The sequence below is a fragment of the Peribacillus sp. CSMR9 genome (assembly GCF_033141925.1).
In the GTDB taxonomy this organism is placed as follows: Bacteria; Bacillota; Bacilli; order Bacillales; family DSM-1321; genus Peribacillus; species Peribacillus simplex_A.
Genome location: NZ_JAOPHO010000035.1, coordinates 1 through 46,009 on the forward strand (window position 1 = coordinate 1; position 46,009 = coordinate 46,009).

Genomic DNA, 46,009 nt, shown 5'->3' on the forward strand with positions numbered 1-46,009 from the left:
GCTCAGTAGCTCAGTCGGTAGAGCAAAGGACTGAAAATCCGTGTGTCGGCGGTTCGATTCCGTCCTGAGCCATCCTTTTTAAAAACGCCTTTCCTTTAGGGCGTTTTTTTTGTTTTACATCCAGATGTATTATAAATGAAATCTTGTTAATGAATTGTTAACGATTTGTAACATACCAATTTTACCCAAGTCAACATATAAACCGCTTTTATCCTTACGGGGCTTACGTCCACTCCTTATTTCGAAATGTATCGAATCTTCCTCATTAGCATATTTATTGGTACTTGTTGTCACCATTTATACAGTTCTATTACATTATCACGACTGTTTCTTGTTTTTTTTTTTATTATGGTAGAGTTATGAGTGAAAAATCATAATAGAAATCAGTCATATGCAAGTGGATATTTAAATTGGACTAATAAATCTCAAAATAAATTTGATTAGTTTCTTAATTGGTGACTGAGCCGTTAAGGAGGACAATATATGTTTAGCTCAAAAGGTAAGGGGATCATCCTGTTGATGGTTTCGGTCATTTTATTGCTTGCTGGAAATATGGCGACGGCCGCAGGGATATCGAAAACTGCCACCATTCAGCATGTTTATCTTAATGATGAGTTCGTCGGAAGTGTGACGGATGAAACGGAAATAGAGGAGATCGTAGCCGATAAGGTAAAAGCAGCACAGAGAGATTATCCAGACTATACATTCGAGAGGGAGTCGCAGCTGTCATATGTACCTGAAGAGGTATTTGGTGAAGAAGTAAAAGAAGATCAGGCTGTAAAGGGTATTCAAGAAAAGCTCAATGTGAAAGCAAAGGCGTATGAAATCGACATAGATAATCAGGCGGTCGCTTATGTTGCGTCAAGGGATGATGCTGAGGACGTTTTGGAAAAAATCAAGTTATTATATGTAAATGAAGAGGAATACGCTGAATATGAAACAAGTAAAAAAAGAAGCGAAACGGGTGCAAAACCGTTAAAAGAACCAGGAAGTAGAATTCTGGACATCAAGTTTTCACTTCCCGTTACGTTTAAAGAATCAATGATCGATCCAGATGAAATCAAGACCGTAGATGATACCATTTCCATGATAGAAGAAGGAAAGAAAGAAAAGACGCTTTATGAGGCTAGGGAAGATGAGGATCTTGAAGCAATTGCCAATCAGCATGATATGGACCTGGATCAACTGTTAGAGCTAAATCCAGGACAGGATGAGGGCAAAGGTCTTAAAAAGGGCGAGCATCTCTATGTGACCCAGCCTACGCCCTATGTGAACGTAATGGTGGAAAGAGAAGTATTAAAGGAAGAGAGGATTCCTTTCGAAAAGAAAGTGAAGGAGGATGACGAACTTCCCAAGGGTGAACTCATTACTGAACAAATTGGCAATGAGGGGGTTCAGGCGTTCACATATGCAGTATCTGAAACAAATGGTAAGAAAATCAGTGAAACGATCGTAAAAAAAGAAAACACGGAAAAAGCCAAAATGGAAATCACTAGAAAAGGCACGAAGGTCGTTCCTTCACAGGGGAGCGGTACATATTCATGGCCTGCAGATGGGGGCTATATTTCCAGCAAGCAGGGGCAGCGCTGGGGGAAACTTCATAAAGGTATCGATATTGCCCGGCCAACCACCAGGACCATAACGGCAGCGGATCATGGGATAATCGAAACTGCTGGAAACTCCGGAGGGTATGGAAATAAGATAACGATCAATCATAATAACGGGTATAAGACAGTATATGCCCATTTGGATTCAATAAATGTAAAAGCTGGACAAAAGATTGAGAAGGGCATGAAAATTGGCATGATGGGTTCAACAGGGCACTCCACAGGTGTCCACCTCCATTTTGAAATATATAAAAACGGTTCTCTTGTAAATCCGCTAAACTATATAAGTCAGTAATCGATGGGAGTCTTCGAAAAATATTCGAAGACTTCTTCTGCTTCACAGATAGATGAGAATAATAGGAAAAAGGTGATTTAATGCCTATAAAATGATAAAGTAGAATAGATACAATTCGCTTTCATTCCGGTGTTCAGTCCCTTTTATTGGGTATATATATATAAATTTGTTGAACTGGGATGCTAGATTGGTGCAAGCAGAAGGAAAAGTGAATAAAGTCCCGGATAAGGACACGGTTTTTAATAGATTCAGTTTAGTTATTAAAAAGGAGATAAGCACATGGATAAGAAGATTCTGGTAGTGGATGATGAAAAGCCAATTGCCGATATATTACAATTCAATCTGAAAAAGGAAGGCTATGAAGTTTTTTGTGCTTATGATGGCAATGAAGCCCTCAAAATGGTAGAAGAACGGCAACCTGATTTGATTTTACTTGATATCATGCTACCGCAGCGCGATGGGATGGAAGTTTGCAGAGAAGTAAGGAAGAAGTATGAAACGCCAATCATCATGTTAACGGCTAAGGATTCAGAGATAGATAAAGTCTTAGGTTTAGAGCTTGGTGCGGATGACTATGTCACAAAGCCATTTAGTACCCGGGAAATAATTGCCCGCGTTAAGGCGAACTTAAGACGTCAGCAAGCGGTCCCGGTCCCAGATCAAGAAAATGAACCGAAGGAAATTACGATAGGAACGCTCACCATCCATCCGGATGCCTATGTGGTATCCAAACGGGGCGATACGATTGAATTAACTCATCGCGAATTTGAATTGCTTCATTACTTAGCGAAGCATATCGGTCAGGTCATGACAAGGGAGCACCTATTACAGACCGTGTGGGGCTATGATTATTTTGGTGATGTACGGACAGTCGATGTAACGGTCAGACGTCTTCGTGAGAAGATTGAAGACAATCCAAGCCATCCTGGTTGGATTGTAACTAGAAGAGGGGTCGGTTATTACCTGCGTAACCCTGAACAGGAGTAGTTCTTATGAAAAAGGTTGGTTTTTTTCGCTCAATCCATTTTAAATTTGTTCTGATTTATGTGTTGCTCATTTTTGTAGCGATGCAGATAATCGGGGTATATTTTGTTGGGGAATTGGAAGAAAATCTTGTCGGGAACTTCACGAAATCAATAAAAGGTCACGTTAACCTGCTTACCTACAGTATTGGTGAAGAAATGGAAAAAGAGAGGGGAGAGGAAGATCCAACCCTCGAAGAAGCGATTGATATGATATTGGAAGACCGGGATAATTCTTCGAATGATATTTCGGAAGTACGTGTCATTGACACTCGCAGCAGGCGTGTGATTGGAACTTCAGCCCCAAGTAACCAGGATATTGTAGGGAAGAAGACAACGGAAGTCCTTATTAAAAATACGCTGATTAATGGAAAAGAAGAAAGTGACGTATTTCGAGATCAGAAAACCGGCAGCCGGCTATGGGTTCTTTCGACACCCATTGAAGCAAATGGGGAGGTCATTGGCGCCGTCTATGTAATAGCAGAGATGGAGAATGTCTTTGAACAGATGGATGAAATCAATGGTATTTTCATGACGGGTACGGCCATCGCCTTGGTCATTACGGCCATCTTGGGGATCCTGCTCGCACGAACGATCACTCGACCCATGTCGGATATGAGAAAACAGGCCTTGGTGATGGCGAAAGGGAATTTCTCAAGAAAAGTAAGGGTATATGGCGATGATGAAATTGGCCAGCTTGCCGTCACTTTCAATAATTTGACTAAAAAGCTTCAAGAGTCGCAATCAAGCACAGAAGGAGAGCGCCGTAAGCTTTCATCCGTCCTCTCCAATATGACGGACGGTGTAATATCAACTGATAGGCGCGGTCGGGTGAACTTGATTAATGAACCGGCGGCACAATTACTGAATGTTTCGCGTGAAACCGTCATGAACCAACCTATCATCGAGGTTTTGGGTCTTGAAGAAGAGTTTAAATTTGAGGATTTACTGGAAGAGCGAGAGTCCGTCATCCTTGATTACAGCAAAAAAAATCGGCCTTTCATTTTGAGGGGGAACTTTTCGGTCATTCAAAAGGAAACGGGATTCGTTAATGGTTTGATTACTGTTTTGCATGATATAACAGAGCAGGAAAAAATCGAGGGCGAACGCAGAGAATTTGTTGCCAACGTATCACATGAACTGCGAACTCCGCTAACGACGATGAGAAGTTACCTGGAAGCATTGGCTGAAGGTGCTTGGAAGGACGAGGAAATCGCTCCATCCTTTTTAAGTGTGACCCAAAATGAAACGGAGCGAATGATCAGGCTTGTTAATGATCTGTTACAGCTTTCGAAAATGGATAGTAAAGATTACAGGCTTAAAACGGGCTGGGTGAATTTCAATAAATTCTATGACCATATCATCGATCGTTTTGAAATGACGAAAAATGATGACATCACGTTTAAGCGTGATTTGCCTAAGGAAGCTTATTTTGTGGATATTGATGAAGATAAAATCACCCAGGTTCTCTATAATGTAATCTCCAACTCGTTGAAGTACTCACCTGAAGGGGGTCAAGTGACTTTCCGCGTCAGGGCTTCGGATGGCTTTATCGTTGTGAGCATTACAGATCAAGGAGTGGGCATCCCGAAAAACGTCATTGATAAAATATTCGACCGCTTCTACCGTGTGGATAAAGCAAGGTCGCGGAATTTGGGCGGGACCGGGCTGGGTTTAGCGATCGCAAAAGAAATGGTCGTGGCGCATGGCGGGAAAATATGGGCGGAAAGTGTGGATGGAAAAGGAACTACGGTGTTCTTTACACTTCCTTACGAACAGGAAGAAGAGGATGATTGGTCATGAATTTTGAACGTGCAAAAAGTATCATACTGATTATTTTGGTTGGGACAAGCATTTTTTTGACTTGGAGCATTTGGACGTATGAGCCTGAATATAATAAATTTGGTGACCGATCGAATTATATAAAGATTAAAAGCGATGTCCAGATTGTTAGTGATGTAGTTAAACCAGTAAGTATCCTTTTTCATGGCAATGGGCAACATTTCCAGACTTCCGATCCGGTGGAAATAGATAAAATGGAAAAAGAATTTTCGCAATGGAGTTTTACCGGCGTAAAAGAGATATCCGTAAAAAGGCTGCAAAGGAAATTTGATGACTTTGTCCATGAAGATGGGTCGATTGAAATCGAATTTTCCGATGATGTGCCCATTTCCCTCTATAAAACGGTATTGAATATTACCGATAAGGACGTGCCTGGCTTTTCATTTGATCGGATCATCATTAAACAAAAGGATATCAGCGGTAATGAATCTGCCGTTTATTTTGTTTCTTACGATCAAGAGAAGATCTATCAAGGTATGGTCGACTCTAAAAGACTAAGAGATTTCATGGATGATTTTTATACGGGTTCTTACAGTAAGCACCCTGAATACACGGCCGAAACCATAAACAGCAAAAGGACGTTGTTCGTTCCGGAAAAATCCATAGAGGTCAACAGACTTCAATATTATATCGACAATTTGGATATTGGAAACCTAAAAAATGCGTTATTTAATGATCCGAAGTATGTACGCCAAGAACCCGTTTCGACCGGTGAGGAATACACGGATGGAACAAGACTGCTGACGATCAATAAAGAGAATTACCTAATTTCTTATATCAATCCGGCACAAAAGAGCAAGTTATTAGACAGTCCCGGTGACCTTCTGCAAAAGAGCATTGATTTCATCAATGATCATGCTGGTTGGGAAGATAATAATTATCGCTTTGCTTATATGTCGGAGAATGAGCAACGAGTGGTATTCCGCTTATTCGTAAATGGTTATCCGGCCTTCAATGAATCCGGAATGACTGAAATCGAGCAAATTTGGGGGAAAGAAGAAATATATAGCTACGAGCGCCCGTACTTTTCACTTGCCTCAGTCCTGCCGTCAGAAGAATCGGTAGAGACTTTACCAAGTGGTAGAGAAGTCTTGAATCAGTTGAAATCGAAAGATAATATCGACTTTAAGAGTGTGGAGGACATCTCGATTGGCTATAAACTGCATAAATCCCTGGATTCCAAACTTGTCACACTAGTTACACTTGAACCCACTTGGTATTATCGTATCGGCGATAAATGGTTTATTGTGCCTGGAGATACGGGAGGCGATCAAAGTGGATTGGAATAATACAAAGTCAATTTTCATCATGGTCTTTTTCATTTTGAATATTTTTCTTCTTTATCAATTCCTGGAAAAGATTAATGACAACCAAATAGAAAATTTCACGGAGTCTTCAATAGATGAACTCTTGAAAGAAGATGAGATTTCAATAGAAACCCCACTTCCGAAACAAAAGTTGGATCAATTCCTGATTGCCCAAAGCAAGACTTTCGAGAAGAAAGATATACAGGACCTGAAAAATCAAAAAGCAAAAATCATCGATGATAAGAAGCTCGTAGGTACATTTAAAACACCGGTTAGCATGAAAGCGGAAATTCATGCTGCAGACCTTGATATATTCCTGAAGGAGTATATATTAAATGGAGATGACTATCACTTTTGGAGCTATGATAAAATCAATCAAACCATCATCTGCTATCAAGTGGCAGATAAAAAGATGTTTTATAACAATAGTAAGGGGAAGGTCACTTTATATCTGAACAAAAAGGGTGAAATCGTCTCCTATGAACAGATGTATTTAGAGGGGATTAAAAAATTCAATAAACCCAAGGAATTGATACCTGCTTTAACTGCTATTGGAGCATTATATGATAATGGTGATATTGATCCCAAAAGCAAAGTCACGAATGTAAAACTAGGTTTTTATAATTCGCTGCAGACGACATCTGTATCACATTTACTTGTGCCAACATGGTGGGTGGTCCTCAATGACAAAACGGATCTCTTCGTGAATGCTATTGATGGAGAGGTCATTGAATTAAATACAGAAGAAAAAATACTGGAGTGAGTATAGATGACTATGCATTTTAGTGTTCTCGCAAGCGGGAGTACAGGAAATGCCTTATTCGTGGAAACGGAGGATCAATCTTTCCTTGTCGATGCCGGCTTAAGCGGTAAGGCTTTGGAAGCATTGTTTCAGGATATAGGCCGTGATATGTCGAAGTTATCCGGTATCCTTGTTACCCATGAACACAGCGACCATATTAAAGGTCTGGGCGTGGTTGCCAGAAAACATAAACTCCCGATCTATGCGAATGCAAAGACATGGAATGCCATGGAACGATCAATCGGTGAAATTGCAACCGAACAAAAATTCACATTTGAAATGGAACAGGTCAAAACGTTCGGCAGTCTTAATATAGAATCTTTTGGTGTTTCTCATGATGCGGCAGAGCCGATGTTTTACGCCTTTCATCATGAAGACAAAAAACTAGTGGTCATCACTGATACAGGGTATGTAAGTGATCGGATGAAAGGAATCATCTCGAATGCCGATGCATATGTATTCGAAAGTAACCATGATGTGTCCATGTTGAGGATGGGAAAATATCCATGGAGCATTAAGCGCCGGATTTTAAGTGATGTTGGTCATGTTTGTAATGAAGATGCAGCCCTTGCAATGAGTGAAGTGGCCGGTGATAAGACCAAGCGGATTTATTTGGCTCACTTAAGTCTTGATAACAATATGAAGGATCTAGCAAGAATGTCGGTAGAACAGACCTTAAAAACAAAGGGGATCATCGTTGGTGATCAATTCTCCTTATATGATACTGATCCAAAAAGACCAACGGAACTTGTTACGTTATAAATAAAAAGGAATGGATGAGGGATACCTTGTTCATTCCTTTTTATTTTTAAAATTTCGATTCATAAGTTACTATTCGGATTAAAAGGGGTATCGTTTGGTTAGAACTGTATAGGAAAAAGAAAATGGCTGAACCTGGTCAATTTTAAATTTCCCTTTAAATAAAAGCATACATTTTTTTAGAAAATTTACGGTAAATGAGTATAATTGAGGGAGGATACCAAACAATAGAATTGCTATAATTCATTCCTAAAATGAGAGGATGGAACGGTCTTGGGTTATTATGATCAGAATGATGAGAACCAAAATAAACGGAAAAAGAGCAATGCGAGCTATTTTTTAGCTGGCTTGGGAGGCGCCATCATTGGGGCTCTACTTATTTTATTATTTTTTCCGGGAAGTGGACTGTTAAATAACGAAACTACAACGGAAAAATCAACGGGGAGTGAGTCCACTAAGCAGTCCCAGCAAAACCTTACTGTAGATGTAACAAGTGCCGTCACCAATGCTGTAGGTAAGGCCAGCGACGCAGTGGTCGGCATCTCTAACATTCAGAAAACGAACTTCTGGGGTCAAGGGGGCAACGCCGAGGACAGTTCAGCCGAAGCTGAAGCTGGCACTGGTTCTGGTGTCGTTTATAAAAAAGACGGGGGCAAGGCCTATATTGTCACGAATAACCACGTCATTGAAGGCGCTAATGAATTGGAAGTGACATTAAGTGATGGCACTAAATTGCCAGCTAAACTACAAGGTAGTGACCCATGGACCGATTTAGCGGTCATTGTCGTGAATGGTGATAAAATCAAAACCATTGCTGAATTCGGAAAATCCAGCAAATTGAAACCAGGTGAGCCCGTGATTGCCATCGGTAACCCATTAGGCCTCCAATTCTCCGGATCAGTCACACAAGGGATCATCTCCGGTTTGGAGCGTACGATAGAGGTGGATATCAATGAGGACGGACAAGTCGATTGGAATGCAGAGGTCATCCAGACCGATGCGGCGATTAACCCAGGCAACAGCGGAGGAGCACTCGTTAATATGTCAGGGCAGGTCATCGGAATAAATTCCATGAAGATAGCAGAAAATGCGGTGGAAGGAATCGGTCTTTCCATTCCAATTGATTCAGTTATTCCAATTATTAATGATATTGAGGAATTTGGTGAAGTGAAACGTGCATACTTGGGTGTGAACTTAACATCCGTAAAGGAAATTTCCCAATACCATCAGAAAAATACATTAAAGTTGCCAAGGAAAGTTACTGAGGGTGTTGCAATAACAGGCGTTCAAAGCAACTCTCCTGCTTCTAGAGCAGGATTGAAGGAATTTGACGTCATTGTGGGAATGGATAATGAAAAAATCCATGACGTCGTGGAATTAAGGAAATACCTATACATTGATAAGAAAATCGGTGATAAAGTTAAAATCATTTATTACCGTGACGGAAAGAAAGAAACTACGGAAGTCAAGCTTTCAAGCAGCGAAATCTAAAACGGAAAGGACAGGGGGCAGTCATTGCTTCCTGTCTTTTATATTTCCTTGTGATTTTCTTATTTTTTGTTACGATTACCTGTGGATATATACTGAAATTAGAGTTTCACGTAACTTGTGGATAATTGGGAATAAGTACTTGGAGTAATGAGTGAGAAAGGAGGAATGAAAGATGAAATTATATTGCTGTCAGGAACACGTGGACATGGCGCTGGATGAAGTGGTATACGAATGTGAAACATATCCTGTTTTAACGCTGGTTTCTGAAGAAAAACAGTTATCAACAACCTGTGAATATTGTCGAAACGTGGCAATATATCTAGTAGGGAACTAATATTCCCATACAAGATGTGGATAGGTTTTGTGGATATGTGGATAACTATTGTGGATAACATGTTTGTAACCTGTTCTTAACCTGTTCTTAACATTTTCCGAAGAATGAACTGGAGGGTAGAATTATTGTAGATAAAAGCATTTTTGTATACACAATAATGGCCATTTAGGTAAGTGGATCCTTGGAAAATCAATCATAATTCTTATCGAAGCTGAACATAGGACCATCCACATTTTCACGATGAACATTAAAAATAAAGGCTCTTTTCGTAAAGATTGTTGTTTTTAAAACGAAACTATTTAAGGTTGATTGGAGCGGAAGTGCGAGACTCCTGCGGGAGCAGCGGGACAGGTGAGACCCCACAGGCGTTTACGCCGAGGAGGCTCACCGCCCGCCCCGCGGAAAGCGAGCATCTGGAGGGGAAATCAACCACAACTCACTACCTGGTAAATAGCAACAAAGTATGTGAAAACAGCCAAAATAAATGAAGGTTACCGTTGCCGCTTTCAGGGGCAGCGGTTTTTACTTTAAGGGCCATGGAACCCCTCCATTAAAAATTGGCAAGGATATGCTTGTTTTGCTTATAGGTCACTCTAAGGTATGATATAAGATAGGCAAAAATCCAACAACTGAAAGTAAAAACATAATGAAAGTTAGAGGATATATATGAAAATAACGATTATTACTGTTGGCAAGCTAAAGGAAAAATACTTAAAGCAAGGAATTGCTGAATATACAAAAAGGTTAAGCGCCTATGCTAATATAGAACTTGTTGAAGTACCGGATGAAAAAGCTCCAGAGAACCTGAGTGCTGCGGACATGGACATCGTAAAGCAAAAGGAAGGTGAACGTATTCTGGCCAAAGTCAGCCCGGACACCTACGTAATAACGCTTGAAATCAATGGAAAACAGCTTACTTCCGAGCAGCTGGCCACTCAAATCGATCAGCTCGCCACTTATGGAAAGAGCAAAATTGCCTTTATTATTGGCGGGTCTCTTGGGCTTGGCACTGAGGTGGTTTCAAGAAGTGATTATGCCCTTTCCTTCTCTAAAATGACCTTTCCGCATCAATTAATGAAACTAGTTCTACTGGAGCAAATATATCGGGCTTTTCGGATAAATAGAAATGAACCATATCATAAATGAAAGAGTTAATCCCGGGGAATTTAAAAATTAAAACTTAATGAAATGAAAAGAGGGTAACGAATGAATAAAGAGTCCATTTATGGTTTAACATTCGAACAATTAACAGCATGGCTTTTGGACCATGGCCATAAAAAATTCAGAGCTTCCCAAGTCTGGGAGTGGCTTTATAGAACACGTGTGACGAGTTTCTCTGAAATGACGGATGTTAATAAAGAGTGCATAAAATTACTTGAAGAGCACTTTGTCATCCAGACTTTGACTGAGCACGTTAAGCAAGAATCAGCAGATGGTACGATCAAGTTCTTGTTTAAATTACAGGATGGAAACCTTATCGAAACGGTTATGATGAGACATAAATACGGAATTTCGGTTTGTGTCACCACCCAAGTGGGCTGTAATATTGGCTGCAGTTTCTGTGCCAGTGGATTATTGGCCAAAAGCCGTGATCTATCCAGCGGGGAAATAGTGGAACAAATCATGAACGTTCAATTGCATCTAGATAAATTGGAACAAGAGGATGTTGTAAGCCATGTTGTTGTAATGGGTATTGGTGAGCCGTTCGATAACTTTGAAAATATGATAGACTTTTTGAAGGTGCTCATGGACCATAAGGGTCTTGCTATCGCTGCTAGGCGGATTACTGTTTCGACGAGCGGTCTTGCCAACAAGATTTATGAATTCACCGATACTAAATTACAGGTGAATTTGGCCATCTCATTACATGCGCCGAATAATGAACTCAGGACACGAATCATGAAAATAAACCGAGGTATTCCGATAGAAAAATTAATGAAATCTCTTGATTATTATTTAGAGAAAACGAATAGGAGAATTACGATTGAATATATCCTATTGAAAGATGTCAATGACCATCAAGAAGAAGCCGAGCAGCTCGCCGACCTTCTTGATGACAAAAAACATCGGCTCTATGTCAACCTGATTCCATATAATCCTGTAGATGAGCATAGTCAATACCAAAGAAGTGAAAAAGAGTCCGTTCTCTCGTTCTATGATACGCTGAAAAAGAGAGGCGTAAATTGTAAAATCCGCCAAGAACATGGAACGGATATTGATGCAGCTTGCGGACAGCTAAGAAGCAAACAAATCAAGAAAGCTGAAGCCCAATAATTTACCAAGTGGGACCAAGCCATAAACCCCATTAAAAAGAGGCCGCATATTTCGAGGGCACTGAAAAAGTCCCTTCGGGCCAATAGAGGTAGATTTTCTCATTTATGCTGAGGAAATCTACCTTTTTTTATTTTATAATCAAAGGTAAAAAATTTATGTGGGTGAGTACGATAATTCAAAAACAAACGTCTATGGTTTTTAGTCCATATATGGCCATTTATGATGTAGTGGTTCCAAAGGATAACATGTTACGCAAGATCAATGAACTTATTGACTTTTCTTTTGTGTTGGAAGAATTGAGGGACAACTACTGTCTTCATAACGGTAGGAATGCTGTCGATCCAATACGTATGTTTAAATATTTGCTGCTCAAGACCATTCATGACCTATCAGATGTGGATATAGTTGAGCGTTCCAGATATGACATGTCCTTTAAATATTTCCTCGGCATGGCTCCAGAAGACCTATTCTGTCAGTATTAAATCCAATGAACATACAGAACAGGCTACATTCCAGGAAAGTGAGTATTTTAAAGAAAAATCAAAAGAACGTTATAAAATAGAAGCGAAAAACAGTGAATTGAAACACAGACACGGGTATGATGTTGCAAAATCCTCGGGTCTACTTGGCATGGAATTACAAGGAGCAATGGCTATTTTCACCGTTAACTTGAAAAGAATATTGAAATTAATGGCCTAAAAAAGTGACACACAGAAGCAAAAAAAGACGATTTTCATTCAAGTATCGAATGAGAATCGTCTTTTTTTAGTTTGATTTACCGTACTAGTTAGAAAAACGTGAGCTTTTCAGCAGCCTCCATATTTCGCGGCCTTTTTTAGTGTGATTTTATTATTTAGCTATTTCTTTTACCGAGGCGACTTCATACGTAGTTAGCTCGCTGCCTAGAATTGGAGATTCTTTTTTAGCTTCACCGGAACTTGGTTCAGGCCGTTTATGTGCAGCTTTGAATGCATCGCTATTTCTCCAAGCAGTAAAGTTATCAAGGCTTTCCCAGTACATGTTAACGCTTAGTTCATCGTGATCCGATAAGTTCTGCGTTAATAATACTTCAACTTTTACGAAGCCTTCCGTAGTATCAAGTGGACCTGGAGCAGTGAATCCTGGGGCCATGACTGCCCCCATACCTTTTTTGACTCTGATTCTATTCGTTACGATTATCATAAATCAGCACTCCTTTTGGATATCGGCTTTTAATCTACCCTGTTTCCGCTTTAATATCATACATATTTTAGCATATTGAAAGAAGCAGGGTCCATTTTGATTAATCAAGATCATTGAATCCGGAATGACCAACCTTTTTAATGATGATGAAGTTTCATTATATTGAAATAAGTCAATTGAATTTGGTTATTACAAGGTTTATCGTTTCATATCGCGTATAATAGAACCTTGTATAAGGAAATTATGATTATGGAAACAATAATGTAAGATACTAAATAACAAAAGAGGCTGTTATATGAATGAATTGAATTTTACTGATTATACATTAAGTGATGAAATTGTAAGGGCATTAGAAAGCTTGGGTTACCAACGTCCAACCGAAGTACAGCGCGAAGTGATTCCAGTGGCATTGAAAAGGCAGGATCTTGTCGTAAAATCCCAAACAGGCAGTGGCAAGACCGCTGCATTCGGCATACCGATATGCGAAATGGTCGATTGGGAGGAGAATAAGCCTCAGGCGCTTATTTTAACACCGACACGTGAGCTTGCTGTACAGGTAAAAGAGGATATTACGAATATAGGCAGATTTAAACGGATAAAGGCAACGGCGGTTTATGGAAAACATCCATTCGCTTTGCAAAAAGCGGAATTGAAACAAAAGAGCCATGTAGTCGTTGGAACCCCGGGGCGTGTTCTGGATCATATCGAGAAAGGGACATTCGTCCTGGAACGTTTAACTCATTTAGTTATTGATGAAGCGGATGAAATGCTGAATATGGGCTTCATTGAACAAGTGGAGGCCATCATTAAAGAGCTTCCTAAAGAAAGAGTAACCATGCTGTTCTCCGCTACGTTACCTGAGAGCATAAAAAAGCTTTGTAAGCAGTATATGAAAGATCCTTTGGATATTGAAATCAAGGCTAAGGGGTTAACGACCGAAAAAATTGAACATGCTCTTATTGAAGTGAGAGAGGATGATAAGTTTTCCCTGCTTAAAGATGTAACCATCACGGAAAACCCCGATAGCTGCATCATTTTCTGTCGGACGAAAGATAGGGTCGACCAAGTATGTGAAATGCTAATGGATCAGGAATATCCTTGTGATATGATTCACGGCGGCATGCTTCAGGAAGATCGTCTTGCAGTTATGAATGAATTCAGAAGAGGTGAATTCCGCTATTTGGTTGCGACAGATGTTGCTGCACGCGGAATTGACATCGACAATATAACCCATGTGATTAACTATGACCTGCCATTGGAAAAGGAAAGTTACGTACATCGAACTGGAAGAACGGGCCGTGCAGGTAAAAAAGGAAAAGCCATTACTTTTGTGACGCCGTACGAAGACAAATTCCTTACTGAGATTCAAGGATATATCGGTTTTGAAATCCCTAAGATGCCCGTTCCATCAAAAGAGGATGTCTCCAATAAAAAAATGGATTTCGAAGCAAAACTGGAAGCTCGTCCAAAGATAAAAAAAGATAAAAGTGAAAAATTGAATAAACAAATCATGAAGCTGTATTTTAATGGCGGAAAGAAAAAGAAAATCAGGGCTGTTGATTTTGTCGGAACTATCGCAAAGATTGATGGAGTGAATGCTGAGGATATCGGGATCATTACGATTCAGGATAATGTTTCTTATGTGGAAATATTGAATGAAAAGGGACCGCTTGTCTTGAAAGTGATGAAAAATACGAAAGTAAAAGGGAAACTTTTGAAGGTTTCAGAGGCCTTTAAGAACTAAAGGTGCCGAATAAAAAAGAAGCGGGAAGATGAAAATCTGTCTTTCCGCTTCTTTTTTTATTTGTATTTTAATATAATGAAAAATTGACCTTAAGAATATTACGTTACGTCCCCAGTGATTCAAAACTGGGGATTTTTTGTTTTTTGAAGACGGGAAGGATCTTTTTCTGAATTCTGTTTAGCCGTCAAATGAGAGTGGTATATGAGGAAGGATTACACAATTGTTTCAAATTTTAAAGTAAGTACATACAACACGAATTAAACTGAATTTCTAAGACATGGAGGGGAATGAAAAGGATGAAAAAAGAAAATGAAAACGGAAGAATCAATGAACAAAGTAAGCAAAGACAGTTGGAACAATATCGAGTGGACGATAACGGGAAAAAGATGACGACTAACCAAGGTTTGCGCATTTCAGAGGATGAACATTCTTTGAAAGCGGGAACCCGTGGTCCAACTTTGATGGAGGACTTTCATTTCCGTGAAAAAATGACTCACTTTGACCATGAGCGTATTCCTGAACGGATTGTCCATGCGCGTGGTTCCGGAGCACATGGATATTTTCAGGTATATGAGCCGATGGCCGAATATACAAAGGCAAAGTTCCTTCAAGACCCTTCAGTCAAGACACCAGTATTTGTTCGTTACTCCACGGTAGCAGGTTCACGCGGATCGGCAGACTCGGTTCGTGATGTCAGGGGATTCTCTACAAAGTTTTATACCGAGGAAGGAAACTATGATCTGGTCGGAAATAATATTCCGGTATTCTTTATCCAGGATGCCATTAAGTTCCCGGATTTAATTCATGCGGTTAAACCGGAGCCTCATAATGAAATACCTCAGGCCGCGTCTGCCCATGATACCTTTTGGGACTTCGTCGCCAACAATGAAGAAACGGCACATATGATCATGTGGCATCTTTCTGATAGGGCCATACCAAGAAGTTTCCGGATGATGGAAGGGTTTGGGGTCCACACTTTCCGTTTTGTGAATGAAGAAGGTGTGGCCCATTTCGTTAAATTCCATTGGAAGCCTGTACTGGGAGTTAAATCCCTTGTCTGGGATGAGGCGCAGAAAATTGCAGGGAAAAATCCTGATTTTCACCGTCAAGATCTATGGGAAGCAATAGATACTGGAAATTATCCTGAATTTGAATTCGGCGTGCAAATGATTAAGGAAGAAGATGAATTCAAATTCGACTTTGATATCCTTGATCCTACTAAACTATGGCCGGAAGAACAAATCCCGGTGAAAATAATCGGGAAAATGGTTTTGAATCAAAATACAGATAACTTTTTTGCAGAGACGGAACAAATAGCTTTCCATCCGGGGCATGTTGTACCGGGTATTGATTTTTCAAATGATCCGCTGCTTCAGGGACGTTTGTTCTCATACACCGATACCCAGCTATCCCGATTAGGAGGCCCAAACTTTCATGAGCTTCCGATTAATAGGACGGTTGCCCCCGTTCATAATAATCAACGCGATGGTATGCACCGAATGTCAATAAATCCCGGACCGGTCAGCTACCACAAAAATTCCCTTGCAGGTAACTCTCCAGAACCTGCTTCAGAAGAGGAAGGCGGCTATGCACATTATCAGGAAAAAGTCGATGGCAGGAAGGTCCGTAAACGCAGTGAAAGCTTCAAGGATCATTACAGCCAAGCTAAACTATTCTGGAATAGCATGACGGAAGTGGAGAAAGAGCATATTATTCAGGCTTTCCACTTTGAAGTGGGAAAAGTGAAAAGTAAGGACGTTCAGCAGCAAATTGTCGAGATGTTCAGCAATGTTGATGTCGAACTGGCAAAAACAATCGCTTTTGGAGTGGGAGTTAATCCTCCAACAAACAAGAGTGAAGTCAAAATGGATTTAGCTTCTCCGGCTTTAAGCCAGGAGCAAATGAAAGTGAACACGGCCGTATCAAGAAAAGTGGCCATCTTGGCTGCAGATGGTTTCAACGGGTCAGAGGTTAATCAAGTCTTGGAATCATTTAAATCAGCAGGTATAACTACTGAAATCATCAGTCTTAATCGTGGAGTGATTACAAGTTCTGAAGGGCAGCAGGCCGAGGTGAATCAGACATTCCTGACAGCCGATTCGGTACTTTTCGATGCTGTATATGTGGCAGGAGGCCAGGAGAGTGTCGATGCTTTAAAGGCATCCAAGGAACCAATTTACTTTGTTGATGAAGCCTACAATCATTTCAAAGCGATTGGTGCAGGAAAAGAAGGAGCCGAGATCTTATCGAAGGCAGGCATCGTTTCCAATGATCCAGCCTCAGGCATTGTAGCTGTTACGGATAATAATAGTGGTACTGCCTTTATCGAGGCAATTGCCAAGCACCGTCACTGGAGTCGCGCTTAATATTGGATGAATAACCCCCAGACATGAAGTCGGGGGGTTATTCAATAAAGTCATTTCGTATCAAGCTACTTCGCTTTTTCTTCAAGGAGCGAGGCAATGCCAACAATCACCTTTGTGGCCAGTACCATATTGTCGACGGAAATAAATTCATACTTGCCATGAAAGTTCTCGCCGCCCGTAAAGATGTTAGGTGTCGGCAATCCCATATACGATAATTGAGATCCATCAGTACCACCGCGTATAGGTGAGATTATCGGTTTTATGCCGAGTTTCTCCATTGCTTCATGGGCAATATCCACGATTTCCTTCACGGGTTCAATTTTTTCCTTCATGTTGAAGTATTGGTCGTGTAATTCAAGCTGGATACGCTTTTGCCCATATTTTTCTTTTAAATCTTCGATGACTTTTGTCATATATTCCTTACGACCATTAAATTTTTGGCGGTTGAAATCCCTGATGATGTAAGAAAGCTTGGTCTCTTCCACATCACCGTGAAATGAAATCAGATGATAAAATCCTTCGTAACCCTCCGTATATTCCGGTGCTTCTGCCACTGGGAGCTTATTATGGAATTCCATGGCGATTTTAGCCGAGTTCACCATTTTTCCTTTAGCGGTACCAGGGTGAATATTCGTCCCTTTGATCAGGATTTTGGCCGATGCTGCATTGAAGCTCTCGTATTCAAGTTCCCCAAGCGGTCCACCGTCCACGGTATAGGCAAATTGGGCATTAAACGCATTTACATCAAACTTATGGGGTCCCCTGCCGATTTCCTCATCGGGAGTAAAGGCAACACGGATTTTTCCATGCTTGATTTCCGGATGCTGGATCAAATAATCCATGGCAGTTATGATTTCGGCAATGCCAGCCTTATTATCCGCTCCTAACAGGGTTGTACCATCCGTCGTTATCAATGTATGCCCTTCATAATTCTTAAGCGAAGGGAAATCATCAGGTGAGAGGATGACATCCAATTTTTCATGTAAAGTAACATCTTTACCATCATAGTTGTAAACGATCTGCGGTTTGACATCTTTCCCAGTGAAATCCGTAGCTGTATCGATATGAGCCAAAAATCCAACTGTTGGGACATCCTTATCTGAATTGGCTGGCAAGGTAGCCATGACATAACCATTCTGATCCATTGTGACTTCCTTCATCCCAATTGATTGAAGTTCCTGGACCAATGTATTTGCCAAGGTTAACTGTCCGGGTGTAGAGGGGCATGAGGGATTTGCATCATTCGATTGGGTATCCACTTTAACATAAGAAGTGAATCTTTCAATGATTTCATTTTTCACGTTCCTTCAACTCCTTTTCCCTTATCTTACCATGATTGCTTCGAATGGAAAAATTATCTTTCCGTGGGTAACGATCCAATTGCATTGTGAAGGAATGATACTCCTGGGTTTTCAAGGGCGATGTCATCAGTAAAGAACAGCACATCTCCAAACGACATGCTGTTCCTTGCTATCTCATTTTAGAGTGGTGTCGTTTTAAGTGGTACATCATTTAATGCCCATACGGATACGCTTTTCCCATGAACGGGAAAGGTCGCGAAACCATCTGCTTCAATGATAATGTGGTCATCTCTATGATAGGTTAAATCACTCCAGGTTTCACCAGCTCGATGTTCACCGACGAACATCCTTTTTTCACTGTTGTGATCTCCATTTGAAATAATGACGGCACACCCCGAGCCTTCTAGCTCTTTAACCCCGAGCCGGACCCAGCCTATCGTATTTTGATCGTCAAAATAGTCCGTCTGTTCTCCATAAGCTTTTTCATACCTAGCATATAAGAGACGATCTAGAATATCCTTTTTTCCAGGTACCGGAGAAGGCCCGCCGATTCCATAATAGTCCCCGTAAAAGACACAGGGATAACCGCAAAGTCTAAGCAAGATAAGTGCATATGCCGATGGTTTAAACCAGTCCTTTACCCAAGACTCCAGTGATTCATGAGGTTGGGAGTCGTGGTTGTCGACAAAAGTGACGGCCTGTGCCGGATTGGTTTGGACGAGGGTATCATCAAAGATGGTTGAGAGGTCGAAGTCAGTTCCTGCTTTTGAAGCCTCGTGAAATTTATAATGCAGGGAAACATCGAACAAGTTGAGGTCATGATTGGTTTGATCTAAGTAAGTTTGACAAGCTTTAACATCCGCCTTCCAAAATTCGCCGACCATGAAGAAATGTTCCTTTGTATAAGGAATGAGTTCCTTTAGAAATTCGTTGATGAATTCATAATCAATATGTTTAACGGCGTCCAAACGAAAACCATCACACTTTAACGTATCAACCATCCATTTTCCCCAGCTAATCATTTCCTGACGAACTTCTGGCAGACTGTAATCGATGTTGGCAAACATTAAATAATCATAGTTGCCGAATTCATCGATGACATGCTTATTCCAATGCTTATTTTCCCCTGTAATCCGATAAACACCCATCTTGTCGTTTTTGGCATCATAGTCCGTACCATTAAAATGAGTATGGTTCCACTTAAAATCAGAGTATTGATTTTTACGGCCTGGAAAATCGAATGTTGTCCAGCCTTCAATTTCAAATGGTTCTGAGATATCTTCCATGCGGTTGTCCGGATTGACTTCAATGACTTCAAATTTTTCGGTTCCATCAGCTCCTGCTTTGTGGTTCATGACTAAATCGATATAAACGCAAAGTCCGTAGTTATGACAGGTGGCTATCGCTTGAAGCAATTCATCTTTTGTCCCGTATTTGGTACGAACGGTTCCTTTTTGGTCAAATTCCCCCAAATCGTATCCGTCATATATTCCATATCCATTATCCCCAATGGATTGCCCTTTGGTAACTGGCGGAAGCCAAACGCAATCAATTCCTGTATCCTTCAACTTGGAGGCTGCATACCTCAATCTGTCCCAATGAGAACCATCCGCCTCAAGATGCCACTCGAAAAATTGCATCATCGTATGATTTCTTTTCATCCGTTCCCCCCCTGACACCGACACGTTTTGACAAAATTGAAGCTGAACGATCGGATAAGTAATAGTGAAAATCTTTACCCTCTAATTTCAAATGATAAACAAGTAAACAATCCCTCTGAATAGAGGTTCATTTACCTCTCTATTTTACTATTTTATACCAAGTAAGGGTATTTTATATTGATTAGCAGCTAAAAATTAATAAAAGGTGGCGGAATAATCCGGTTAAAGTATAAGGAAGGCGGAAAACGATATAGTTTAAGGTTTTGGTCTAAAGTCATCGGCGAAAGTAATGGAAGGCTTTACGCCAATTCAATAAAAAAGAATCCCTATTATTCTAAACTGGTAATAGTTTGTTTAAACAATATCATTTTAAAAGAACTTAGCACTTTCGCATATTCCATTATAGGGCCCTTTATGGAATAACATGACTAACGTTAATAAATAACAATAATGTAAGGTGCTTTTTAAGTTGTGGTTACTGTCAAATAGCCATTCCCGCCACCCTTCAAACCATTCTTTGGTGACTCCTCATTTTCATAATTTTCATCTTCGCTTAGCTTAGAAACACAACTATATAAAACCTTAAGATTAATTTTCTGTTTAATGTATAAATAGGGATCAAGTCCCAATTTTAGCCTTTTCATAATTTTATTGGAAATTACTAGAAGAAAAATGAGCGGATTTACTTATTGAGAATAATTATCATTATCAGTAGAATGAATTGCATGATAATGATAATTATTCTCAATTAATTTAATACATGGAGGCTCACTATGGTAACGAACATGCTTACAAAAAATGATCAATTACTGGAACAACAAAACACAAGGGAATCAAATGCCCGATCTTATCCTAGAAGATTACCCATGGCCATCGATCAAGCGGAGGGAATTTATTTAACAGACATGGACGGAAAAAGATATATTGATTTTCTTGCCGGCGCTGGAACATTAGCACTCGGACACAATCATCCGGCTGTGCTTGAAGCAATGGAAAAAGTTCTTAAGGATAAACGGCCTTTACATACATTGGACTTTACGACACCAATCAAGGAGCAGTTCGTTGATGAAATTTTTGAAAGCCTGCCTGAAGAATTCAGAAAAAACGCAAAAATTCAATTCTGTGGTCCTACTGGCGGAGATGCCATTGAGGCAGCACTTAAATTAGTTAAAACAGCCACAGGCAACAGAAGCATTTTATCCTTCCAAGGGGCTTACCACGGGGCAACCCATGCAACCATGTCAATCAGCGGTAATACAAAACCAAAGGAAAAAATACAAGGGTTAATGCCGGATGTACATTTCCTGCCGTATCCCTATCAATATCGCTGTCCCTTTGGAATTGGCGGAGAAGAGAGCCATAAAATCAGTAGTCAGTATATCGAAAATCTACTAAACGATCCTGAGTCCGGTTTATTGGCACCTGCAGGAATGATTTTAGAGGCAGTACAAGGAGAGGGTGGTTCCATTCCCGCTCCAATTCCATGGCTTAAGGAAATCAGAAGAATAACAAAAGAGAAGGGCATTCCGTTAATTATCGACGAGGTTCAATCCGGTATCGGCCGGACAGGGAAAATGTTTGCCTTTGAACATGCAGGAATCATTCCGGATGTTCTGGTCTTATCAAAAGCAATAGGGGGGAGTCTTCCATTATCGGTTGTGATTTATAACAAAGAGTTGGACATATGGTCTCCAGGTGCACATATCGGAACGTTCCGTGGAAATCAATTGGCGATGGCAGCGGGAACAGCAACTTTAAAGTACATGAAAGAGACGAATCTTGTGGATCATGCCGCTAAAATGGGAGAAACCTTAAGTAATATTCTTAAAGATTTGCAAAAGGATTTTCAGCAAATCGGGGATGTTAGAGGCCGTGGATTAATGGTCGGTGTGGAAATGGTCAACCATGAAGAACCGCAAAATGCGAACGGAAGCTATCCAGCTGATCCGGAACTTGCCAGTGCCATTCAGCAGGAATGTTTTCAAAGAGGGTTGATTCTGGAAGTTGGCGGCAGACATGGAAGTGTAGTGAGGTTCTTGCCACCATTGATCGTAACGGAATCCCAGCTATATGAAGCCACTGCAATTTTTGAACAGGCTGTTCGTGCAGCTGTTGCTAGAGGGTGAATGATCAATGATCGAAATGATAACTAAAACTAAAACTGATTTTGCCTATTCTCCATTATTTTTGAACAACAAAGAAGGTTTCAATAACTATAGCCAGTCATTAAAAATCATAGAAAAAAAGCTGACGAATTTTTTAAAGGGGAACAATCTGGCTTACTCTGGGAAAAAACCGAATGAAATAGAAGCAAGGTTAAACGAGGTGACCCTCGCTTCCTTAAAAGGGGAGACAATGGAAGCAGTAGCTGCTGAGCTTGCAGAGTTTGTTATTAATGACAGCATCAATGTACACAGCCCTACTTGTATCGGACATTTGCATTGCCCGACACTAATACCTGCAGTGGCTGCCGAAATGATTATCGGTACGTTGAATCAATCCATGGATTCATGGGACCAAAGCTCGACGGCAACCTTCGTTGAAGAGCATTTAATAGATTGGCTGTGCAGTCAGGTAGGGTTGCCTGAACAAGCGGATGGGATTTTCACAAGCGGTGGAACCCAATCTAATTATATGGGACTGCTATTGGCGCGGGACGCTTATTGTAAGCGTTACTGGGATGTGGATGTTCAACAGCATGGCTTGCCGGTCGAGGCGAAAAAATTGCGGATTTTATGCTCCGAGGCTGCCCACTTTACAGTTCGTAAATCAGCGGCACAGCTGGGGCTTGGAGAACAGGCAGTGATCACGGTTAAAACGGATTCAAATCATCGTATGTCTATGGGTGAATTAAACAACGAGTTACTGCTTTTAGAGGAACAGGGTTTACTTCCATTTGCTATCGTTGCTACTTGCGGAACGACGGATTTCGGTTCAATCGATCCATTACATGAAGTGTCCCTAGCAGCAAGGAAGAATGGGATATGGCTGCATGTGGACGCCGCATATGGCGGCGCGATGATTTTAAGTAAGGATTACAAAGAGTTAATCAGCGGAATTGAACTGGCAGACTCGATTACGGTTGATTTTCACAAATTATTCTATCAACCCATCAGTTGTGGTGCCTTTCTTGTCTCGGATACCAACTCATTTCAATTTATCCAGCATCACGCCGATTACTTGAATCCACAGGAAGATGAAGCGGAGGGCATGGTTCACTTGGTCAATAAATCGGTGCAAACGACGAGAAGGTTCGATGCACTGAAACTTTGGATGTCATTGAAGGTTGTCGGACTGGATACCTTTGCCGAAATGATTGACTATACTTGTCATCTTGCACGTGAAGTGGCTGTGAAGATCGATCAAGCGGAAGGATTCAGTGTATTAAATAAAGGCCCTGAATTGAATGCGGTTGTATTCCGTTATAATCCCGAGGGAGAAAGTGATCAGTTAGTAAATCAATTAAATAAACAGATTCAGCAAGAATTACTGAAAAGCGGACGGGCATTTTTAGCAAAAACGCGTTTTGACGGACAGGTGTATTTAAAAATGACACTATTGAATCCAATGACAAGGCTTGAACACATAGAGGGAATTTTAGACGAAATCCGAGTATTAGGTGAAATGTTCAAGATGATGGAGGAATGAAGATGAATGGTAAGCAGATAGCTGAAAGGGCGACGATGCAAAGCTTTCTGAATTGTTATTTCCGGGAAACTGGAAATTGCAGTTTGGAGGAAACGAAGAACTGGCCTGATTTGGAGGGTTCTATTCCGGATTCATTATTAGTCAGTAATCTCTTATCCCAAGATATTGCATTGCTAGTTCCATTGAAATATTGGTCGGAAACGGGGCGTCATATTTTTACCTTCCCGATTTACTACCAAAATGCATCCAAACAAGTACGTGAATTAGATTATGTGACGATGGTCTCGATTGTTTCTAAAGAATTATTGAATGAGCAGGGCAGGACGGATAGTGAAGATGAATTGATGCTGCGTGTCATCCTGAGCAGCCAAAATATTCAACGGTATGTGGAAGCAAGGACAGAAGACATTGATGCGCTTCAAAGTCCTGATTTTACCTTTATCGAAGCGGAGCAGTCGCTATTATTTGGGCACCTGTTCCATCCTACACCGAAAAGTAAGCAGGGCATTTCAGAAAAAGATGAATGGATCTATTCACCCGAATTAAAAGGTGAGTTTCAGCTGCACTACTTCCTGGCAGAGCCTTCGATCGTCATCCAAGATTCTAGTGAAGTCCGATCGGCAAGTGAAATCATTAAACAGGAACTAGCCGGTGACTTGGAGATTTCGAGTGAATTCCGTGACACGTATTGCCAAAAGGAAAGCCGGTATAGCATTATCCCAGCACATCCGCTCCAGGCAAAAGTGCTTATCGAAAAAGAAGAAGTTAAAAGGCTTATCGAGCAAGGAACAATAATTTACGTTGGACCGCTTGGGAAAAAATTCACGGCTACCTCTTCTTTTAGAACGGTATATAGTGCCACATCGAGATATATGTACAAATTTTCCGTTCCGGTCAAAATCACGAATTCGTTACGTGCAAATCTGCAAAAAGAACTTGATCGTGGTGTGGAAATCGCTAAATTAATAGATTCAAAAGTGGGAGACGTGCTAAAAGAACAGCATCCCTCCTTCCGTATTATTAAGGACCCTGCTTATCTAACGATCAAAACAACAGAACAAGAATCAGGATTCGATGTTGATATCCGGGAAAACCCTTTTTATGAAAACAATGAACAAGCAAGCCTGATTGCAGGCTTGTGCCAAGATAATGCCTATGGTGCACCATCAAGGCTTGGAGCGATCATCCGCAAATTATCAGCTGATGAAAACCGCAGTACCGAAGAGGTAAGTAAGGATTGGTTCAAAACTTATCTTTCAATGACATTAAAACCGATGCTTTGGCTATTTGAAGTGTATGGAATCGTTTTAGAAGCCCATCAACAAAATTCCATCATTCAACTTCAAGATGGGTATCCATCCACTTTTTATTATCGCGATAATCAAGGGTATTACTATTGTGAGTCCAAAGTGGACAGGCTGTTGAAGATCCTGCCTGAACTAAGTGAAAAAAGCTTCACGATTTGTTCTGATGAAGTCGCTGAAGAAAGACTGCAATACTATTTCTTTTTTAATCACTTATTAGGCTTGATCAATAATTTTGGTACGGAAGGGTTATTATCAGAGAAAACCCTGTTACAGCTCGTTCAGGAACAACTGGAAACAAGCAGCAGGGAAAGCGGAGATGAGGGGTTGAATCGAGTTATTGCAAGGTTGCTTCATGCCCGGGAATTATCTTGTAAGGCTAATTTACTGACGCGGTTTCATGATATGGATGAACTTGTTGGTTCACTTGAGACGCAATCCGTTTATACAACCATTGAAAATCCATTCGCGCAGGGGGTTTTAGCCGTCCATGAAAAATAGTTATGAAGAAATGCTGAAGGACTGTAATCAACAGCTTTCATTCGTCAAAGTTGAATTTGAGAGGGATTTAGATACACTGCATAAATGGATGCATGAAGATCATGTGATACCCTACTGGAATTTGAATTTCACAAAAGAAAAATTTGCTGTTCATTTGCAAAAGGCATTGGCTGATGCACACCAAACACTCTATTTAGGCTGCCTGGACTCAATCCCAATGAGCTATTGGGAATCGTATTGGGTAAAAGGCGATATCATCGAAGATTATTATCAGTCCGAAGAGGGAGATCAAGGCATTCATTTACTCATTGGTGATCCAAATTATCTTGGAAAAGGACTGGCTTTGCCGTTTTTACGTGCAATGGTGAAATACCAACTACTTACTGCTAGAACAAAAAAGGTGATGGCAGAACCGGATATCCGGAACGCAAAGATGATTCATCTATTTGAAAAGTGTGGGTTTACCCCAATTAAAGAAATTGAGCTCCCTGACAAAACAGCATTACTCATGTCATGTACACGGGAGAATTTCGAGAGGAAGTGGAAGTATGGAGAAGCAACAATCTATCTATGACCTGGTAGGGATAGGGATAGGTCCCTTTAATCTTGGACTTGCAGCCCTTTTGGAGAAAACCCCGGAGTTGAATGCCGTCTTTTTTGAGAAAAAGCAGGAATTCAATTGGCATGAAGGGATGCTGTTGGAGGGGACAACTCTGCAGGTACCGTTCTTTGCTGATCTAGTCAGCATGGCAGATGTGACAAGTCGATTTAGTTACCTGAATTATTTACAGCAGCATGACCGGCTTTATCATTTCTACTTCCTTGAAAAATTCTTGATTCCACGAAAAGAATATAACGACTATTGCCGCTGGACTGCCAATCAACTTGATAGCTGCTGTTTTGGAAAAGCGGTGGAGGCGGTGGAGTATATAGGGAATCAAGATGAAACCTTCTATCAAATCAGTGTAAGGGATGAACAAACACAAAAGATCGAAGTCTATTATAGCCGCCATGTAGTCATGGGAATTGGAAGTTCCCCGACTGTACCGTCTGCATTTAGTCCATATAAAGGAGAGAGCATCCTTCATTCGGCCGATTATTTACGGAACAAAGAAAATGTCCTGAAGAAAAAATCCATCACGGTTGTCGGATCTGGACAGAGTGCGGCCGAGGTCTTTGAAGATCTTCTGAATGAGCAGGAGAAGCATGGTTACCAGCTAAACTGGTATACAAGGTCCAAAGGGTTTTTCCCTATGGAATATTCAAAACTTGGGTTGGAGTATTTCACTCCGGATTACCTTGATTTCTTTTATCGGCTGCCACAGGAAAAGAAGGATGACATTTTACCAAAACAAGACCTCTTGTATAAAGGAATCAGCGCGACAACAATTGCGGCGATTTTTGACAAGATGTATGAAAAATCGATTGGAAATGCAGAACTTTCCATTGAACTTAGGGCGATGACGGAAGTTGCATCCGTAGAGCCAACTGAAAATGGCTGGACATTGAAATGTTTACAATGGGTGGAAGAAAGTGAATTTGATGTGGATACAGAGGCTGTTGTTTTTGGAACGGGCTATAAATCGACCGTTCCGGCATTTCTTGACACCATGGAAGAGCTTTTAATCCGCGATGATTTAGGCCGTCTTGCAATTACGAAAGACTATCGGGTTGGAACGACCGTCTCTACAGCGAATCATCTTTTTATTCAAAATGGCGAGGTACATACGCATGGCGTGGGGGCACCTGATCTAGGATTAGGGGCATTCCGAAATTCCATTATTATCAATCAATTGGCAGGTAAAGAGGTTTATCCATCCGAGCCAAAGGGTGCTTTTCAGTCATTCCGTGTAAAATCACCAGTCATGGCTTACTAATAGAAGGAAAGGGGAGCAATATATGCAGTTCATGAATGAAGTGGAACAGGCGGTTTCTGAAAAAAATTGGTCGATAGTAAACCAAAACCTGCTGGCCAAGATGATTTCTGAGTATATGTATGAAGATATGATCCATCCAGCTGTATTGAAAGAAAATGAAGCAGGAAACCTATATGAGTTAGAGATTAATGAGGGGAAATCTTATCAATTTTTGGCTTCGCCCCGTCTTTTTGACAGCTATGAAGTACAGGCTGAGTCGATCCAGGTCTGCGAAATGGAAGGTTTTACACAGGCCAATGATGCTATTCAATTCATTTTAGACATTCAGCCGTTAATTGGGATGACTGCAGAAACAACAGGACATTTAATCAAAGAATTCCATCATACGCTGCTTGCGGACCTTCAATTGCTATCCAAACCTGAACAAGACGCGGATGATTTAGTCGAGCTGGACTATGCGTTACTTGAAGGAGAAATGAGCGGTCACCCTTGGATCGCTTATAACAAGGGAAGAATCGGTTTCGGTTTTGATGATTACTTGAAGTTTGCTCCAGAAAACCAGAAGGAAGTTCAGTTATCATGGATTGCGGTTCATAAAACGAGGGGTGAGTTCAATTCCATCGAAACGTTGTCCTATAAGCAATTGATGGAGAATGAACTAGATGGGGAAACCCAAAAATCATTTGTAAAAAGATTGACAGAGAAAGGGCTGAAGGCAGAAAACTATTACTACCTCCCAGTCCATGAATGGCAGTGGAAGAATGTAATCATCCAGAATTTTACCGATGACTTGGCTAAAGGGCTGATTGTAGCTTTAGGAAATGGTCCTGATGAGTATCTGCCGCAACAATCCATCCGGACATTTGTTAATGTATCGAATAAGAATAAACACCACGTCAAGCTGCCAATGAGCATTTTAAATACGCTAGTCTACCGTGGATTACCAGCGGAACGCACAGTCATTGCGCCAAAAATCACAGAGTATATAAAGAACATTTATGAAAATGATTCATTCTTGAAAGAACAATGCAAAGTAGTGCTTCCTGGTGAAGTGGCCAGTTTAAATGTTGATCACCCGTATTATTCCAAGCTAGAGAATGTACCCTATCAATATTTAGAGATGCTGGGCGGTATTTGGAGAGAAAGCATTTACAGTTATATGGAAGAAGGCGAAAAGCCCATTACGCTTGCGTCCCTTTTACATGTGGACAGCAAAGGGAAACCATATGTGGAAAGCCTCATTGAAAAATCGGGATTGACTGCAGAAGCCTGGACAGCTCAATTATTCGACGTCATTCTATCACCATTATTACATTTTATCTATCAATATGGATTGGTATTCTCGCCGCATGGCCAAAACACCATTTTAGTCTTGAAGGATTACAAGCCTCACCGTTTGGCCATCAAGGATTTTGTAGATGATGTAAACGTCAGTGATCAGCCGCTTCCTGAATTAAGCAGCCTTCCTGATGATTTAAGGAAAGTACTAAGAAGTGAGACTCCCGAGGGGCTGGTTCAATTCATTTTCACGGGACTATTCATCTGTCATTTCCGATACTTGTCAACACTTCTGATGAAGAGGTCCCTTTTGGATGAGAATTCCTTTTGGGAAGGTGTCGCTCAAACAATCCATACACATCAGAAAAAATTCCCTATGCTACAGGATCGTTTCGATACATTCAATTTCTTTGCGCCAAAATTGACAAAACTATGCCTGAATAGAAATCGGATGCTTCAATATGGTTATAGCGATGGTGAAGACCGTCCGCATGCATCTGAGTTTGGGCATGTGAATAATGCACTTTTTGAAAAGTTACCTGCAAAAACGCTTTAAAGTTAAGCTTGCTCAGACTTTTGAGCCAGGTTCAGACAGTAGACAAACTCGAGGAAAATCGAGTTTGTCTACTGTTTTTTATAGTTTCTAAAATTTGACCGTTGATTTCCGCTCCAGTTACTCGCTTTCCACGGGCGGTCAGCCCTCGGCTTACGCCTGCGGGGTCTCCCTTGACGCGCTTTTCCCGCAGGAATCTCGTACACCCGTTCCAATCAATTTTGTTAAAAAATTTATAGAGCGATAATAGCTGACAAAAAGATTGTGTTATCCTCTTTGGTTCAAACTCCCTAAAAATTATCTTTGGAATAGGACTTGCCGTTCATATAAATTGGTGATAAGCTATTGTGTAAACGGTTACATAAGAGTATTGAGGTGGATATATTGGCAACTATTCGGGATGTTGCAAAGGAAGCTGGGGTTTCTGTTGCTACGGTTTCTAGAGTGATGAATGGCAGTGGTTATGCACATGAGGACACAAAAAAGGTGGTCATGGCAGCTGTTGAAAAGTTAAACTATAAACCGAATGAAGTGGCAAGATCCCTCTACAAACGTAAATCCAAATTGATTGGTTTAATCTTGCCGGACATTACGAATCCCTTCTTTCCAGAAATGGCAAGAGGTGTCGAGGATTATCTGCAGCAATTTGGATATCGATTAATCTTTGGAAATAGCGATGAAAAGAGAGATAAAGAAATAGAATATATTGACACTTTTCTACAGAATAATGTAGTGGGCATGATTGCTTCCACTAGTGAAGAAGCAAATGAAAACTTCGATAACCTGGATATTCCAGTAGTCCTTCTCGACCGTACAGCAGAGAAATTACCAGCCGTTTATTCCGATCAAAAGACAGGCGGTAAGCTGGCAGCACGCGTATTGCTGGATAGAGGCAGTACGAATATTGTCCTCATTAGGGGGCCAGTCGAAATAAAGCCTGTATATGAACGATATAAGGCTGCATTGGAGGAATTGGAACAAGCGGAAGTGAACGTGCAAGTCATGGATTCAACTCTGACCCTTCAGGGCGGCCAAATTTGTGTGGGACAGCTGTTCGAGCAATATCCGGAAACGGATGGAATCATAGCTTGTAATGATATCGTTGCAGCTGCCGCACTTCAGGAGATTTTAAAACGAGGAATACGGATTCCGGAAGACATACAATTGATCGGCTATGATGATATCGCTTTTACATCGTTATTGCACCCACCATTATCGACAATAAGGCAGCCAGCCTATGAGATGGGGGCACAAGCGGCGGAAATGCTCATTAAAAGGATCAATCAGGAAAAATTGGAAGTAACGCACAAAAAGCTCCCTGTTTCTTTTGTGGAGAGACAAACAACGAGAAGGAAGGCTGAGAAGACATGATTAGAATTACAGTAGTGGGAAGTTCCTCAATGGACTTAGTGGTGACATCAGCAAAGCGGCCAATGGCCGGGGAAACGGTTTTAGGAGAGTCTTTTATAACGGTTCCTGGAGGGAAAGGAGCCAATCAGGCTGTGGCAGCGGCCCGTCTTGGTGCACAAGTATCGATGGTTGGATGTGTAGGTGATGATGTCTACGGAGAGATCATATTAGAAAACCTGAAAAAAAATTATGTAAACACAGAGTATGTGGAACCGGTTACAGGTTCCGCTTCCGGGACAGCACACATCACCCTTTCAGAAGGTGATAACAGCATTATTGTCGTAAAAGGTGCAAATGATTTCATTACTCCTGAATATGTAAAAAAGGCGAAAAAGGTCATTCAGGAATCGGATATCGTGCTGGTTCAGCAGGAAATACCTGAAGAAACGGTGGAATATCTAGCTGAATTGTGCAACACGCTTCATAAGAAATTAATTTTGAACCCAGCTCCCGCCCGCAAGCTAAGCGATGCTGTCATTCAACAGGCATCCTTCCTTACGCCGAATGAGCATGAGTTCGAAATACTATTTAATGGGAGAGATCGAACGAAAGTCTTGACTGAGTATCCAAATAAATTATTCATTACAGAAGGAAAAAATGGTGTCCGATATTTTGACGGGCATAAAGAAAAGGTTGTTCCAAGCTTTGCAGTGGAAGCGGTGGACACAACAGGGGCAGGGGATACATTCAATGCTGCTTTTGCGGTGGGTGTTGCGGAAGGAAAAAGTTTTGACGAATGTTTGTTATTCGCGAACCGGGCAGCTTCCATTTCCGTGACGAAGTTAGGTGCTCAAGGTGGCATGCCGCAAAGGAAAGAAGTCGAAAGGGGCTTAGCATGAAACGTCAAGGAATCATCAATAGTTCAATAGCCAAGGTCCTAGCAGACCTTGGTCATACAGATTATATTGTCGTAGGTGATGCCGGGCTGCCGGTGCCAGTGGGAGTTTGCAAGATAGATTTGGCATTGACGACTGGAACACCATCATTTCAAGATGTCGTTCGAGCCGTTCACGAAGATATGGTTATTGAAAAAGTTATCGCTGCCACTGAAGTGAAGGATAAAAATCCAGAACAGCATCGATATATGGAGCAGCAATTCGGAGATGCGATTGAATATGTTTCCCATGAGGATTTTAAAAGGCTGACAAGTAATGCGAAAGCAATAATCCGGACCGGGGAGACGACGCCGTATTCAAATTGCATACTGCAGTCTGGAGTATTCTTTTAAAGAAAAGAGATGATGAGCATGCAAATCGAAATGCACAATATTTATAAAGCATTTGGTCAAAACAAGGTATTGGAAGGTGTTCATTTTTCTTTAGAGGCTGGGGAAGTACATGCACTAATGGGGGAAAATGGAGCGGGGAAATCAACCTTGATGAACATTTTGACCGGGCTGCATAAACAGGATCAAGGAACGATTGTGATAAACGGTAAAGAAACCTCATTCAAGGACTCAAAGGGAGCGGAGGAGGGGGGAATGGCCTTTATCCGTCAAGAATTGAATATTTGGCCAGAAATGACCGTGCTCGAGAATCTATTTATCGGCAGGGAAATGGTAAATACATTCGGTGTCTTAAAGACGAAACAAATGAAAGCGCGTGCAAACGAGATTTTTAAAACACTAAATATATCCCTTCCTTTTGATAAGGAAGCCGGACTTTGTTCTGTTGGGGAACAGCAAATGATTGAAATCGCCAAAGCGCTTATGACGGATGCCGAAGTCATCATCATGGATGAACCGACCGCAGCTCTAACCGATAGAGAAATAGAGAAACTCTTTGAAGTGATGAAGGGACTAACCAATAAGGGTGTATCACTTGTTTATATCTCTCACCGGATGGAAGAAATATTTGCCATTTGTGACAGGATCACCGTTATGCGTGACGGAAAAACTGTCGATACGAAAAAAATTGCAGATACCAATTTCGATGAAGTCGTTAAAAAAATGGTCGGACGGGAGCTGGAGGACCGTTTTCCTCATCGTGAAGCGAATCCTGGAGACGTAGTCCTCGATGTAAAAGGATTAACTAAAAAGGGGCTTTTTGAAGATATCCATTTCGCAGTTCGGCAAGGCGAGATTGTGGGTGTAGCCGGATTAATGGGAGCAGGCAGAACAGAAATAATGCGCGCCCTTTTTGGTGTCGACCAAATAGACGGCGGTGAAATTACCATTGAAGGCAAGAAAGTTTCCATACGAAAACCAACGGATGCAGTTCGGCACGGCCTGGCTTTCATTACGGAAAATCGTAAAGAAGAGGGGTTGATCCTGGACTTCTCAGTAAGGGAAAATATCGGATTGCCGAATCTGAAGAGTTTTGCTCCTAACGGACTCGTAAAAAAGGAAGATGAGAAAAACTTTGCCGAAATGATGATTAAGCGACTTCACGTGAAGACATCTTCTGCGGAAACGGTCATCGGCAATCTATCCGGAGGGAATCAACAAAAAGTGGTAATAGCCAAATGGATCGGCACGTCCCCTAAAGTTTTAATTATGGATGAGCCGACCCGAGGCATAGATGTTGGTGCAAAACGTGAGATTTATGAATTGATGAATGAATTGACGGAGCGAGGCATCGCCATCATCATGGTTTCGTCCGAACTTCCGGAAATTGTTGGAATGAGTGATAGAATCCTTGTGGTTCACGAAGGTAAAATTTCTGGGGAATTGATAAATCAGGAAGCGACGCAAGAAAAAATTATGGCATTGGCGACAGGAGGGAACTAGGATGAAAATTGAGGCTACAGGGAAAAGCGGGATTTGGCAGAAATTTGGTCCGTTACTCGCCTTGATTCTATTATTTATCGTAATAACCGTTTTAAATCCATCATTCATGGAACCGAATAATATTTTGAATTTATTGCGTCAAACCTCCATCAATGCACTTATTGCGTTTGGGATGACCTTTATCATATTGACAGGTGGCATCGACTTGTCCGTCGGTTCCATTTTAGCTCTATCCAGCGCACTTATGGCTGGTATGATGGTCTCGGGATTAGATCCGATTTTAGCTATATTAGTAGGGATTCTCCTAGGTGCAATAATGGGGGTAATCAATGGGATTCTCGTTTCAAAGGGAAAAATGGCCCCTTTCATCGTGACACTGGCCACCATGACGATTTTCCGGGGATTAACGCTTGTGTATACGGATGGAAAGCCGATTACTGGAATCGGCGATTCTGAAATGTTCCAGATGCTTGGGAGAGGATACTTCCTCGGACTGCCGGTACCGGCAGTGGTGATGGTTATCGCTTTCTTCATCCTTTGGTTCCTGCTTCATAAAACATCATTTGGACGTAAAACATATGCCATTGGCGGAAATGAAAGGGCTTCCCGTATTTCGGGGATCAAAGTCGACCGAGTCAAGGTGGCCATTTATGGGCTGGCCGGTACGATGGCGGCAATCGCTGGTGCCATTTTAACATCCCGTCTGAATTCGGCACAGCCGACTGCAGGCCAATCCTATGAAATGGATGCCATTGCAGCCGTGGTGCTAGGCGGAACGAGCCTTTCAGGCGGTAAAGGGCGGTTGTTCGGTACGCTGGTGGGTGTCCTGATCATCGGTACCTTGAATAACGGCATGAATTTACTTGGTGTATCCTCTTTCTACCAGCAAGTGGTAAAAGGTGCAGTTATATTAATCGCGGTCTTACTTGACCGTAAAAAATCATAAGAAGAGGTGTAATCAATGAAAAAAATAGTATCGATCATCATGGTTCTTTCTTTAATGGTCTTGGCTGCCTGTTCAATGGACTCTGGTTTAACAGATGATAAAAAAGAAAAGAAAGACTCCATGAAAGATGTGAAAGTCGGAGTCAGCATCTCAACTTTAAACAACCCATTCTTCGTTTCCTTAAAAGATGGCATTGAAAAAGAAGCAAAAGAAAAGGGCATGAAAGTCACAGTTGTTGACGCCCAGGATGATACGGCAAAACAAATCAGCGGAATTGAAGATTTAATCCTTCAAAAGGTTGATGTCCTTCTTGTGAATCCTACTGACTCTGCGGCAATATCTTCAGCCGTTAAAGATGCTAATGATGAGGGCATTCCCGTTATCACGATTGACCGCTCTTCAGACGAAGGCGACATTGAAACGTTCATCGCTTCCGATAATGTGGCTGGCGGGGAAATGGCTGCAGAATATCTAGTTAAAGAGCTTGGCGAAAAAGCGAAAGTAGTGGAACTTGAAGGGGTATCCGGAGCATCTGCAACTCGTGAACGCGGGAAAGGTTTCCACAATATTGCGGACAAGCAGTTAGATGTCCTGACAAGCCAAACGGCGGAATTCGACCGGACAAAAGGGCTTAACGTAATGGAAAATATTCTGCAAGGCAATAAAGACATCCAAGCGGTATTCGCCCATAATGATGAAATGGCACTAGGAGCAATTGAAGCAATCAAGGCGGCAGGAAAAGACATCATTGTGGTTGGTTTTGACGGAAATGATGATGCATTGAAAGAAGTTGAAAACGGTGAACTAAAAGCTACAATCGCCCAACAACCGGCACTTATCGGTGAAGAAGCGGTTAATGCGGCTGAAAAGATCTTAAAAGGTGAAAAGGTAGACGAAAAAATATCTGTTCCATTGAAGTTAGTTACTAAAGAATAATAGTTTTGCAATCAGTGAGAGTGTCGGAATTTTTCCGACACTCCTCTTTTTGTAGATCAATGGTTCATTTATTGGCATTAAATTAGTTTATGCCAATGTGGTGGGCTAACAATGTAAAAATCATATTAACCAGTTGAATAAGCAGAATATCAATCTAGCCCATGAAATCATGCTACATAATTTAACATTCACTCCTATAAGGATACCTGTAAAAAGATGTAATCACTCTTTTACCAAAAATAAGACGGCCCATGTTGGGACCGCCTCCTATTTTTAACTTATTATTAGAGTATGCCTTGAGTCAGCATAGCATCTGCTACTTTAAGGAATCCCGCAATATTGGCTCCGACAACTAAGTTGCCAGGTTCACCATATGCTTCTGCTGCTTCTACACTGTTTTTATAAATATTTTTCATGATACCGTGTAGTTTCGTATCGACTTCTTCAAATGTCCAAGGCATTCTAGCACTGTTTTGGGCCATTTCAAGTGCAGAAACGGCAACACCACCTGCGTTGGCGGCTTTGGCTGGTCCGAATAGGATACCATTATTAAGGAATACGTCAATAGCCTCAAGAGTCGATGGCATGTTAGCACCTTCGCCGATTGCTTTCACGTTGTTTTTTACAAGCAATTTTGCTGCTTCTTCATCAATTTCATTTTGTGTTGCACAAGGAAGGGCGATATCGCATGGTACAGACCAAATTCCATAGCTTCCTTCATTGTACTCAGCTTCCGGATGAGCATCGACATACTCGCTCAAACGCTTTCTTTCTATTTCTTTTAAACGTTTAACTGTATCTAGGTTCAGACCATTTTTGTCATATATATAACCATTAGAGTCGCTACATGCAACAACTTTAGCACCCAGCTGTGTAGCTTTTTCAATGGCATAAATGGATACATTGCCTGATCCGGAAATAACAACTGTGCTGCCATTGAATTGTAAACCTTTGTCTTTTAGCATTTCTTCGACAAAGTAAACTGTTCCGTATCCAGTCGCTTCTGTACGGGCTAAGCTTCCGCCGTAACTTATGCCTTTACCAGTTAAAATACCTGCATGGTAGCTGCCTTGAATCTTTTTATACTGACCGAATAGATAACCGATTTCTCTAGCTCCTACTCCGATATCCCCTGCCGGTACGTCTGTATCCGGACCGATATAGCGAGCCAGTTCTGACATGAAGCTTTGGCAAAAACGCATGATTTCAGCGTCTGATTTTCCTTTTGGATCGAAGTCAGATCCGCCTTTTCCACCGCCAATTGGCTGTCCTGTAAGAGAATTTTTAAAGATTTGCTCGAAACCGAGGAACTTGATAATACTGGAGTTTACTGTCGGGTGAAAACGTAGACCGCCTTTAAATGGCCCAATGGCACTGTTGAATTGCACGCGGAAACCACGGTTGACTTGTACATTTCCTAAGTCATCAACCCAAGAGACACGAAAGGTAATCATTCTTTCTGGCTCAACAAGTCTTTCTAAAATCCCACTTTTCATATAAATAGGGTGTTTTGAAAATACTGGCACTAATGAAAGGAATATTTCTTTTACGGCTTGATGGAATTCATTCTCGTGAGGATTACGCTCCTTTACCTGTGCGTATACTTGACTAACAAACTCTTTGGCGACCTGTATTTCCTCTTGCTCAACTTCATGTGACGTTGTCATTACCTTTTCTCCCCTTTTTTGGTAACATGAGAATATATTTGAATATATATATAGGTTTTTATGTGATACTTTAATGATATAATTCAAATTTGAAAGAAACAATCTGAATATTAGATAAATAACATGCCGTTTTGATATGAAAGAAGGAGCTTACATTGGAATTAAGACAAATCGAATATTTCATTGAAGTCGTAAAGCGTGAACATATGACGGAAGCAGCAGTGGCTTTGCATGTTGCCCAGTCTGCAGTAAGTCGTCAAATTTATAATTTAGAAGAGGAATTAGGTGTGCCTTTATTTATCCGCGAAGGCCGGAAGATTAAGCTGACACCTATAGACATACATTTTTAGCGAATATGGAACAAGCTATGGATATAATTGATCGTTCAAAGCGTGAGCTTGCTGAGAGCTTAAATCCGGAAAAAGGGACAATTCGTATTGGCTTTCCAAGTAGTTTAGCTTCTTATATATTGCCAAAGGTTATTTCTGATTTCAGAGAGATTTACCCGCAAGCGAAGTTCACTTTGAAACAAGGCTCATATCGCTACCTGATCGATTCTGTTATAAAAGGAAATATTAACATGGCCTTAATTGGACCTCTACCGGCGAACGAAAAGAAAATTCACGGAGAAACTCTATTTATTGAGAACTTAGTCGCTCTTTTGTCAGAAAGTCATCCTTTGGCCTTGAAGAAGTCATTAAACTTAAATGAACTTCAAGGAAATCCGTTCATCGTATATCCTAAGGGGTATGTTTTACGTGATATTGTTATGAAGGCATGTAAACTGCACGGTTTCGAGCCAGAAGTTGCATTTGAAGGAAAAGATACTGATGCTATTAAAGGTCTAGTGGCAGCAGGACTTGGCGTAACCTTAATACCAGAAATCTCTCTGATTGACAGCTTGCCTCGTTTTACAGTTAGACTGCCGTTGGATGAACCATCCGTAACTAGGGCTGTAGGTGTTATTATTCCAACTGAAAGGGAGTTAATGCCAACGGAGAAACTATTTTATCGATTCCTGAGAGACACTTTTGCAACTTTGGAAGGTTTTCAATAGAAGAGAAGTTAAAAAGCTAGGTGTGAGGGGATTCTTTATGAAAGATCACATTTATACCATAGTATAGAGGCGAATCCAATTTAAATGGATTCTCTTTTTTTTATAAAAAGAGGAATAATTTGTAGTTGTAAATGCTAAAAACCTATATTGGAATAATGTATAAGCTATTCCGGCTTAAAACCAGAATTTTAGAGTGTTTTAGTAATAAAAGGATTAATTTATATTAAAATAATACAATATTGGACCCAACTGTATGTAAATGTGATATATACCCCTTTTTGTAAGCGTTTTTATTTTATTAGAATAAAAATACTTCTTACATTATCAGAAAATTCATGTTATTATACGAACAGACATTATAGGGAGCGGCGAAATAGATGAGTATTTAATAATACGAATTACTTCATATTATTATTCTCTTATTATGTTAGTGGGGTTGATTTTGTGGAATTGTTTGAGCCTTGCTTGTGAACTTAGTAACAAGGCACTAAAGTAAAAACAACTGGTGTACCCTTCCAAATAATAGGGATTTTTTTATTTTTTTAATTTGAATATTCTGATAATTTATAAGGAGTGGAGATAAAGTGAGCAGGAAAGAATACATCAGCGATCGAATGTACAAGGCTTCAACAGGGATAGCCAACGCAGTTTTGGTAACATTAGGAATCGGGTTATTGTTTGAATCGATAGGGGGATATTTAGATTGGGAGGTCCTCCTGGCAATAGGAGGTGCCGCAAAGGTCTTGCTAGCCCCAGCTTTAGGAGCGGGTATCGCCTATCAGCTTGGAGGTAATTCATTAATTATCTTTAGCGCCATGGCCTCAAGTGCAGTTGGCGGTGCTGCCATCAACAGAACTGCTGAGGGTGCCTTCACGATTGTTACGGGTCAGCCACTAAGTGCCGTTCTGGCAGCCTTAATTGCAACTTATGTAGGTAAGCGCCTAATAGGCAAAACAAAGTTGGATATCATGGCCATCCCATTGGCTGCTGTTCTTGTCGGTGGGGTTTCTGGATATGGTCTAGCACTTGTTACGACACCGTTCCTGACATGGTTAAGCAGTCAAATTACAGCTCAGGTTGAAGGTTCTCCATTAATTGGTTCCATGGTCATTGCATTGGTATGGAGCATTTTATTGATGACACCGGCTTCTTCCGCTGCTCTTGCTATTGCCCTACAGTTAGATCCTGTTTCAAGCGCGGCTGCTTTAATCGGATGTACCGTTCAATTTGTTGGATTCACTGTCATGTCTTATAAAGATAATGATATGGGTGGATTCCTTGCACAGATGGTGGTTACGCCGAAAGTTCAATTTCCTAACTTAATCAAAAAACCATTATATGTCATCCCGCCATTTGTAGCGGCAATCATTTGTGCTCCTATCGCTACGTTGGCATTCGATTTCCAAGTACCGTATGAGCTTGGGGGGATGGGCTTAAGTTCATTGATTGCCCCGATTGCTATCATTACGGGTCAAGGGTTGTACACGTTCCTGGTTTATGTGGCAGTGGGCATGGTCTTGCCAGCTGTGATCACCCTTGCCTTACATCGAGTATTGAAGATGATGGGTAAAGTAAAACCGGGAGATCTTCATTTAGAAGTATCATAATCAAAGATTTTGGAGAAACGAGCCTTGTGACGGAACCAGGCTCGTTTTTATTTATAAAGGGATTAGGGTAAAATGGGGAAGAAAGCAATTGCAAAGATAGGATGATATATATGGGAAAAGAAATAGATATAAAAGTGAAAGCTAAATTCGTAAGTAAAATCGGCAAGGGCTTTCCCTTGATTGTTAAAGAGTCGATAGCCAACCATAATGACCTTCAGGAAGAGGGATCTTTAGTGCGTTTGGTGGATGAGAATAACCGTTTTCTAGCAAAAGGTTATTATGGTAAACAAAACAAAGGCTATGGCTGGGTATTGACCCGAAGAGAAAATGAAAAAATTGATCAAACCTTTTTTAATGGCAAAATCCGAGCGGCATATGAATTCCGAAAGTCTTTTTTTGAAGATACGGAGACTACAGCGTTCCGCTTGTTTAATGGGGAAGGTGATGGAATTGGCGGTTTAATCATCGATCATTATGATGGTCACTATGTCATTAGCTGGTACAGCAAAGGGATTTATTCATTTAAAGACTATATCATTAAGGCACTGCAGAATACGGTCGAGGTAAAGTCGCTTTATCAGAAGAAACGATTTGATACGAAGGGGCAATATGTAGAAGAAGACGATTTTGTCATGGGTGAACAGCCGGCATTTCCGCTTCTTGTAAAGGAGAATGGAGTTCATTTCGCTGTCTATCTGAATGATGGGGCAATGGTCGGTGTCTTCCTTGATCAACGCGATGTCAGAAGAAAAATCCGGGATGAATACGCAAAAGGGAAAACGGTGTTGAATATGTTCTCCTACACTGGGGCATTTTCCGTGTTTGCCGCTTTAGGCGGTGCCGTTAAAACAACTAGTGTCGACCTGGCGAATCGCAGTTTACCAAAGACGATCGAGCAGTTCAGTGTGAATGGAATAGATCCTGAAGCTCAAAATATCGTGGTGATGGACGTATTTAAGTATTTTAAATATGCAGTGAAGAAGGCTTTGAAATTTGAAATGGTCATCCTCGATCCACCCAGCTTTGCCAAGTCAAAGAAGTTTACTTTCAGCGCCGGAAAAGACTATACGAATCTATTGAAGGATACCATTTCCATTACGGAAGACAATGGCATCATTATCGCATCAACTAATTGCAGTACGTTTGACATGAAGAAATTCAAGAGCTTCATTGATGTTGCCTTCAGGGAGATGAATGGGAAATATGAGCTCATGGAAGAATTCTCATTGCCGGCTGATTTTAAAACAAGTACGGAATATAAGGAAGGAAATTATTTAAAAGTAGTCTTCATTAAAAAAATTAAAGGATAAGGAAAGGCGTCCACAGTTCCATTAGAGCTGTGAATGCCTTTTTTCATGAGAATGTTTCATGTGGAACGAACGGATATTCGGATTCACTGGATAGACCCTTCACTTTTCAACCCTTTCGATAAATGGAAAGAAGGCTTCATACGAATGCTGTAAGCCATGAAAAACTGAGCTGCATAGTAGGTGAGCATGATCAACGGACCAGAAAAGGCAACATCATCGATAAATTTGTTCCAAGATAAAATGGAGTCCGAGATCACGAACAGGACCCCGCCGATGATTGCCGCGGCATTTCCGGTCATAAATGCCGCCCAGCCCATGAGGGAGATGACCGTTACATAACAGATTACAGGGATGATGAGGCTATTTTCACCTTTTTCAATTAAAGAAAGTACAATTTCACGACCAATCCAAGTGGAGTAAACACAAATTGGGAAAATCGTCGCGAATCGAAGCCATGAAAAGGTCCATAGTTTAAAGAAAGCGGAAATATAGAAAAGGTGGCCGATCAAGAAGGCGGAAAGCCCGATGACGAACCAGATTAACAATCCATCTCCAAGCATGCAACAGAATAAACCAAGAAGTATTAAGGATTTGTATCGATCCTGCCTTCGTCCTGTTGCGCCGGCATAGAGTAAAATCAATAACATGGGAACGATCTTGAAGATGATTTTTATGGATAAAGGCTCTTCCGGTATCAAATAAATATATAATAGTCCCGTGAAAAGGATGGCAGCAGGTAAGCATTTCATTAACATTTAATTCCCTCCTTCAATCTTTAATTCTATGTGAGGGTAAGGAACCCCTTGTCAATTAAAAAAGGTTTGAAGGAAATTCGTGAAAATGAAAAAACTGACTCCTGGTTAACCAGGAGTCAGTTCTTATATCTTAGAATCATACCGCCGAATTTTCTTTAATGAATGCTCGTTTTAACCAGTTTTTTCCTTCAACAAGCCGCGTGACAAGCATGGCACAAACCGTGTTTCCTGTTGAGTTAAGCAGTGTAGCAGGAGCATCGATAATCGTGGATATAACCGCAATGATCGGCAGAACTTCAACAGGAAAGCCGAATACACTAAGAATCAGCATTTCCCCAATCATGCCGCCCCCAGGAATGGCGCCCATAACGGCTCCAACCAAAAAGGCAACAGCAAGTATACTTAAAATGCTTGAAATGCTTGTCATATCCTTTCCAAATAAGCTGAATAGGAAAACGATTTTCAATACCCCTCCGAATACAGAACCATCTTTATGAGTGTTGGCTCCGAGTGGGATGACAGTCTCCGCTATATCCTTTGGCACGCCCATTTTCTTGACCGATTCCAGATTGACTGGAATGGACGCGGCACTGGAACAAGTTGCGATGGCTGTAATGGAAGGTGCCAGGGCATTTTTCCAAAATAGGTTAACTCCATCTTTCCCACCTGCGATAAAGGCATACAAAGTGAAGAAGCCAAAATAATAAATCAAAGCTAAAACTAGATAAAGAATGAAAGTGCGAGCATAGCCTTCTAAAATCTGCGGCCCAAGCTGCCCGATAATCGCAGCAAAATAAGCACCAAGTCCAATTGGAGCATAGTACATGACGATTTTAACGACTTTCATCATGACAGCTGTACCCGCTGTCAAAAACTCAGTAATCGGTCTTGCCTTCTCACCGACCAATGCAGTGGAAAGTCCGATTAATACTGAGAAAACGATAAGCTGAAGCATATTGCTTCTGGATAACAGTTCTGGGAAATCAGATACGGTTACTGTGTTGACCAGTTGACTGAAGAAAGAAACTTTCTCGATGTGCTCTTCAGAGGAACTGTTTTCCATCAGTTCTTTAATGGCTGTCGTATCTGTGCCTTCCAAGGGATTGATGATGGTTGTCCCAATAAACCCAATGACGGCAGCTAAAGCGGCAGTTGTCAGGAAGACGACAACGATACTGCCCATGATTTTCCCGAGACGCTTCATTCCGCTCATATTGGCAATCGCTGAAGCAATGCTGAAAAATACCAATGGCACGATGATTGTGAACATAAGATTTAGAAATAAGTCCCCTAGCGGCTGTATGACCGAGGTTTTCTCACCGAAAACGACGCCCGCTATCCCACCGATAATAATGGCAGTGAGTAGTATTAAGGAGGATCGATAGTTTTTGATAAAACTCTTCATAAAAATTCCGTCCTTTCAGGATGAAGATACAATAAAAATATACTTCATTATCAACTCTAAGATGATGTTTGACAATATATTTTTATAGGAAGGAATGTTAAAAGATGAAACGCAATAAATAATAGGGAATGGATTTGAAAATATCGTGAAGGAGGGATGGAATGGCATTTATTGAGGTGGAAGAAGGCGTTCGGTTGTTTTATGAAGAAAAGGGCCAGGGGAGACCAATTATTTTTATCCATGGTGTGTGGATGAGCAGCCGGTTCTTTAGAAGGCAAGTTCCGTACTTTTCAGAAAAGTATAGAACGATTTTACTTGATTTAAGAAGCCATGGCCAGTCAAATCATGTTCATTACGGGAATACAGTCTCCGCTTATGCAAAAGATCTTCATGCGTTCATTGGTAAACTGGGATTACAGGATGTCATACTCGTAGGCTGGTCCATGGGGGCTTTTGTCGTCTGGGATTATCTCAAGCAATTCGGTGAGGGAAATATTCATTCAACTGTGATTGTCGATGAATTGGCCTCTGATTTTAAGTGGCCCGACTTTAATATTGGCGCATTTGATATGGACACGTTGATTGCCTTCATGACTGAAATTCAAACGAACCGTTCCCCATTTTTACAAAGCTTCCTTGCCTCCATGTTTAAAAATGAATTATCTGTAGCGGATGCAAGCTGGATGCTCGGGGAAGTGACCAAAATGCCAGAATCCATTGCCAGTGCCATTCTATTTGATCAATCGATTGTCGACTATCGTGAATTCTTGCCAAAAATCAATGTTCCCACACTTCTCTGTTTTGGAAGGCTTGAAAAAGTCATCCCGGTAGCTGCAGGGGAACATTTGCATAAAAACATTCCGAATTCCGCACTAGTAATCTTTGAAGATAGTTGCCATTGTCCATTCATTGAAGAAAGCGACTTGTTTAATGAAACCGTAGATGGCTTTATACAAAAAGGAGTGTAAAGGTACAGGATATATTGGATGATGACAGTATATTATAAAGGGATGCAGGCCTCGTGTCTGCATTCATTTTTCATTATAAATACTTCACTTACTATTGTATTTTTCTATTAACCAAGCGGTTTCAGCAAGAAATAAAGGGAATAATGGTACTAAGGTTGTATGTACCGCAATTAGATGGTGTTGATAAATTAAATAGGTAATATTTTTATATCCTTTTCAGAGGAATTGGGCTATTATGAGGTGGATTTAAACTGGTAAGATCGTTTATCTGTTATTACGCAGAAAGTGATGGAGAGGATAAAATGGAAGATCAGTTACCGTACAATGAAATTATAGATGTATGTTTACTAGCGGGAAAAATCATGCTTCAGAACGGAGCGGAAACATCAAGGGTGGAAGATACGATGGTTAGAATTGCTGCAGCGTATGGATGCGGTGACTCCCACAGTTTTTCAACCCCCACAGGAATTATTTTTTCGCTGGATGGAATGCACCCAGCCTCCAAATTAATTCGAGTTTCCCAACGATCTACAGATTTACATAAGGTAACGCTTGTTAACAGTATATCCCGAAGCATTTCCAGCAAGGAAATGTCACCAAAGGAAGCCTATTTACGGTTAAAGGAAATCGAAAAGGCCGGGATGGGGTATCCCATGTGGGGTCAGGTTTTTGCTGCATTTATAGCGAGCGGCTGTTTTTTAATCATGTTCCAAGGACAGTGGAATGATTTCATCTGGTCCTGTATAGCTGGAGGAATGGGATTCTCTTGCCTGCTTTATTTGCACTGGTTACTGGAAGTTCGTTTTTTTGCTGAATTTATAGCTTCTTTAGTTGTAGGTTTAGTGGCTATGTTCTTTGTCCATATTGGGGTTGGAAGTCATTTGGACACGATAATCATTGGAGCGGTGATGCCGCTTGTGCCAGGGCTGTTAATTACTAATGCAGCCAGGGATTTAATTGCAGGGCATTTAGTTTCGGGTCTATCCAAGGGTGCGGATGCAGGTTTGACTGCTTTAGCCATTGGGGCAGGAATATCGGCTGCGTTTGTTTTCTTATGATTTTAGAGGGGGAAGAATGATGTTTGCACAGCTTATTACAAGTTTCATTGCCTCAGCCGCCTTTGGAGTGATCTTCAATGTACCGAAAAATTCATTGTTTCAATGTGGTTGCGTAGGGATGTTAGGGTGGGTCTTATACTTCTTTTTGGTTAAAAATGAGATAAACAGCATTATGGCAACATTAGCGGCTGCATTTATCGTTGCGGTTATCAGCCAGTATTTTGCTAAAAGGTATAAAACGCCGATCACGATTTTTAATGTATCGGGAATCATCCCCCTCGTGCCAGGAGGCTTGTCATATGATGCGATGAAGCATTTTGTCGTAAATGATTTTAATGTCGCCGTTCAATTGGCCGCCAAGGCTTTCATGCTGGCTGGTGCGATAGCAATGGGGCTGATCTTTGCAGAAGTCATGAACCAGCTAGTAACGAAATACAATAGAAGGAAGATAAGATTGAGAAGTTAGATGAATTGTAAAGGAATCCACTTTTATTTTCCTTACTGATTTTGAAGATTTTCAACCTAAATAAAAGAGAAAGGAGAACAGGTGAATACCTTGATCTCCTTTCTCTTTTTAATATTTAATAATGAAGCCAGCTTATAAAGGGTCTTTCATTCCAGTGTTAGCTGTAACCAATATTTCGTCGAATTTTTTGGCATCAGCTTTCTTGCTTGACAGCAGGGTTCCGACGATGGCTGCGATAAAACCAATTGGGATGGAGACTATGCCTGGATTGGCAAGTGGGAATAATGGCTCCCCTACGAATATTGCGGCTCCCTCTACCGGCGACCAGACATTGGGACTTAGGAAAACAAGTAATAAAGAACTGACCAGCCCCACTATCATACCCGTGACAGCCCCAGCTGTGTTAAAACGTTTCCAGAATACCGTGAAGATAATGATTGGCAGATTGGCACTAGCAGCGACGGCAAAGGCAAGTGACACAAGGAAAGCAACATTCATGTTTTGGGCAAATAAAGCAAGGATGATGGAGAGGATGGATACTCCGATCG

General features: G+C 41.0%; 36 protein-coding genes, 1 tRNA gene and 3 pseudogenes. 33 read left to right on the plus strand and 7 right to left on the minus strand.

The window, feature by feature from the left end; genetic code table 11:
* The 13 genes and pseudogenes from N9I19_RS15485 to N9I19_RS25270 form a co-directional block, all read left to right on the plus strand.
* A tRNA-Phe gene (locus N9I19_RS15485) sits at nucleotides 1–72 on the plus strand.
* Nucleotides 73–483: 411 nt separating this feature from the next.
* Nucleotides 484–1,902 (plus strand): peptidoglycan DD-metalloendopeptidase family protein, encoded by a 1,419-nt coding sequence (locus N9I19_RS15490; protein ID WP_317778310.1) that lies wholly within the window; start codon nucleotides 484–486, stop codon nucleotides 1,900–1,902.
* Between the two features lie 279 nt (nucleotides 1,903–2,181).
* Nucleotides 2,182–2,889, plus strand: coding sequence for a response regulator YycF (yycF, locus tag N9I19_RS15495; RefSeq protein WP_034316131.1), 708 nt, complete (start codon nucleotides 2,182–2,184; stop codon nucleotides 2,887–2,889).
* Nucleotides 2,890–2,894: 5 nt separating this feature from the next.
* Nucleotides 2,895–4,727: a cell wall metabolism sensor histidine kinase WalK gene (walK, locus tag N9I19_RS15500; RefSeq protein ID WP_317778311.1), complete on the plus strand. Its 1,833-nt coding sequence runs from the start codon at nucleotides 2,895–2,897 to the stop codon at nucleotides 4,725–4,727.
* Nucleotides 4,724–6,055 carry a YycH family regulatory protein gene (locus N9I19_RS15505; protein ID WP_317778312.1) on the plus strand — a complete coding sequence of 444 codons (1,332 nt, stop codon included), beginning with the start codon at nucleotides 4,724–4,726 and terminating at the stop codon, nucleotides 6,053–6,055. The genes walK and N9I19_RS15505 overlap by 4 nt, the downstream gene beginning before the upstream one ends.
* Nucleotides 6,042–6,836: a two-component system regulatory protein YycI gene (locus N9I19_RS15510; protein ID WP_089363706.1), complete on the plus strand. Its 795-nt coding sequence runs from the start codon at nucleotides 6,042–6,044 to the stop codon at nucleotides 6,834–6,836. Before N9I19_RS15505 ends, N9I19_RS15510 begins: the two co-directional genes overlap by 14 nt.
* Nucleotides 6,837–6,842: 6 nt before the next feature.
* Nucleotides 6,843–7,637: an MBL fold metallo-hydrolase gene (locus N9I19_RS15515; RefSeq protein WP_089363707.1), complete on the plus strand. Its 795-nt coding sequence runs from the start codon at nucleotides 6,843–6,845 to the stop codon at nucleotides 7,635–7,637.
* 270 nt (nucleotides 7,638–7,907) lie between these two features.
* Nucleotides 7,908–9,125 (plus strand): S1C family serine protease, encoded by a 1,218-nt coding sequence (locus N9I19_RS15520; RefSeq protein WP_089363708.1) that lies wholly within the window; start codon nucleotides 7,908–7,910, stop codon nucleotides 9,123–9,125.
* 172 nt (nucleotides 9,126–9,297) lie between these two features.
* A complete protein-coding gene (locus N9I19_RS15525; protein ID WP_089363709.1) occupies nucleotides 9,298–9,459 on the plus strand; it encodes a CxxH/CxxC protein in 162 nt (53 codons plus the stop codon).
* Between the two features lie 666 nt (nucleotides 9,460–10,125).
* Entirely contained in the window at nucleotides 10,126–10,605 is a 480-nt protein-coding gene (rlmH, locus tag N9I19_RS15530; RefSeq protein WP_089363710.1) for a 23S rRNA (pseudouridine(1915)-N(3))-methyltransferase RlmH, read from the plus strand.
* A 60-nt stretch (nucleotides 10,606–10,665) separates the two neighbouring features.
* The gene (gene rlmN / locus N9I19_RS15535) at nucleotides 10,666–11,733 is read left to right on the plus strand and encodes a dual-specificity RNA methyltransferase RlmN (protein ID WP_061465897.1); all 1,068 of its coding nucleotides are present in this window, start codon (nucleotides 10,666–10,668) and stop codon (nucleotides 11,731–11,733) included.
* Between the two features lie 155 nt (nucleotides 11,734–11,888).
* Nucleotides 11,889–12,197, plus strand: a pseudogene (locus tag N9I19_RS25265) (transposase); the annotation flags it as partial.
* A pseudogene (locus N9I19_RS25270) lies at nucleotides 12,193–12,432 on the plus strand (transposase); the annotation flags it as partial. The pseudogenes N9I19_RS25265 and N9I19_RS25270, both read left to right, overlap by 5 nt.
* Before the next feature lie 150 nt (nucleotides 12,433–12,582).
* On the opposite strand, the gene N9I19_RS15545 reads toward N9I19_RS25270, so the two are convergent.
* The gene (locus N9I19_RS15545; RefSeq protein ID WP_061465896.1) at nucleotides 12,583–12,915 is read right to left on the minus strand and encodes a heme oxygenase; all 333 of its coding nucleotides are present in this window, start codon (nucleotides 12,913–12,915) and stop codon (nucleotides 12,583–12,585) included.
* Between the two features lie 295 nt (nucleotides 12,916–13,210).
* Here N9I19_RS15545 and N9I19_RS15550 point away from each other — a divergent pair, with 295 nt between their 5' ends.
* Both N9I19_RS15550 and N9I19_RS15555 read left to right on the plus strand, forming a co-directional pair.
* Nucleotides 13,211–14,659, plus strand: a complete 1,449-nt coding sequence (locus N9I19_RS15550; RefSeq protein ID WP_284469117.1) for a DEAD/DEAH box helicase — start codon at nucleotides 13,211–13,213, stop codon at nucleotides 14,657–14,659.
* A 296-nt stretch (nucleotides 14,660–14,955) separates the two neighbouring features.
* Nucleotides 14,956–17,025: a catalase gene (locus tag N9I19_RS15555; protein ID WP_089363713.1), complete on the plus strand. Its 2,070-nt coding sequence runs from the start codon at nucleotides 14,956–14,958 to the stop codon at nucleotides 17,023–17,025.
* Between the two features lie 65 nt (nucleotides 17,026–17,090).
* Here the strand turns inward: N9I19_RS15555 and pepT are convergent, their stop codons facing one another.
* Together pepT and N9I19_RS15565 are read right to left on the minus strand one after the other, a co-directional pair.
* Nucleotides 17,091–18,326 carry a peptidase T gene (pepT, locus tag N9I19_RS15560; RefSeq protein WP_317778313.1) on the minus strand — a complete coding sequence of 412 codons (1,236 nt, stop codon included), beginning with the start codon at nucleotides 18,324–18,326 and terminating at the stop codon, nucleotides 17,091–17,093.
* A gap of 179 nt (nucleotides 18,327–18,505) precedes the next feature.
* Complete coding sequence (locus tag N9I19_RS15565; RefSeq protein WP_089363715.1) at nucleotides 18,506–19,987, minus strand: alpha-amylase; 1,482 nt, start codon at nucleotides 19,985–19,987, stop codon at nucleotides 18,506–18,508.
* 773 nt (nucleotides 19,988–20,760) lie between these two features.
* Between N9I19_RS15565 and N9I19_RS15570 the strand changes: the two genes are divergently transcribed.
* The 12 genes from N9I19_RS15570 to rbsB all read left to right on the plus strand — a co-directional run bounded on the left by N9I19_RS15570 (nucleotide 20,761) and on the right by rbsB (nucleotide 35,168).
* Nucleotides 20,761–22,113, plus strand: coding sequence for an aspartate aminotransferase family protein (locus tag N9I19_RS15570; protein WP_317778314.1), 1,353 nt, complete (start codon nucleotides 20,761–20,763; stop codon nucleotides 22,111–22,113).
* A gap of 7 nt (nucleotides 22,114–22,120) precedes the next feature.
* Nucleotides 22,121–23,635, plus strand: a complete 1,515-nt coding sequence (locus N9I19_RS15575; RefSeq protein ID WP_317778315.1) for a pyridoxal phosphate-dependent decarboxylase family protein — start codon at nucleotides 22,121–22,123, stop codon at nucleotides 23,633–23,635.
* 2 nt (nucleotides 23,636–23,637) lie between these two features.
* The gene (locus N9I19_RS15580; protein WP_317778316.1) at nucleotides 23,638–25,440 is read left to right on the plus strand and encodes an IucA/IucC family protein; all 1,803 of its coding nucleotides are present in this window, start codon (nucleotides 23,638–23,640) and stop codon (nucleotides 25,438–25,440) included.
* A complete protein-coding gene (locus N9I19_RS15585) occupies nucleotides 25,430–26,014 on the plus strand; it encodes a GNAT family N-acetyltransferase (RefSeq protein WP_317778317.1) in 585 nt (194 codons plus the stop codon). The genes N9I19_RS15580 and N9I19_RS15585 overlap by 11 nt, the downstream gene beginning before the upstream one ends.
* Nucleotides 25,989–27,317: a lysine N(6)-hydroxylase/L-ornithine N(5)-oxygenase family protein gene (locus N9I19_RS15590; protein WP_317778318.1), complete on the plus strand. Its 1,329-nt coding sequence runs from the start codon at nucleotides 25,989–25,991 to the stop codon at nucleotides 27,315–27,317. The genes N9I19_RS15585 and N9I19_RS15590 overlap by 26 nt, the downstream gene beginning before the upstream one ends.
* Nucleotides 27,318–27,339: 22 nt before the next feature.
* Nucleotides 27,340–29,151, plus strand: a complete 1,812-nt coding sequence (locus N9I19_RS15595; protein ID WP_317778319.1) for an IucA/IucC family protein — start codon at nucleotides 27,340–27,342, stop codon at nucleotides 29,149–29,151.
* Between the two features lie 381 nt (nucleotides 29,152–29,532).
* Complete coding sequence (locus tag N9I19_RS15600) at nucleotides 29,533–30,519, plus strand: LacI family DNA-binding transcriptional regulator (RefSeq protein ID WP_089363720.1); 987 nt, start codon at nucleotides 29,533–29,535, stop codon at nucleotides 30,517–30,519.
* Nucleotides 30,516–31,397, plus strand: a complete 882-nt coding sequence (gene rbsK / locus N9I19_RS15605) for a ribokinase (protein WP_317778321.1) — start codon at nucleotides 30,516–30,518, stop codon at nucleotides 31,395–31,397. Before N9I19_RS15600 ends, rbsK begins: the two co-directional genes overlap by 4 nt.
* Nucleotides 31,394–31,786, plus strand: a complete 393-nt coding sequence (gene rbsD / locus N9I19_RS15610) for a D-ribose pyranase (RefSeq protein ID WP_317778322.1) — start codon at nucleotides 31,394–31,396, stop codon at nucleotides 31,784–31,786. The genes rbsK and rbsD overlap by 4 nt, the downstream gene beginning before the upstream one ends.
* An 18-nt stretch (nucleotides 31,787–31,804) precedes the next feature.
* A complete protein-coding gene (locus tag N9I19_RS15615) occupies nucleotides 31,805–33,286 on the plus strand; it encodes a sugar ABC transporter ATP-binding protein (protein ID WP_317778323.1) in 1,482 nt (493 codons plus the stop codon).
* A 1-nt stretch (nucleotide 33,287) separates the two neighbouring features.
* Nucleotides 33,288–34,232, plus strand: coding sequence for an ABC transporter permease (locus N9I19_RS15620; protein ID WP_317778324.1), 945 nt, complete (start codon nucleotides 33,288–33,290; stop codon nucleotides 34,230–34,232).
* A gap of 15 nt (nucleotides 34,233–34,247) precedes the next feature.
* Nucleotides 34,248–35,168 (plus strand): ribose ABC transporter substrate-binding protein RbsB, encoded by a 921-nt coding sequence (rbsB, locus tag N9I19_RS15625; protein WP_317778325.1) that lies wholly within the window; start codon nucleotides 34,248–34,250, stop codon nucleotides 35,166–35,168.
* Nucleotides 35,169–35,452: 284 nt separating this feature from the next.
* Here rbsB and gdhA read toward each other — a convergent pair whose 3' ends face one another.
* A complete protein-coding gene (gene gdhA, locus N9I19_RS15630; RefSeq protein ID WP_317778326.1) occupies nucleotides 35,453–36,835 on the minus strand; it encodes an NADP-specific glutamate dehydrogenase in 1,383 nt (460 codons plus the stop codon).
* A gap of 155 nt (nucleotides 36,836–36,990) precedes the next feature.
* Between gdhA and gltC the strand changes: the two are divergent.
* The 3 genes and pseudogenes from gltC (at nucleotide 36,991) to N9I19_RS15645 (ending at nucleotide 40,809) form a co-directional block, all read left to right on the plus strand.
* A pseudogene (gene gltC / locus N9I19_RS15635) lies at nucleotides 36,991–37,892 on the plus strand (glutamate biosynthesis transcriptional regulator GltC).
* Between the two features lie 614 nt (nucleotides 37,893–38,506).
* Entirely contained in the window at nucleotides 38,507–39,499 is a 993-nt protein-coding gene (locus N9I19_RS15640; protein WP_317778330.1) for a PTS sugar transporter subunit IIC, read from the plus strand.
* A 110-nt stretch (nucleotides 39,500–39,609) separates the two neighbouring features.
* Nucleotides 39,610–40,809 (plus strand): class I SAM-dependent rRNA methyltransferase, encoded by a 1,200-nt coding sequence (locus tag N9I19_RS15645; RefSeq protein WP_089363727.1) that lies wholly within the window; start codon nucleotides 39,610–39,612, stop codon nucleotides 40,807–40,809.
* Nucleotides 40,810–40,892: 83 nt separating this feature from the next.
* Here the strand turns inward: N9I19_RS15645 and N9I19_RS15650 are convergent, their stop codons facing one another.
* Together N9I19_RS15650 and N9I19_RS15655 are read right to left on the minus strand one after the other, a co-directional pair.
* A complete protein-coding gene (locus tag N9I19_RS15650; RefSeq protein ID WP_317778327.1) occupies nucleotides 40,893–41,564 on the minus strand; it encodes a lysoplasmalogenase in 672 nt (223 codons plus the stop codon).
* 136 nt (nucleotides 41,565–41,700) lie between these two features.
* The gene (locus N9I19_RS15655) at nucleotides 41,701–42,969 is read right to left on the minus strand and encodes a dicarboxylate/amino acid:cation symporter (protein ID WP_289336758.1); all 1,269 of its coding nucleotides are present in this window, start codon (nucleotides 42,967–42,969) and stop codon (nucleotides 41,701–41,703) included.
* A gap of 161 nt (nucleotides 42,970–43,130) precedes the next feature.
* Here N9I19_RS15655 and N9I19_RS15660 point away from each other — a divergent pair, with 161 nt between their 5' ends.
* From N9I19_RS15660 to N9I19_RS15670, 3 genes are all read left to right on the plus strand, one after another.
* Nucleotides 43,131–43,937 carry an alpha/beta fold hydrolase gene (locus tag N9I19_RS15660; protein WP_317778328.1) on the plus strand — a complete coding sequence of 269 codons (807 nt, stop codon included), beginning with the start codon at nucleotides 43,131–43,133 and terminating at the stop codon, nucleotides 43,935–43,937.
* Nucleotides 43,938–44,239: 302 nt separating this feature from the next.
* Nucleotides 44,240–44,995: a threonine/serine exporter family protein gene (locus N9I19_RS15665; RefSeq protein WP_317778329.1), complete on the plus strand. Its 756-nt coding sequence runs from the start codon at nucleotides 44,240–44,242 to the stop codon at nucleotides 44,993–44,995.
* A gap of 16 nt (nucleotides 44,996–45,011) precedes the next feature.
* Nucleotides 45,012–45,461: a threonine/serine exporter family protein gene (locus N9I19_RS15670; RefSeq protein WP_176431972.1), complete on the plus strand. Its 450-nt coding sequence runs from the start codon at nucleotides 45,012–45,014 to the stop codon at nucleotides 45,459–45,461.
* A 132-nt stretch (nucleotides 45,462–45,593) separates the two neighbouring features.
* Here the strand turns inward: N9I19_RS15670 and N9I19_RS15675 are convergent.
* Nucleotides 45,594–46,009 (minus strand): sodium:solute symporter family transporter (locus tag N9I19_RS15675; RefSeq protein WP_411730454.1); only part of this gene is annotated, 416 nt, incomplete at its 5' end.

What these genes read in the sequence shown, in the direction of transcription:
- walK (WP_317778311.1), top strand. Translation starts at nt 2,895, where the DNA reads ATGAAAAAGGTTGGTTTTTTTCGCTCAATCCATTTTAAATTTGTTCTG.
- N9I19_RS15655 (WP_289336758.1), bottom strand. Translation starts at nt 42,969, where the DNA reads ATGAAGAGTTTTATCAAAAACTATCGATCCTCCTTAATACTACTCACT.
- N9I19_RS15585 (WP_317778317.1), top strand. Translation starts at nt 25,430, where the DNA reads ATGAAAAATAGTTATGAAGAAATGCTGAAGGACTGTAATCAACAGCTT.
- N9I19_RS15670 (WP_176431972.1), top strand. Translation starts at nt 45,012, where the DNA reads ATGATGTTTGCACAGCTTATTACAAGTTTCATTGCCTCAGCCGCCTTT.
- yycF (WP_034316131.1), top strand. Translation starts at nt 2,182, where the DNA reads ATGGATAAGAAGATTCTGGTAGTGGATGATGAAAAGCCAATTGCCGAT.
- N9I19_RS15550 (WP_284469117.1), top strand. Translation starts at nt 13,211, where the DNA reads ATGAATGAATTGAATTTTACTGATTATACATTAAGTGATGAAATTGTA.
- N9I19_RS15555 (WP_089363713.1), top strand. Translation starts at nt 14,956, where the DNA reads ATGAAAAAAGAAAATGAAAACGGAAGAATCAATGAACAAAGTAAGCAA.
- N9I19_RS15575 (WP_317778315.1), top strand. Translation starts at nt 22,121, where the DNA reads ATGATCGAAATGATAACTAAAACTAAAACTGATTTTGCCTATTCTCCA.
- N9I19_RS15515 (WP_089363707.1), top strand. Translation starts at nt 6,843, where the DNA reads ATGACTATGCATTTTAGTGTTCTCGCAAGCGGGAGTACAGGAAATGCC.
- N9I19_RS15595 (WP_317778319.1), top strand. Translation starts at nt 27,340, where the DNA reads ATGCAGTTCATGAATGAAGTGGAACAGGCGGTTTCTGAAAAAAATTGG.
- N9I19_RS15615 (WP_317778323.1), top strand. Translation starts at nt 31,805, where the DNA reads ATGCAAATCGAAATGCACAATATTTATAAAGCATTTGGTCAAAACAAG.
- N9I19_RS15650 (WP_317778327.1), bottom strand. Translation starts at nt 41,564, where the DNA reads ATGTTAATGAAATGCTTACCTGCTGCCATCCTTTTCACGGGACTATTA.
- N9I19_RS15525 (WP_089363709.1), top strand. Translation starts at nt 9,298, where the DNA reads ATGAAATTATATTGCTGTCAGGAACACGTGGACATGGCGCTGGATGAA.
- N9I19_RS15660 (WP_317778328.1), top strand. Translation starts at nt 43,131, where the DNA reads ATGGCATTTATTGAGGTGGAAGAAGGCGTTCGGTTGTTTTATGAAGAA.
- rbsB (WP_317778325.1), top strand. Translation starts at nt 34,248, where the DNA reads ATGAAAAAAATAGTATCGATCATCATGGTTCTTTCTTTAATGGTCTTG.
- rlmH (WP_089363710.1), top strand. Translation starts at nt 10,126, where the DNA reads ATGAAAATAACGATTATTACTGTTGGCAAGCTAAAGGAAAAATACTTA.
- N9I19_RS15645 (WP_089363727.1), top strand. Translation starts at nt 39,610, where the DNA reads ATGGGAAAAGAAATAGATATAAAAGTGAAAGCTAAATTCGTAAGTAAA.
- N9I19_RS15505 (WP_317778312.1), top strand. Translation starts at nt 4,724, where the DNA reads ATGAATTTTGAACGTGCAAAAAGTATCATACTGATTATTTTGGTTGGG.
- N9I19_RS15545 (WP_061465896.1), bottom strand. Translation starts at nt 12,915, where the DNA reads ATGATAATCGTAACGAATAGAATCAGAGTCAAAAAAGGTATGGGGGCA.
- N9I19_RS15490 (WP_317778310.1), top strand. Translation starts at nt 484, where the DNA reads ATGTTTAGCTCAAAAGGTAAGGGGATCATCCTGTTGATGGTTTCGGTC.
- N9I19_RS15620 (WP_317778324.1), top strand. Translation starts at nt 33,288, where the DNA reads ATGAAAATTGAGGCTACAGGGAAAAGCGGGATTTGGCAGAAATTTGGT.
- N9I19_RS15580 (WP_317778316.1), top strand. Translation starts at nt 23,638, where the DNA reads ATGAATGGTAAGCAGATAGCTGAAAGGGCGACGATGCAAAGCTTTCTG.
- rbsK (WP_317778321.1), top strand. Translation starts at nt 30,516, where the DNA reads ATGATTAGAATTACAGTAGTGGGAAGTTCCTCAATGGACTTAGTGGTG.
- gdhA (WP_317778326.1), bottom strand. Translation starts at nt 36,835, where the DNA reads ATGACAACGTCACATGAAGTTGAGCAAGAGGAAATACAGGTCGCCAAA.
- N9I19_RS15590 (WP_317778318.1), top strand. Translation starts at nt 25,989, where the DNA reads ATGGAGAAGCAACAATCTATCTATGACCTGGTAGGGATAGGGATAGGT.
- N9I19_RS15570 (WP_317778314.1), top strand. Translation starts at nt 20,761, where the DNA reads ATGGTAACGAACATGCTTACAAAAAATGATCAATTACTGGAACAACAA.
- rlmN (WP_061465897.1), top strand. Translation starts at nt 10,666, where the DNA reads ATGAATAAAGAGTCCATTTATGGTTTAACATTCGAACAATTAACAGCA.
- N9I19_RS15640 (WP_317778330.1), top strand. Translation starts at nt 38,507, where the DNA reads ATGTACAAGGCTTCAACAGGGATAGCCAACGCAGTTTTGGTAACATTA.
- N9I19_RS15665 (WP_317778329.1), top strand. Translation starts at nt 44,240, where the DNA reads ATGGAAGATCAGTTACCGTACAATGAAATTATAGATGTATGTTTACTA.
- N9I19_RS15565 (WP_089363715.1), bottom strand. Translation starts at nt 19,987, where the DNA reads ATGAAAAGAAATCATACGATGATGCAATTTTTCGAGTGGCATCTTGAG.
- rbsD (WP_317778322.1), top strand. Translation starts at nt 31,394, where the DNA reads ATGAAACGTCAAGGAATCATCAATAGTTCAATAGCCAAGGTCCTAGCA.